A 57671-nucleotide genomic window follows, 5' to 3' on the forward strand; every position below is an offset into this window, starting at 1 on the left:
TGGCTGGAAACGTTAGCGAGTGGGTTTATGACGTTTATCGCCCGCTTTCAAACAGTGATGTAAATGACTTGAACTCCTTCCGTCGCGATGGATATCAAGATGAGGCCAAAAATTACGATAGTAAAAACAGCAACTCCTTGGTTAGCGATAATTTGAGAGTTTTCAAAGGCGGTTCATGGTCAGACGTTGCATATTGGCTTTCACCAGGAACACGTCGCTATATGGATCAGGATTCAGCGACTGCAATGGTTGGTTTCCGTTGCGCAATGATTGCCACCGGAAGTCATAAAGAGTAAGATTAAAATATCAGAATTTAGGAAGGCGTTGCTCACAGAGCAGGGCCTTTTTTAATGTTCGGCCAATGCGATTGTTAGAATGGTAAAGTATTTGCAGCCTGCCGTTTTTAATGTTTGCATACATTCCTCTAAAGTTGCGCCGGTGGTGAGCACGTCGTCCATGATAATCACATGTTCGTGAATGATTTTTTCTTTTGCTACAAAAACACCTTCCACATTTTCCCGCCGCTGCGTTTTACTTTTGCCTGTTTGTGTTGCGGTGTGTTTTATTCGTTCCAAAGCCGTTGCAGACCAGGGAATTCCGGTGGCGTTCGAAAAGCCCTCTGCGAGCAGATCGCTTTGGTTATAGCCTCTGATTTTCCTTTTCTTTTTGTGCAAAGGCACGCTAATGATCAGTCCTGCATTCGGAAGCAGTCCAGCCGTCATCATTTCCTGTCCAAACATAAATCCTAGTTTCAAGCCCACTTCCTTGTTTCCCTTGTATTTCAATGCATGCAAAAGATGCTGCACTTTGCCTTTTTTGGTAAAAAGCAAAAAAGAATGTGTCAAGATCACTTCCGGAACATTGACAAATTTATATCGAATAACATCCTGATGCAGGCCATTTAACTGGATTCTAGGCAATGAAATCATGCAGGAAGTGCAAATCGTGGCTTCGTTACCAACCAATGAGCGGTCGCACGCCTCGCAGCATCTTGGAAAAATAAGGTCACTGAAATCACTTAAAAAATTTTTCAGATTCATTTTTGAGGGTTTTAAATAACTTTGCATCACATCAAAACCACTTCCCGAATGACCACGCTGATTGTAAATGCACAAGTTGTCAATGAGAACGAGATCAATGAATTAGACGTAATAATTGAAAATGGTCACATTCAGCGCATCGGAAAAGATTTACAACATTTGGCAGCGGACCGTATCATTGACGCAAAAGGACAATATTTAATGCCGGGTGTGATTGATGATCAGGTGCATTTCAGGGAACCGGGACTAACTTATAAGGCCAATATTTACACAGAGTCAAAAGCAGCGGTTGCTGGCGGCGTAACGTCGTTTATGGAAATGCCAAACACGGTTCCTAATACGCTTACTCAGGTGCTTTTAGCAGATAAATACAAGATTGGCGCCGACACTTCGCTAGCGAATTATTCCTTCTTCATGGGTGCTTCCAATGACAATTATGACGAAGTGATGAAGACAAATCCGGCGGAAGTTTGCGGAATTAAAATATTTATGGGCTCTTCAACGGGCAATATGCTGGTGGATTCGCCGGAAGTGCTGGAAAAAATATTTTCAAACGCCCCGTGCATCATTGCCACGCACTGTGAAGATGAGCCGACCGTCCGTCAGCGGATGGAGCATTTTAAAGAAAAATATGGAGAGAATGTGCCTTATAACATTCACGCATTGATCAGAAATGAAGAAGCTTGTTTGAAATCATCCACATTTGCGAGCTCGCTGGCGCATAAGCACGGCACAAGGTTGCACATTCTACACATTTCGACGGGAGATGAAGTCGTGCTTTTTGAGCGGGGAATCAGGACTAACGGGCAAATTTTGTTGAGCAGCGGCCAGCCCAAATTAGTGACTGCCGAAGCCTGCGTGCATCATTTATGGTTTGATGCAGAGGATTATCACACGCTCGGAAATAAAATCAAATGCAATCCCGCCATCAAGGCCCCGCACCATAAGGAGGCGATTTTGCAAGCCGTGCTGGATAACCGCATCGATGTTATTGCAACAGACCACGCGCCGCACACGATTGAAGAAAAGGCACAAGGTTACTGGCAGGCGCCCTCGGGCTTGCCTTTGGTGCAACATACATTAAATGTAATGCTGGAATTAAATAGAGCTGGTAAAATCTCAATAGAAAGAATCGTTGAGAAAATGAGCCACGCCGTTGCGGACTTGTTTCAAATCAGTAACCGCGGTTATATCCGCGAAGGTTACTGGGCAGATTTGATCCTGGTTGACACAAATGCGCAGACTAAAGTAGAGGCCGCTAATCTGCATTCCAAATGCGGTTGGTCACCGTTTGAAGGCGTCAATTTCCAGTCGAGCGTGACACACACATTTGTATCGGGCAACCTGGTTTATGAAAACGGGAAATTTAATGAGGATGTGAAGGGGCAGCGGTTGTTATTTAGTCGCTAAGTAGTTGTAATAATTCTCAATTACATTGAGATCAGCTTCTGTCCAGTCCAATGTGGGCAGTTGGCCTGGTGTAACCCATAATATTTGCTCGTGCTCGGATAATGTAATGTTGAGTGTTTTAAGCCTGCAAACAAAGGGGACAAGAATAATTTCGCGCCAGCCCTGATCTTTTGACGTTTCGGGGAGTCGGCTTAAAATTTCAATTTCCACGTCAAGCTCTTCCTTAATTTCACGAGCGAGTGCTTCCTCGTCGGTCTCACCTTTTTCTAACTTGCCCCCGGGAAATTCCCATTGCAGGGGGAATGATAATGCAGCGCTACGTTGTCCAGCCAGTACTTTTCCATTATGTTCAATCACAGCACAGGGCACTCTCACAACCAACTTTTCGGAAACCAGTACTTCAATCATAGAGGCGTTTAGTAATTTACCGCAAAATTACCACATCTAATGTTATTATGCGATTAATTCTTAAAACTTAGCAGAATACAATTTTTAAAAAAGCTCGCCCGACCTGTAAGTTGGCAGAATCCCTAAGTGCTTGTAAGCCTTCTCCGTAACCTCCCGGCCACGTGAGGTCCGCTTCATATAACCTTCCTTGATCAGGAACGGCTCGTACACTTCTTCAATCGTCTCGGCTTCCTCGCCGCAAGCCGTGGCAATGGTTGAAATGCCGACGGGTCCGCCTTTGAATTTCTGAATGATTGTTGACAAAATCCGGTTGTCCATTTCATCCAATCCGTTCTGATCCACGTCCAGCGCAAGCAATGCCATTTCGGCGATGGCAACGGTCACTTTTCCATTGCCCTTAACCTGTGCAAAATCGCGTGTCCGGCGCAAAAGATTGTTTGCTATACGCGGTGTTCCGCGGCTACGGCGGGCAATTTCAAATGCAGCGTCCTCTTCCAAAGGCGTGCCGAGAATGGCGGCTGAGCGTTTTAAAATCGTTGATAATAATTGCGCATCGTAATATTCCAGACGCGCATTAATGCCAAATCGCGCACGCAGCGGTGAAGTAAGCATTCCGGCGCGTGTGGTTGCGCCTATCAATGTAAAAGGATTTAGGCCAATCTGAATGCTGCGTGCATTCGGGCCGCTGTCCAGCATGATATCGATTTTGTAATCCTCCATCGCGGAATACAAATATTCCTCCACAATGGGGTTCAGGCGGTGGATTTCATCAATAAACAAAACATCGTGCTCCTGCAAGTTTGTCAGCAAACCCGCAAGGTCGCTGGGCTTGTCTAATACCGGGCCGGACGTGATCTTAATTCCAGCTCCGAGCTCATTGGCCACAATGTTGGATAAGGTCGTTTTTCCTAAACCCGGAGGGCCGTGAAGCAAAACGTGATCCAGCGCATCGCCGCGTTGGCGTGCTGCCTGAACAAAGATTTTAAGATTTTCAAGAATTTTATCCTGACCCGTGAAGTCATCAAAAGTGAGCGGGCGCAATGCCCGCTCAACGTCTTTTTCAGTATTGGAAAGATTTTCTTTATCTCCGGACAAATAATCCTGACGCATAATAATCGGCTAAATAAACGTAACCAAAATTACTCGTTTTAATCTGCAAAAAGAAGCTTAACGAATGATCATCACCGATCCGCGCTTCACATTCGGAGCACGTTCGGGATAATAAAGCGCTTCGTATGAGATTACGTAAGGATATGCGCCGGGCTGCACTTTCTGGCCTTTATAGGTTCCATCCCAGCGGTCTTCAATGTTGGTAGAAGCGTAAATGACTTCGCCCCAGCGATTGTAAATCCGGATCGAGAAATTGGTATAATATGCTCCGAAAATTTCCAGGATCTCATTATGCCCTTCTCCATCCGGCGTAAATGCATCCGGAATGAAGAATCGTGGTTCGCAACGGTCGATAACCTCCGTGGATTGCTCTGTAACGCAACCTTCCTTGTTCACGGCAATCACTTTATACGTGCCTTCTGCAGCAACCGTGACGGTCCGCGTCGTATCGCCTGAATGTGGCCAGTTGTAAGATTGAACGCCTTGTCCGTTCGCATCCAGAATAACGGATTGACCATCCGGAATGCATATCGAATATTCTGGGGCAAGATTCAAAATGGGTGAAGGCAACTCGCCAACCTGGATTGTATCCGAATTGAAGCAATCGTTGCGGTCTTTCACAATCACGAAATAAGAGCCTGGCTGACCAACTGTTATGTCTCTTGTATCCTCGCCTGTGCTCCAATTGAACTCGATCCAACGATCACTTTGAACAGTCAGAACGATCGAACTGTCGCGGCATAATGTTGTGTCCGGTCCTATCGAAAATGCTGGTGGGCGGCGCAACGTGATTTCAATGGTGTCGGCTGAGAAACATTCTCCTTGCGGACCGTTGAATGCAACCGCAATGTAACGACCGGTTGCAGTTGCTCTGTAAGTTTTTTGGCGCCCAACCACTCTTCCACGGTGAATCCAGGCATAAACCTCAGCCTGAACGCCCATATCCAAAGGAACGAATGCACCGCAAGTGTCTTTGTCTGCACCCAGATTGATCGGAGGAGGTGTCTCAAAAATCACCACTTCATTCACAATCGTGGTATCCTTACATTTATTGGTTGCGCGCATGCGCACCATGTATGTGCCTGGTTTGGTGTAAGTGTAAGTGGCTTTTTGCTCTTTGGATGGCGCTGTAAAGCTTCCGTCGCCTAAGAAATCCCACTGATAAGTGTCCTCAATCGGATCGCAAATGGGGCTCGCTTCAAAAGTTGTGGGTTCATTTGTGCAAAAACCGCTTGCTTCGAAACCCGGGCCGGACGACTCTTGCGTAAAATCCTGAACCATGTTTGGCAGACCCAACTGGCTTTTTTTGCCACCCAGATTCACGCCATCACGCTCATAATCAACGCCTGTCAGCGAGTTTCCCTCCGGTTCGCCGATTACTGCAAGATAATCACTGCCTTCAATGGCCATATAAATCTTTCCGTCAGGGGCGAATTGCAATGCTCCAAATTTCCGAGTGGCCGAACTGTCAATGGTTATCGCCGTTTCCGTGAGCAAACTATCCGGCAATGTAAGGTCGTATTGCTTTAAATAAGAACTGGTGCCGTTTTCGCCGGAGAATGAAATGTACATTTTCTCCCCGCTGGGCGAAAATTCGATTCCATAAGCTGTGGGCGGCGCGGCACCCAGATCTACGGTTTTATCATAGGTTAATACGCCTGTTGAGTCATTGAAACTGAATAATTCAACATAATTTTTGGGCGGACCGGGAATGATAACTGCCAGTCTGCGTTGTCCGGTGGCACTATCGGGCGACGAAAATTTCATATAACCTTCCGCTTTTCCCAAGCTGTCATGCTTCATGCCCAATTCAGGAGCGCTTGATTCTACCAAACCGCCGGTTGTGGCATGGAAAATGCGGAATTTATTGGTTCCATAATCGTGAGAAATAACCCAGTAAGTGCTGTCGCGGTCATTACGTGCAGACACTATACGTTCTGTTGTAGGCTGTTGTAATGTTGTATTGGTTTCAATGATCGCACCCAAACCATTGTTCCGCCGCATATCAACAACGCTAACAGTCAACAGCTTTTCACCGTTGATATCCGACGTCGTAAACACATTGAACAAATATTCACAGCCCTTACAAGTGGGCTGCGGCACAATGAGCACGGATTGGGTGGAATTCGGGCTTCCTTTCAAAGGCGGACAATTGGGCTGCTCAAAACACGGCATAACCTCGCCATTCTTGTTCCAGACCGTTATCCCATCAGAGTAAAATAGTAATTGACCTTTGGAATTGGCTATGGATGAGGTTCCTTCGGGCGTGTTGAGCTTGCCGTCCGTGATCGGCGTGGGAGGAGTGTTTGAAAAATCTAGCCCCGCATTTCCTCCGAAAAACCATTTGGCACCTTCCTGATTGGACGGCTCCATACAAATCTTGACATTAATCCGATCCTGGATTTTACAGCCATTTGGCAAAATAACTTCCACCGAATAACAGCCTGAACTATCGACATTTAATGTTTGGGTTGTGTCGCCTTTGGGATACCAAACATATCTTGCTCCGGCCGGCGCACCCTGGGGATAAGGATCAAGGATTAATGTATCACCCGGACAAATTGTCGTGTCCGTTTTCCATTCCTGGAAAGCAGGGGGCAATTCGCCAATTTGCACAACTTTTGAAATGGTCTGTTTTGCGCCCCCTCGCAATGTTCTCAACAGCGTAACCGTGTAGGAGCCAGGTGCCATATAAGAATGTTGTGCAATGCGCCGCGCGTCCGTGGCTGCACCTTCCCCAAAACTCCATTGCCACGCAATGGCCGTGCTTAGCGTATCCCTGAATGTGGTTGAATCCGCATCGCAATCGGGATTCTGCATACATTGCCCTTCGACGATAAAGTCTTGCGCATTTGCAAACACTGTGGTTAGCAGTATCAGAAAGAATGTTGAATAAAATATTTGTTGATACTTATTATAAAATCGCCCCATGTTTCGTTACTTGTTCAAACACCCCCACGCACCACAATCAATATTCAGATTAACTGACAATACTAACGAAAATAAAATGTTAAAATTTTGTGCGGTTATGTCGTAAAAACCACTCTAATTTGAATATTGATACGCAATTTGATGATATTTTGTGAATTTAATTTTGTAATTTTTTTGAGCTTGTTTTCCCTCCGCTCCTGATCGTGCGGCTATAAGAAATATTTATGACAAAGCGTTTACTTCTCCTTTTTGTACTGACACTGCTTTGCCTGAAAGGTTGGAGTCAGGACCCGCAGTTTTCACAATTTTACGCCAACCCATTATATCTGAACCCTGCTCTGGCTGGTGGTGCGCTTGCGCCGCGTGCAACGATCAATTATAGAAATCAATGGCCGTCGCTTTCAGCGAATTTTGTAACGACTTCCATTGGTGCAGATGTTTTTTTGCCCAATTACAATAGCGGATTAGGCGTTTTGGTAACAATGGATAGCCAGGGACTTGGTAACCTCAAATCAACGGATCTTGCGCTTCAATATTCTTATCAGCTTCGTTTAAATGATGTTACTTCGCTCCGTTTGGGTATTCAAGGCGGATTTGCTTCACGTAAACTGGATTATTTTGGACTGACATTTGGTGATCAATATAACAATGGCGGACTTACCGGAACGCCTTCGGAAGATCCCTTTGCGCTCGGCGGACCCAATGTAAATTATGCAGATTTTGGTTCGGGCTTGATGCTTTATTCTGACTGGTATTGGGCCGGGATTTCGGCACATCATTTGAATCGCCCCAATCAGGCATTCTCTTCCGTTTCCGAAGCGCGGTTGCCTGTTAAGACGAGTTTTCAGGCTGGATTGAGGATTCCATTTGCAGGATATACATTTCTAGGAAATGAAATTGATAAGGAAAAGACCATTTCTCCTGCCATTATGTATAAAAAACAAGGGAAATATGATCAATTTGATGCGGGATTGTATGCAACAATAGAACCGCTGGTTCTGGGAGCTTGGTACAGAGGCATTCCTTTCAAAAAATACGAACAGAACATTAATAACCACGAAGCACTTATTTTCCTGGCCGGTTATCGTCAGGATAAATTCTCAATTGGTTACAGTTATGACCTCACCATTTCTACATTAGGCGCAAGCAGCGGTGGTGCGCATGAGATCTCGCTTTCTTATGTGTTCGATCCGATTGAATCAAAACCAAGGCGCAGCAAGAGCAGCAAGAAGCAGCTTTCCTGTCCGAAATTCTAAAAAAGGTTTTTGGTAAATTTTTTCGTGGCGTATAGCGGTAGAAAGCTTTTTAGCAGTCTTTTTCCTACAATTATCCACCTATTACTTTTTTACCAAAACCATGATAAGTTATTTGAAGGCCGGCCTTTCAACGGCAGTATTTTTGTTTGCAGTAATTTTAAGCGTTGCTGCAGCTCCCCCAAAAAGAGAATTTTACGAGATCAGAATTTATCAACTCAAAAACGCTGAGCAGGGAACACGCGTTGAAAATTATCTCAAAGACGCATATATTCCCGCCATGCACCGTGCTGGGATAAAGAATGTTGGCGTTTTTAAACCTGTTGCTTCGGACACAGCGGCTGCCGGTAAATTGATTTATGTTTTCACGCCGTTGAAATCAATGGAGCAATTGCTGGACTTGCCAAAAACGCTTGCAAAAGATGCAGCATACGCGTCTGCTGGAAAAGATTACATTGACGCTGATTACAAAAATGCGCCTTACGCCCGTTACGAAACGATTGTTTTGCAAGCATTTACAGGCATGCCAATGCACAAAAAGCCAGGGTTAACCGGCCCGAAAGCAGACCGTGTTTACGAATTGCGCAGCTACGAAGGTCACACAGAGAAAATTTATCAGAACAAAGTGAAAATGTTCAATGACGGCGGTGAAGTGCCTCTTTTTGAGCGCCTTGGTTTCAATGCGGTTTTTTATGCAGAAGTTGTTGCCGGAAGCCACCAGCCGAATTTGATGTACATGACCACATTTGATAACAAAGCATCCCGCGACGAACATTGGAAAGCATTCGGTTCTGACGAAGAATGGAATAAATTGAAAGTGAATCCTGAGTATCAAAACAATGTTTCGAAGAACACAAGCTTCTTCCTGACACCAACGGATTACTCAGACATTTAAAATTTTGAATGCATGAAAGCTGCTGTAATTAAGAATCTCCATGAGCCTTTGGTTATAGAAGAAGTTGAACAGCCACAGCCTCAGTACGGGGATGTGGTTGTTCAGCTGAAAGCAGCTTCATTGAATCACCGCGATGTCTGGATTCAGAAAGGCCTTTATCCTAAAATCACAACGCCTATCATTCCCGGTTCCGACGGAGCGGGCATTGTAAGTGAGGTGGGTGAAGGCGTTAATCCAGAATGGCTGGGACAAGAAGTGATCATTAATCCTTCCCAGAATTGGGGTGATAATCCTGACTTTTACGGCGAAGAGCACAAAATATTAGGTTTGCCGGATAACGGGACTTTTGCTGAATTTGTCAAAGTAGAAGCCCGTTATCTGGTAAAAAAGCCAGCTTTCCTTTCTTTTGAACAGGCCGCAACATTGCCGCTGGGTGCATTAACGGCGTGGCGCGCATTGCATACGCGTGGAAAATACCAGCCGGGCGACAAAGTTCTGGTTACGGGCGCAGGCGGAGGCGTGGCGCTCTTCGTCATTCAATTTGCGATTGCAGCCGGAGCAGAAGTTTGGGTAACGTCTGGTTCCGATCAAAAGATTCAGAAAGCAATTGAACTAGGGGCAAAAGGAGGGATTAACTATAAAAACCCAACCTGGTTCAGAGATTTATTGGTAAAAGCAAGAGGGCCGAAGTTGGGTTACTTTAATGTCGTCATCGACAGCGCGGGCGGTGCAGGTTTCGCAAGATTAACCGACATTGCGGCTCCCGGAGCGAGAATTTGCTTCTACGGCGGCGGAACCGGCAACATCACCGACATTGTCCCAGCCAAAGTTTTTTTCAAACAACTCAACATTCTCGGCACAACAATGGGAACAGAATCCGAATTTCAGGATATGATCCGGTTCGTTGAGCAGAAACAGATTATCCCGATCATTGACACCGTTTTCCCACTAGATGAAGCGGAAAAAGCATTACGCTTGATGGATTCAGGCCAGCAGTTTGGGAAAATTGTTCTGAAAATCTAACTCTTATTTTTGCACGGATTCAATTGCGCCGCGAACGCTTCCATATTGGTTAAGCAACTTTTCTGCCTCTTCCGGCGCAACATTCAATTCATCAATAATCATTTGCTGTGCTCGATTAACCAGTTTTTCATTGGTAAGCTGCATATCAATCATTTTGTTGCCTTTCACTTTTCCCAGACGGATCATTACAGCGGTAGAAATCATATTCAGGACCAATTTCTGCGCAGTTCCTGATTTCATTCTCGTGCTTCCCGTCAAAAATTCAGGCCCTACGACAACTTCAACCGGGAATTCCGCTGCTTGTGCAACAGGCGAGCCATCATTACAAACAACACAACCCGTTAACAAGCCTGCTTTCCGCGCTTCATTCAGTCCGCCAATCACGTAAGGCGTTCGTCCCGAGGCTGCAATGCCTATTAATGTGTCTTTTTCTGTCAAATTATAAGGCGCCAAATCCAGCCAGGCCTGATTCCAGTCGTCCTCGGCATTTTCAACTGCTTTCCTGATCGCTTTATCACCGCCGGCAATAATTCCAACCACCAAATCAAACGGAACGCCAAATGTAGGCGGACATTCTGAAGCATCCACAACACCTAATCTGCCGCTCGTTCCCGCTCCAATGTAAAATAGCCGTCCACCCTTCTGCATGCGTGGAACGATCTGCGACACAAGCGCTTCTATCTGCGGGATGGATTTTTCAACGGCATTCGGGACGGTTTGGTCTTCCTTATTTATGGAAAACAAAATATCCTGAACACTCATCTTTTCAAGATCCTGGTAATTGGAAGACGACTCGGTGGTTAGCATAAGATTGGATTTTGGAATGGTCAAAATTAAATATTTTCGTCAAATCATCAATTAGCAAAGTATAATTTGGTACTAATCTCAGAATATCTTCTAAAAACGCGCGAATGTTTGGAAAATAAAAAGATACCCTTCTAATTTGTATCACCAACAGCAAATCAGCGAAATTTCGCTAATGAATAAAATTACGCTAATGAAATACATTTTGATCTTCCCAGTTCTAATTCTAGTCACGTGTTAGCGTGAGTGAGGACGATCGCATATAACCTGGCACCTCACTCACCGCACTGAATGAGGTGTTTTTATTTACAACATATTCACCATGTCGACAGAACTTAACAGATTTTCGAAAACCCTAACACAAGAAGTTACCAATCCGGCTGCTCAAGCTATGCTTTACGGCATCGGGTTGAAAGAAGAGGATTTTGCCAAACCACAAATTGGCATTGCGAGCACAGGTTACGAAGGAAATCCTTGTAATATGCACTTGAACGGGCTTTCTGTTTATGTAAAACAAGGTGTAACCGCTAATGAAATGGTCGGTTTGATCTTCAACACAATCGGCGTTTCCGACGGGATGACCAATGGAAACGATGGAATGCGTTACTCACTGCCAAGTCGTGACATTATTGCTGATTCGATTGAAACAGTGGTTTCTGCACAATGGTATGACGGTGTAATTGCGGTTGTGGGTTGCGATAAAAATATGCCGGGCGCTGTGATGGCGATGGCACGTTTGGACCGCCCTGCGATCATGGTTTATGGCGGAACGATCCGTTCAGGACATTATAAGGGACAAAAACTGGACATTGTCTCTGCATTTGAAGCGCTTGGGAAGAAGTTTGCCAACAACATTTCAGACGAAGATTTTAAAGGCGTTATCCAAAATTCAATTCCTGGTCAGGGCGCTTGCGGTGGTATGTACACGGCAAACACCATGGCGGCTTCCATTGAAGCAATGGGAATGAGCTTGCCATTCAGCAGTTCTTACCCGGCTACGCATGAAGGCAAGCAGGATGAATGTAAGAAAATCGGCGCTGCGATGAAAAAGCTTTTGGAACTGAACATTACGCCAAAAGAAATCATCACGAAAAAATCGCTGGAAAACGCATTAACTGTGGTTATGGCGCTTGGAGGTTCCACGAATGCAGCATTGCACTTCCTGGCGATTGCGCGTTCAGCAGGTCTTTCGTTAACATTGGACGACATTCAGGCGATTTCAGATCGTACGCCATTTATCGCGGATTTGAAACCGAGTGGTAAATATTACATGGAAGATATTCTGGAAATCGGCGGGGTTCCTGCGATTACTAAATATTTGTATTCCAAAGGTTTGATTCACGGAGATTGCATTACAGTAACCGGTAAAACGGTTGCCGAAAATCTTGCAGAAGCGCCGGATCTTAATTTTGATACACAAAAAATGGTGTTCCCATTGGAGCAAGCCATTAAATCAAGCGGTCACATTCAGATCATGTATGGTAACCTTACGCCAAATGGCGCGGTTGCGAAAATCACTGGAAAAGAAGGGATGACTTTCGATGGCGAAGCAAAGGTTTGCGAGCATGAGTCGCAGATCATCAACATGCTTTCAAAAGGTGAGATTAAAGCAGGTCACGTGGTTGTAATCCGTAATGCGGGTCCAAAAGGTGGCCCAGGCATGTCGGAAATGTTAAAACCAACGTCAGCAGTAATGGGCGCAGGACTAGGAGACAAAATCGCACTTATCACAGACGGTCGTTTCTCAGGCGGAACACACGGATTTGTGGTTGGCCACATTACACCGGAAGCTTTTGACGGCGGACCAATTGCATTGGTTAAGGACGGCGACCGCATTTCTATCGATGCCAACACACGCCAGTTAACATTGCACATTACCGACGAAGAAATGGCAGCACGAAAAGCACAATGGGTTCAGCCCGCGCCACTTTTCACAAAAGGAATGCTAGGAAGATACATCAGAACCGTAAAATCCGCCAGCGAAGGTTGCGTAACGGACGAAGCGTAATAAGCATAAAATTCACCCGACTAAATAAATAGAGGAGTCATGGGATTTAATGAAAATCAAACACAGACATTGCAAGCTGTTGAGCCGGTGGCCGCGATAGCTAAGCCGGAGTTGATCAATGGTTCACATGCGTTGATCCAGTCGCTGATCGCGGAGGGCGTTGAGACCATTTTCGGATATCCGGGTGGGGCGATTATGCCGGTTTATGACGCGATTTACGATTATCAGGAGCAGGTTAACCACATTTTGGTGCGTCATGAGCAAGGTGCGGCACACGCAGCCGAAGGTTTTGCGCGCATCACGGGTGAAGTGGGGGTTTGTTTGGTGACATCCGGCCCAGGAGCAACGAACCTGGTAACCGGGATCGCTGATGCGATAATTGACTCAACACCAATGGTTTGCATTGTTGGCCAAGTGGCTTCTCATTTGCTGGGAACAGATGCATTCCAGGAAACGGACGTGATGGGCGTTACCATTCCGATCACTAAATGGAATTACCAGATTACCAATGCGGATGAAGTTCCTGAAATTATTGCCAAAGCATTTTATATAGCAAAATCCGGTCGTCCGGGACCAGTCCTGATCGACATTACTAAGGATGCGCAGCAGAAGTTGATGACGAGGCCTTTTGTTCACAAAAAATGTGAAAAATTGGTTAGTTACCATCCGCGTTTGTCTCCAAAAGAAGAGCAAGTTGCCGCGGCTGCAAAATTGATCAACAATGCAAAACGTCCGTTCCTGTTTTTCGGACATGGCGTTCAGATTGCCAATGCCGAAGCTGAATTAATTCAATTTCTTGAAAAAACAGACATTCCGGCTGCTTCAACATTGCTCGGACTTTCGTCTGTTTCCGTTGACCACCCGAATTATGTGGGCTGGCTGGGAATGCATGGAAATTACGGAACCAATGTTTTGACCAATCAATGCGACGTCATTATCGCGATAGGAATGCGTTTCGATGACCGTGTAACAGGCGATTTGAGCCGTTATGCAAAGCAGGCGAAGGTTGTTCATATTGAAATTGATCCTGCTGAAATTGACAAGATCGTAAAAGCGGACGCACCTGTTGTGGGTGATGCCAAAAGGGCGCTTGAAATGCTGCTTCCTTTGGTGAAAGAAAGTAATCATGAAGCATGGCGTGAGGAATTTAAGCGATACGATGCGATTGAAGATCAAAAGATTACACAGCCCGAACTTGCTCCGACTACGGAAAAGATCAAAATGGCTGAGGTGATCCGCACGCTTTCAAATAAAACAAAAGGCGAAGCGGTGATCGTTGCGGACGTGGGCCAGCACCAGATGATGACTGCGCGTTACTATCAGTTTAAAAAAGCGAACTCTTTCATCACTTCCGGTGGATTAGGAACAATGGGCTTTGCATTGCCCGCATCATTTGGGGCGAAAGTGGGAGCGCCTGATCGTGAGGTTGTTGCGATTATTGGTGACGGCTGTTTCCAAATGACGATTCAGGAATTGGGAACCATTGCACAGAGCGGTTTGCCTGTTAAGATCATTATTTTGAATAACAATTTCCTTGGAATGGTGCGCCAGTGGCAACAACTTTTCCACCAGAAACGCTATTCATTCGTTGAGCTGCAAAATCCTGACTTTATCACCATTGCAAAAGGTTTTGGAATAGACGGCCACACTTGCAGCGCAAGGGAAAACCTGAATGATTCACTGGATAAAATGCTTGCTTCCGACAAGCCTTATTTATTGGAAGTGTTGGTAGAAAAAGAAGAAAATGTGTTCCCAATGGTTCCAACCGGAGCTTGCGTGGCAGATATCAGATTGGAATAAAATAGACATTAATTGATCATGACAACATACACCATTTGTGTTTTTACAGAAAATACGATTGGTATTCTGAACAAGATTACCACCATTCTGACACGCAGACGCATTAATATTGATAGTCTTACGGTTTCCGAAACGGAACGCAAGGGCATTTCAAGGTTTACCATCGTCATTCGCCATGAGTCGCGCGATGCCGTTGAAAAGCTCGTCCGCCAGATCCGTAAGGTGATTGAAGTGCTGGCTGTTTTTGGTTATCTCAATGACGATATCGCTTACAACGAGATCGCATTGTTTAAAATCTCAACACCAATCGGCGCAAAACCGCTTGACATAGAGACCATTAACAAGACATACAAAGCCTGGGTCGTTTACTGGCACCTGACTTATGTGATCATTCAGAAGACGGGCACGGAAGAAGAAATTTTTGAGTTTTTTGACTATATCAAACCACACGAGATCCTGGAATTCGTAAGATCGGGACGTGTTGCGGTGAGCAAATCGCCCCAAACGCTGGTCGATTATCTTCCTGAGGCCGAATGGGAGTATTATCAGTAGTCGGGCAACTTTACCTAATATTGTTTTTAAATCGAGTAATCAATAATCCAATCAATAATCAATGGCAAAATTAAATTTCGGCGGGCTCGAAGAAGAAGTAGTAACCCGTGAAGAATTTCCTCTTGAAAAGGCACGTGAAGTACTTTCTACCGAAACCATAGCTGTAATTGGTTACGGCGTACAAGGCCCAGGCCAAAGTTTGAACATGCGCGACAACGGATTCAATGTAATCGTTGGTCAACGCAAAGGAGGTAAATCGTGGGACAAAGCCGTTGCTGACGGATGGGTTCCTGGCGAAACACTTTTCGAATTGGAAGAAGCATTGGCAAAAGGAACAATCATTTGTTACCTGCTTTCCGACGCCGCTCAAATTGAATTATGGCCGACTGTTAAGGCTAACCTTACTGCCGGAAAATCATTGTATTTCTCACACGGTTTTGGTGTAACTTATAAAGATCAAACTGGAATTATCCCTCCTGCTGATGTAGACGTGTATCTGGTTGCTCCAAAAGGATCAGGAACTTCACTTCGTCGTTTGTTCGTAGAAGGAAAAGGCTTGAACTCTTCTTTTGCAGTATTCCAGGATGCAACAGGCAAAGCACGTGAGAAATGTATCGCAATGGGAATCGGTGTTGGTTCAGGATATTTGTTCGAAACGGATTTTTACCGTGAAGTTACATCTGATCTTACTGGCGAGCGCGGCACATTGATGGGTGCTATTCAGGGAATTTTCGCAGCACAATATGAAGTGCTTCGCTCAAATGGTCACTCTCCATCGGAAGCATTCAACGAAACAGTTGAAGAATTGACGCAATCATTGATGCCGCTTGTTGCTGAAAACGGCATGGACTGGATGTACGCAAACTGCTCTACAACAGCTCAGCGTGGTGCATTGGACTGGTGGAAACCTTTCCGTGACGCTACTAAGCCTGTTTTTGAACAACTTTACAACTCTGTAAAAAGCGGCGAGCAAGCTAGAATCTCCATCACACGTAACTCACAATCGGATTACCGCGTGAAACTGGAAGAAGAATTGGCTGAGCTTCGCGAATCAGAAATGTGGAAAGCCGGCAAAACTGTTCGCAGCTTGCGCCCGGAAAATAATTAAATAATTTTTCAATTTTCAAACATTGCCGGGGGCTTAAGCCCCCGGCAATGTTTGAAAATTGAAAAAAGAAAAATATAGAAGCTTTGCAGCATGCAAGGCTTTTTTCATTCACAGCAATGGATACAGTTCACTCCGCTCCGACATTAGACAACATCTTCCTTGCAGCTGAAAGGCTTAGAGGCATTATTAACCACACACCGATTTTTTATAATGCACATCTTTCAGAGCAATATCAGGCCAATATTTATCTGAAAAGGGAAGATCTGCAAACTGTTCGCTCTTACAAAATTCGCGGCGCTTACAACAAAATGGCTAGCCTGTCTGCAGAGGCGCTTGCAGGCGGCATTGTATGTGCGAGTGCGGGAAACCACGCGCAGGGAGTAGCGTATGCATGCTGGAAAATGCAGGTGAAGGGAGCCATTTTCATGCCGACCACCACGCCAGCGCAGAAGATCAAGCAGGTTAGATTATTTGGAAAAGAATGGATTGAGATTCATTTGGTCGGAGACACTTATGACGATGCGTATTATGCGTCGAAAGAATATCAAACTGTTACAAAAGCTGTTTTTGTGCATCCATTTGATGATTTGCAAGTGATTGAAGGTCAGGGAACCGTGGGTTTGGAGATTTTCAAAGATGCTGATTTCAAGATTGACTATTTGTTAATGGCCATTGGCGGCGGAGGTTTGGCGTCGGGCATTTCAACCGTTTTTAAACAACTTTCACCCAGAACAAAACTGATAGGAGTTGAGCCCGAAGGTTCGCCGACAATGTATCAGGCAATAAAAGATGGGCATGTCGTCACATTGGAGCACATTGATAAGTTTGTCGATGGAGCGGCTGTTCGCAGAGCTGGTGAAATCACTTTTGAAATTTGCAGCAGGAGCCTAGACAAAGTAATCCTCGTTCCGGAAGGCAAAGTTTGCTCATCAATCTTACAACTTTACAACGAAGAAGCCATCGTCGCCGAGCCAGCCGGAGCGCTTACCGTTGCTGCATTGGATTTAATAAAAGATGAAATTAAAGGCAAAAATGTCGTCGCATTGATAAGTGGAGGCAATAATGACATTACCAGAACTGAAGAAATCAAAGAGCGCTCGTTACTTTACGAAGGCTTAAAACATTACTTCATCATCCGCTTCCCCCAACGATCCGGCGCCTTCCGCGAATTCCTGAATGTCCTCGGTCCAAACGACGACATTGCCCGTTTCGAGTACGTAAAAAAAACGAACCGTGAGCAAGGCCCGGCACTAGTAGGCATCGAGCTAAAAAACCGCGAAGATTTCGCACCGTTAATTGAACGAATGGACGCGAATCGGGTGGTTTACGAGTATTTGAATGATCAGCCGGATTTGTTTCAATTTATGGTCTGATATGCTGCGCGTTCCTTCTGATATCAGCTCTCAGGAATTTGAGTCTTTGAAGATTCAGGATATGACTTTTGTTGCCTATCGCAATGAAGTTTATCCGTCCAAGTATGATGTGTTTTTTGAGGAACATGCGGTGATTGTGGTTTTGGAGGGGGAAAAGAAATTTACGAGTCCGACGCAGGAAGTGCATGTTGAGAAAGGCGACATTCTTTTTGTACAGCGTGGTTTTTACTTAATGTCGGAATCGATTAATGAGTCTTACAAAAGCCTTGTTTTCTTTTTTGATGAAAAACTATTGAAAGAATTCGTCAGCCTGCATCCTGAACTTTTCAATCCTGCAAAAGCAACGCCAGTTCTCGAAAATCCGATTTTGCTGCTAAAATCCGATGAGAACTTTGAGAAGTTTATCCAATCAGTTTTTCCGTATTTCAAATCCAGGACTGAGTTGAAGAATCATTTCCTTCGTCTGAAATTCCAGGAGTTATTGCTTCATTTACTAGAACTCGACGATTCAAAACAACTCCGTGCTATTCTTTACAGTTTATACAAAGGTGAAAAAGCTGATTTGTCGTTCATGATGAACACATATTATTTGAAACCATTAACATTGGACGAATTAGCGCGTTTATCCGGAAGAAGCCTTTCCGCATTTAAAAGAGATTTTCAAGACGAATTCAAAACATCACCTGCGCTGTGGCTCAAAAATAAAAGGCTTGATTATGCTGACTTTTTGTTGAGAAACAGCACTAAAAATGTGTCTGAGATTAGCACGGAGATTGGTTATGAGAGCGTTTCACATTTTATAAAGACATATAAAGAGAAGCATGGGAGGACTCCGAAGAAGCACAATTGATTTGGCATTCCGTTTTAAAAAGTCTAGATTGAATGATGAAATTTCATTTCCATGAACACTCAGATTGTTTTAGATCGGCTAAATAAATCGAAAGGTTATTTTTTCAACAAATATCCTTTGAAATCAATGGCTTTGTTTGGCTCCTATGCCAGAAATGAGGCGACCGAGAAGAGTGATGTGGACATTCTTGTTGAATTCTCAGCTCCTGTTGGATTTGAATTCATTGATCTCGCAATGGAATTGGAAGACGTGCTGCAAGCAAAAGTTGATCTTGTCAGTAAAAAGGGCTTGAAGGCTCCCTTACTGCCTTTCATTGAAAAAAATCTAATTTATGTCTGAAAGAGCTCCGTCAATCTTGTTTTCGGATATGCTCGATTCAGTGGAAACTGTGCTAGATTATACTGCCGGGATGAATTTTGAAGACTTTCTGAATGATAGAAAAACCCGTGACGCAGTAATTAGAAATATCCAAGTGTTAGGTGAAGCCGCTAATCGCGTTCCGAAGGACATTCGGGATGGTTATCCAGATATTGAATGGATGCGAATCATCAGGTCCAGGCACATTCTTGTTCACGATTATGCCGGAATAGATTATGAAATAGTCTGGCGGATTATCGAAGTGCACTTACCTCCACTAAAAGAAGCACTTCTCAGAATGACGAATGAACATTGATCTACTCACGTTCCAATAACAATTTCCGCTCAAACTTCTTTGAAAAACCAAAATCACTATTTTTTGAACCTTTAACGTTATACTTATTACCTTGAATTTATGGTAATTTGTAAACTCAGTTCTCCTTTTGAGAAAACAGCGGTTTAGTTCGCAATTTCTTAGAAGTCAGTCTTGAAGAGGCGAAATTTTAATAATAAAAAAATGAGTAATCAAGCAAATACCCTTTTCGACAAGGTGTGGGACGCACATGTTGTTCGCAAAATTGAAGATGGTCCGGATGTGTTCTTCATCGACCGTCATTTTATCCACGAAGTAACCAGTCCGGTTGCATTCCTGGGTCTCGAAAGCAGAAAAATTGGCGTAATGTATCCGGAAAGAACATTTGCCACAGCCGACCACAACACACCGACGATTAACCAACACCTTCCGGTAGCGGATCCACTTTCTGCAAATCAGCTGAAAGCATTGGAAACCAACTCATTAAAATACGGCATTTCGCATTGGGGACTTGGCCACGCCAGAAACGGAATTGTGCACGTGGTGGGTCCTGAAAATGGAATTACACTTCCCGGCATGACAATCGTTTGCGGGGATTCGCATACATCCACGCACGGTGCTTTTGGCGCAATTGCCTTTGGTATAGGGACTTCCGAGGTTGAAATGGTGCTTTCTTCGCAATGCATTATGCAGCCTAAGCCTAAGAAAATGCGTGTTAATGTTGTTGGAGAGTTAGGCAAAGGAGTTACACCAAAAGACGTTACGCTTTATATCATTTCCAAACTGACAACTGCCGGAGCAACAGGATATTTCGTTGAATACGCAGGTGATGTTTTTGAACAAATGAGCATGGAAGGCCGTATGACGGTTTGTAATATGAGCATTGAAATGGGTGCACGCGGCGGCATGATCGCTCCGGACGAAACTACATTTGCATACATCAATGGCCGTGACCAGGCTCCAAAAGGAGAGAAATGGGATACAGCATTGGCATATTGGAAAACATTGAAAACAGACGAAGGCGCTGTTTTTGACAAAGAATATACTTTCGATGCGGCTGACATTGAGCCGATGATTACTTACGGAACAAATCCGGGAATGGGTCAGGGAATTTCTAGGAATATCCCAACTTCGGAACAAGTTGAAGGTGGAAAGTCTACGTACGATAAGTCATTGGCTTACATGGGTTTTCATGAAAATGAATCGATGTTAGGAAAGCAAATTGATTATGTTTTCATCGGAAGCTGCACAAACGGTCGCATTGAAGATTTCCGCGCGTTTGCTTCTATCGTGAAGGGTCGTAAGAAGGCTGATAACGTAACGGCATGGGTTGTTCCAGGCTCACACATTGTGGAGGCGCAGATTAGAGAAGAAGGAATTTTGGACATTCTAACAGAAGCCGGTTTTGAACTTCGTCAGCCCGGATGCTCAGCTTGTCTGGCGATGAATGATGACAAAATTCCAGCTGGAAAATATGCTGTCAGCACTTCAAACCGCAATTTCGAAGGTCGTCAAGGCCCAGGCGCAAGAACGCTTCTGGCTAGCCCGTTGGTGGCTGCGGCTGCTGCTGTAACCGGAGTAGTTACAGACCCGAGAGATCTTCTTTAATTCAAACCCGACATTAACATGGCATACGATAAATTCACATTATTAAGAAGTACGGCAGTTCCTTTGCCGATCGAAAACGTTGATACAGACCAGATTATCCCTGCGCGTTTTCTAAAAGCAACCAAGCGCGAAGGATTTGGTGACAACCTTTTTCGCGATTGGCGTTACAATGGTGATAATACACCAAAAGCGGATTTTGTACTAAACAATCCGATTTACAAAGGGAAAATCCTGGTTGGCGGGCATAACTTCGGAAGCGGATCAAGCCGTGAACATGCTGCCTGGGCGATTTACGATTATGGCTTTCGTTGCGTTGTTTCCAGCTTTTTTGCAGATATTTTTAAAGGTAACTCATTGAATATTGGTATTTTACCTGTTCAGGTGAGCCCAGAATTTTTAGATCAAATTTTCCAGGCCATTGAGGCAGATCCAGATGCTGAGTTTGAAGTAAATTTGGAAAAACAAAAGATCACGATAGTTAGCACTGGCGAATCTGAATCTTTTGACATCAATGGTTATAAAAAACATAACATGATGAATGGCTTCGACGACATCGACTATCTTCAAGCGATGAAAGTCGAGATAAAGCAGTTTGAAGCAGAGAGAATTTATTAAAGCGCTGGCCGCAAGCCCCTTATGAACAGCCGCTATATTGAAATAATGGACACGACACTCCGCGATGGTGAACAAACCAGCGGTGTGTCGTTTTCCGCAACAGAAAAGTTGACCATTGCGCAAATCCTGTTGCAGGAAGTGAAAGTGGACCGCATTGAAATTGCTTCTGCCCGGGTTTCGGAAGGAGAATTTCAGGCTGTGCAAAAAATCACGGAATGGGCAAAGGCGAACGGTTTTTTGGATAAAATCGAGGTCCTGACATTTGTGGATGGCGATGCTTCCATTAACTGGATGCTGGCCTCTGGTGCGCGTGTGATGAATCTTTTGACCAAAGGTTCGCTGAATCACTTGAAACATCAGCTTAAAAAATCGCCTCAGGAGCATTTTGAAGACATACGGAAGGTCATTGAGCTGGCTGAAAACAGCGGCATTGATTGCAATGTGTATCTCGAAGATTGGAGCAATGGCATGCGGGATTCCCCTGAATATGTTTTCCAATCGCTTGATTTCCTGGTTACGCAGCCGGTCAAAAGGATTCTTTTGCCGGACACGTTGGGCATTCTAACTCCCTCAGAATCTTATAGTTTCGTAAAAGCCATTGTTGACCGTTATCCAAATAGCCATTTCGAATTCCACGCACATAACGACTATGACCTGAGCATTGCGAATGTCATGGAAGCATTGCGCGCAGGAGCGCATGGGCTGCATTTGACGGTCAATGGAATGGGTGAAAGAACGGGCAATGCGCCGCTGGCGAGCACAATTGCGGTGATTAATGACTTGATGCCGGAGTTTAAGACCTCCGTTAACGAGCGGTCATTGTATTCTGTGAGTAAGCTCGTTGAGACGTTTTCCGGGATTCGGATTCCTTCTAATAAGCCCATTGTCGGTGAGAGTGTTTTTACGCAAACGGCTGGCATTCATGCCGATGGAGATAAAAAGAATAATCTCTATTTCAGCAAGTTAATGCCCGAAAGATTTGGTCGTCAGCGGCTTTATGCTTTGGGAAAAACTTCTGGGAAAGCGAATATTGAGAATAATCTAAGGGATCTGGGGATCTCACTTTCTGATTCGGATCTTAAAAAAGTTACGCAGAGAATTATTGAACTGGGCGATCGGAAAGAAGCGGTGACGCCTGAGGATTTGCCATATATCATTTCCGACATTCTGGCAAGTAATGCCATTGAAGAGAAGGTTGTGATCGTCAATTATGTGTTAACGCATTCTAAAAATTTGAAGCCTTCGGCCACATTACAGATCAAATTTGGTGAAGAAGTTTTTGAAGAAAATGCGCAGGGAGACGGTCAGTATGACGCTTTTATGAATGCATTGAAAAAGATTTACAGCCGAAAATGTATCAGTTTGCCTATGTTGACTGACTACGCAGTGCGCATTCCGCCAGGTGGCAAGACGGACGCCCTTTGCGAGACGATCATTACCTGGGCAATTAATGGTAAGGATGTTAAAACCAGAGGTCTAGATTCCGATCAAACCGTTTCGGCGATTATGGCAACGCAGAAAATGCTGAATTTGATTGGCATTCCGGCTAGCGCTGAGCTGATTGCAGAAATTCCGATGGTTACGGCAATGTAATGCTTTATCGACTAAAATATTGTTATAATATACTGATTATCAATTCAACAATTAATGAAGAAAAATATTCTAATCGTTCCGGGGGATGGAATCGGACAGGAAGTTACAGAAGTTGGGAAAAGTGTTTTGGTGAAAATTGCGGAGAAATTCGGCCACGAATTCAGCTACGACGAAGCATTAATGGGCCACGTTGCGATTGAGGCAACTGGAAACCCGCTTCCTGATGAAACATTGGAAAAAATGCGGAACTCTGACGCGATCCTTTTCGGCGCGGTGGGCCATCCTAAATACGATAATGACCCGACTGCAAAAGTGCGTCCGGAACAAGGCTTGCTCAAAATGCGTAAAGAGCTTGGTTTGTATGCCAATTTGCGTCCAATCAAGTTGTTCGACGAGCTTTTGAGCGCTTCTTCTATTAAACCGGAAATCCTGAAAGGCTCGGATATTCTTTTCTTCCGCGAACTTACGGGCGATATCTATTTTGGAGAAAAAGGTCGTAAAAATGATAACAACACGGCTTACGACATTGCGGAATACAGCAGATATGAAGTGGAGCGCATTGGCCGTAAGGCATTTGAAGCTGCTCGCACGCGCGGCAAAAGATTAATGTCAGTTGATAAGGCTAATGTCCTGGAAACAAGCCGTTTGTGGAGAGAAGTGATCCAGGCGCTTGCTCCTGAATATCCGGATGTTACAGTTGAGCATCAGTTTGTGGACTCGGCGGCAATGTTGCTGATTAAAGATCCAAGACGCTTTGATGTTGTCGTTACAGCCAACTTGTTCGGAGATATTCTGACGGACGAAGCAAGCCAAATCGCAGGATCAATGGGCATGTTAGCTTCTGCTTCTGTGGGCGATAGCACGGGCGTTTATGAACCAATTCACGGTTCTGCGCACGACATTACGGGCAAAGGCATAGCTAATCCGTTGGCTTCTGTTCTTTCAGCGGCGCTTTTGCTTGACATTTCTTTTGGTTTGAAAGAAGAATCAGATGCAATCATTGCAGCGGTTGATAAGCTGTTAAAAGACGGTTTCAGAACAAAGGATATTGCGGACGCTTCGACACCTGTGCATTTGCTTTTGAACACGCAAGCGGCTGGAACAGAGCTTTTGAAAAGAATCTGATTTTAAAGAAGATTTACCAAATAATATTTGTTCAGCAGAAAACTTATGCTTTCTTTGCAGAACAAATCTAATGTTAGCGAAATTTCGCAACTTGAAATCATGAACGCACTCGAATCAAACCTTAATCTAAGTATTTTGCTAAAACCGTGAAGACGGGAAAGGTTGCGTTTTGATTCGTTTAAAACCCTTTCTCTAACCCGGAAAGGGTTTTATATTGTTTGAAATTTATTAAATTCGTATCCATTAAAATTTTAATACCCACCAATGAGTAATCGAGTTCAGATCTTCGACACGACTTTGCGCGACGGCGAGCAGGTTCCTGGCAGCCAATTAACAACAGAAGAAAAGATTGTGATTGCCAAGCAACTCGAAAAACTCGGTGTAGACATTATCGAAGCCGGCTTCCCGGTTTCAAGCCCTGGCGACTTCCGTTCTGTGGTTGAAATATCGAAAGCGGTTCGTGAGCCTATCATTTGCGCGTTGTCACGTGCGGTGCAGGGTGACATTGACGCGGCGGCGGATGCGTTACAATATGCGCAGCGCGGCCGAATTCACACGGGAATTGGATCTTCGGATATTCACATTCAGCATAAATTCAACACGACGCGGGAAAAGATTATCGAAAGAGCCATTTCTGCAACGAAATATGCCAAATCGAAGATTGAGGACGTGGAATTTTACTGCGAAGATGCGGGAAGAGCCGACCTTGTTTTCCTTGCGCAATTGGTTGAAGCGGTGATCGGAGCGGGTGCAACGGTGGTTAACATTCCGGATACAACCGGCTATTGCCTTCCTGACGAATACGGCAATAAGATCAAATACATTTTCGAGAACGTTTCCAACATTCATAAAGCTGTAATTTCTATTCACTGTCACAATGACCTTGGATTGGCAACCGCAAATTCTATTGCTGGAATCAGCCAGGGAGCGCGCCAAGTTGAGGTTACCATTAATGGCATTGGTGAAAGAGCTGGAAATACGTCTTTGGAAGAAGTCGTGATGGCTTTAAATGTGCATAAAGAATTGGGTTTAGAAACAGGCGTAAATACGCAGTTCATTTATCCGACGAGCCAGTTGGTTTCGAAAATGATGCGCATGCCGGTTCAGGCCAATAAGGCCATTGTGGGCCGTAATGCATTTGCGCATTCTTCGGGAATTCATCAGGATGGATTTTTGAAAAACACATTGAATTACGAAATTATGAATCCGCATGATGTAGGCGTCGACAAATCTGACATCGTGCTTACAGCCCGTAGCGGTCGTCATGCTTTGAAACATCGCCTAGAATTACTTGGATTCAGCTTCGACAAGCCAACATTGGATGAATTGTACACAAGGTTCCTGGAAGTGGCCGATTTGAAGAAGGAAGTGAACGACGCAGATCTTGTTGATTTGGCCAGAACTGCCATCCCGGTTGAATAATTAGAAAATCATTAAAAAAGCGTAACACGCTGAATCTGAATTTGATGTTTTAAAGAATTATTTGTAACATTACACATTCAATAACATCCATCAGATTGCAAAAAGCCCTCGGTGATTCTGACTAAGGGCTTTTTTCTTGTTATAGGATAATGGTTCGGTTGCCGTGGATAAACACACGATCATTGAAAACCAGCTTCAAAGCCTTCGACAAAACACCCTTTTCCGTGTCCCTTCCTAATGTAGCCATATCCGACGCCGTTTGTCGGTGATCGACAGATTTTACGTCTTGTGCAATGATTGGTCCTTCATCCAAATCGTTGTTTACAAAATGCGCTGTGGCTCCAATAATTTTTACGCCGCGCTCGTAGGCTTGCCTGTAAGGATTCGCGCCGATGAATGCCGGGAGGAAAGAATGGTGAATGTTAATGATCTTGTTAGGGAAATGATCGACAAAATTTGGCGTGATCACGCGCATATATTTAGCCAAAACCAGATATTCCGGACGGTAAATGTCCAGTGTTCGCAGAATCGCTTCTTCGTGTTCCTCACGTGAGCGATTTTCGTGCGAAATGAAGTGAAAAGGAATGCCAAATTTTCCCACCAGCGGCTGCAATGTGTTGTAATTGCTAATCACAGCAAGAATGGTTGCATCCAACTCGTCGAAAGCATAACGGATCAGCAACTCGCCAAGGCAATGATGCTCCTTCGTCACCATTAAAACAATGTCCTTTTTCTTTTTTGGATTAATGCGCAGGTTCAGTCCGGTTGGGAGGTCCGATTTCAGCACTTCCATTAGTTTATCAATATCCGTTTCGCCCTCAAACTCCGTCCGCATAAAGAAGTATTTGGAAGGACTTACATATTCATCATTGCGGATAATGTTTTGATTGTGAGCAAAAAGTATCCGCGTCACCTGGTAAATTAGCCCCTTATGATCAGGGCCGTCCATTAATAAAATATGTCTCTGGATCATTGATTTGAACTAATTGAACTTAAAATTAGCATTTAACCGCTTACATTTTCCAAAGGCTGCGGTAACTTATAGACGCGGATGACTGTTTGCTTCTTTATAAATATCATTGAAAATGGCAGAAGAACTTATCGTCCCGACGGACACCGACAGAGCAACTGTTTACAACGCGCTGTTTCCTCAAATTCAGGCATTGGTTGAAACCGAAAGCGATTTAATAGCCAATCTGGCCAATGTTGCTGCTGCGCTGAAAGAAGCATTCGGCTTTTTTTGGGTTGGATTTTACATTGCTAAGGAAGGACAATTGGTGCTCGGACCATTCCAGGGCCCAATCGCTTGCACACGAATTGCGTTTAACAAAGGCGTTTGCGGAGCAAGTTACACGCGACAAGAAACCATCATTGTGCCGGATGTAGAGGCATTCCCAGGTCACATTGCGTGCAACTCGGCTTCAAAGTCTGAGATCGTATTGCCTGTTTTCCACAGAAACGGAACTGTTGCAATGGTGCTGGACGTGGACAGCGACAAGCTCGACGATTTCAGCGAAGTGGATGCACAGGAATTGCAAAAAATCATCAGGTTAATAGAGAGAAAATTATAGCCTAAAACGCAAAAAAGCCTTGCTATCCGTAAATAGCAAGGCTTTTTCTATTTTGACAATGCTTAATTTAAAGAAAACATCGGCAGCCTCAACGCAACAACATTGTTGAACATGAGTTTGGATATTTTTGGATCCATATAATCAATCAGCGGAAACTCCGACACGAGCGACATCACCTCAAACTCGCTCTCTGCTCTTACCACGCACCAAAGTTTGGAATAATCGTCCGAAAGGGCATAGGACATCAATCGTCCCTGCTCCATCATTTCATTAATTTTTTTTCTCTGAGCAGGTATTTTCGCTGTAAAATCTTCCGACATAACAGCCGGAAGTTGAATTTCAACCATGTATTGGCTCATTGGTGATAGAAGTTAGGTGTACAGAAATACCTTAGCGTTTACTCACTTTTTATTAAAAGGATATGTAACAATGATTAGTTCCTGCATGTAATGTAGCAAACATTATGACAAAACCTTTTTATCTTTTTTCCAACCATTTCAATGTCGATTGTGTCAAACCTATTACGAATTGGAGCTTTCAGAATTGCGCAATCCGTTAGCCGTGAAGCAGTATTCAACTATCTTTGGGATAGCGGTGCTGATTTTTATAATAATAAACCGAACGAAGCACCCCTAAACTTCGGATGACCTTTAACGAACAGGAATTAGTGCAAGGCTGCAAGCAGCGCAACCGGACTGCCCAAAGACAACTTTATGACGTCTTCGGGGGAAAGTTGTTTGCTATATGCCTGCGTTACACTAAAAACCGGATCGATGCAGAGGATGTTTTGCAAGATGCGTTTATCAAAATTTATGAAAATATAGATTCATTCAGAAACGATAGCCCATTAGAGTATTGGCTCCGTTCTGTAGTGGTGAACACAGCATTGAACCATCTGAGGCAGCAGAAACATTTGAAAGACCTGGATGACATTGATTTACACCATAATGGCATTGCTGATAAGGAAGTAACATTGGGGGATTTTCAGCTGAGGCAACTCATGGAAGTGATTCAGGAGCTGCCCATCGGATGCCAGACCATATTTAACCTTTATGCCATTGAAGGTTATCAGCATAATGAAATAGCCCAAAAGCTGGGCATATCAGAAGGAACTTCGAAGTCGCAATATGCGCGGGCGAGAGGGCTTCTTCAACAAAAATTGAACAAAGAAAAAAGATTTAATGATGGATCCGTCCGAGATAAACAATTTTGAAGATCAGTGGCGTAAGGCTTTGAAAGAAGCCTCCGAAGCTCCTCCTCAATCCGTTTGGGAGGGAATCGAAGCGCGTCTCGATCAGCAGGAAGATAAAGGAATGATTTTGCCGCTCTGGTGGCAGTCTCCGAAGATTTGGTATGCTGCAGCGTCCATTGCTGCGCTGTTATTGGTCGGCGGGATTTGGTATTCCAATTCAAAAAATGGGATTAAGCCCAACGTTGAAATCGCTTCAACTCAAACTGCGAAAGAACGTGCAACTGCTGAAAGCGATTCGCAAACGGCTGTTGCTGTGAATAGCGCTGCCGCTGCGTCTGCTCAAATTGCATCCGAAAATAATGTGGCTGAATATTCCGCAAAGTCTGGTAAATCTGCAAATCAGTCAAACAGGGAAGTGCTGGCTGCGGTGAAACAATCGGAAAGCAATGTTTCGCCAACAAGACAAAATGGTGTTGAAGGCAATTCGGCAGCAACGATTGCAGCTGCAAAAGAAGCCGATAATCAGGCGACGATAGACAAGAACTCAACGCTTGCGAAAGTTGATAAGTCACCAAGCGCTCCAATTAATAAAGCAAACAGCAATGCTGTGATAGCAACAGAAGCGCCGGAAAACACAAATTCCTTGGTGCCAGCAACTGCCATTGCAGAATCCGAAATGGCGTTGGCCATGCTTTCTGCTTTGCCTTACAGCGACTTGGACGTGCATATGCAAAAGCGTTACATCTTTTTCCGCCCAGATTTGAAGGTTGAAGAACCGGTTGAGCCTTTAAAAAGCAGGGATTATTACGCTGCACTGAGCCTGATGCCGGCGTCATTCAATCCAAATCTTAAAGTGAAAGAAGCGCCACTGGGCTTCACAAATCAAAATTTGTCAAGTAAAAAATCAGTTTCCGGAACGAGTGAATCGGGTGTTTCTTATGCGGTCCAAACGCAGGGTGGCGTGAAACTTTCGAAGCATTGGTCGTTGGAAATGGGCGTGAGTTATTTGAAAGGAAATTCGAGTTATGAAGGCGGCGGATATGTGTTAAGTGCATTCAATAACCGATCTGCAAATGTTTTGGAAAATGCGCTTGCAGGATTAGCGCCAACGCCAAACAATGCTTATCAGGACAAAAACGGCTTTTTTGCCAATAACGGCGCGCTTTACATTGACGTAGCCAAAACGGTCAGCAACAATTATCAATATTTACAGTTGCCCGTTCAGGCAGGGTTTACAATTTATCCGGAAAAGAAATTAAGCTATTCAGTTCTGGGCGGCATGATGGCCAACTTCTTCCTGAGCAACGAACTGGAATCGGCTTCTGGTGAGATCATTACGACCAAAGCGAGCGACGAAATATATCGCCACATGAACTGGGCTGCAACTACTGGGCTTCGGTTCAGTTATAAGCTTTCGTCCAAATGGAATGCGAACCTCACCGGGTCTTATCAGAAATCTGTAACGTCCGGTTTCAGGTCCAATCAAAGCCTGGATTCACGGCCGCAACTGTATGGTGTTTCATGGGGAATGCGCTATTCTTTTTAAAAAAAAATCCAATCGGTTACAACCATTTTTTCGATTTGTGAATCTAACCAATGTAGATTCTTTTAAGACGCATGCACTTACATCGTGCTAATCTTACTGATTTGCAAAAAATCTGTTAGCCATGAATAAAATCCTTACATCATTATTTGCCCCCGTTGTCGTCGCCGGCATGTGGGTAAGCTGCACCAATGACAATGTTGGGCCAGGTGAAGTGAACAAGGTGAATCCGATCCAGATTTCATCCCGCATTTCGGAGGGGACCAATGATTTTGCATTCAAGTTTCTTCACACATTGCAGAAAACCCAGCCGGCAAATGAGAACATGTTCGTTTCGCCGTTGAGCCTGCATATGGCGCTCGGAATGCTGCTTAATGGTGCTGAGGAAGGCACGGCTGATGAAATACGCAAAGCCCTCGAAATGGAAGGCGTTTCCATTGATGACCTTAATAATGCTTACAAAACACTGATTAATGACCTGCCTGTTGCAGATTCGAAAGTAACGCTAGGCCTTGCTAATTCGATTTGGTACAAAAGCGGCTTCGATGTTAAGCCGGATTTTCAAACGGTGTTGAAGAATTCTTTTAATGCACAGGCAACCGGCCTCCCTTTCGATAATGCTGCCAAAGCGAAAATTAACCAGTGGGCGAGTGATAAAACCAATGGCAAGATTCAGCAAGTCATAGAGGAAATTAAGCCTGATCACGTAATGTTTTTGTTGAATGCCTTGTATTTTAAAGGCGACTGGAAGCATCAATTTGATGCAAAAAAGACCGTTGACGAAACATTCAGACTGCAAAACGGCAGCGAGAAGCCAGTTAAAATGATGTTCGCCAAATCCAGTTTCAAAACTTTCAGCGCAGAAGCTTACAGCATGGTCCGGCTTCCTTACGCGAATGGGCAGTTTAATATGACATTATTGGTCCCAAAAGGACAGAATACAGTTGACGAAATGCTCAGTAGTTTGAATCCTGACGATTGGGAAAGGCTTGGCAACGCACCAGAGACGAGCATTGAGGTGGGTTTACCGAGATTTACGTTGAAATATTCAGCCCAACTGAAAGAAACGCTTAAAAAAATGTTCATTCAAAAAGCTTTCACTTCTGAAGCCGAGCTCGGAAAAATTAATGAAAAAGCGGACTTGTTTGTGGATTTTGTTAAGCAGGATACTTATCTGGGCATTGATGAAAAAGGAACCGAAGCTGCCGCAGTCACCTCAATTGGGGTTGGTGTCACATCAGCCGGCCCAAATAATCGGATCGTTTGTGATCGCCCGTTTGCACTAATTATCAGCGAAAATACTTCAAATACAATTCTTTTCATGGGCAGAATTAACAACCCGGAAAGCAAGTAACATTATCTATTAGCCATAAAATATTAAAGATAAAAAATGCCAGGAACCCTGGCATTTTCGGGGTGCGTTATCGTCCGGAGGCCTTGCTTTCGGACGATTTTGTTTTAAAGGCTTACAACCTTTCAAAGCGTGCTTGTGTCATAACCCAACCAAGTATAAATGTAATTTTTACTATCCTCTTTACGCTAACGCTATGAAAGTCAAACTTCTACATTTACTCATTTTCTTTGCCGCTACAACCTTCTGGTCATGCAATGATCAATGCAAAGAAACGCGCGTTACAAGACGTTTCAACAATGTGACACGCTCGCTCATGGAGCTGCGCACACAAGTTGGAAAACAGTCACCGAGGGCCATGGAACATCCTGGCAAAATGTATGTTAAAGGAGATTATCTATTTGTAAATGAGGTGAAAGAAGGCATTCATGTGATCAATAACAAAGACCGCTCGCACCCCGAATCTGTCACGTTCATTAAAATTCCGGGCAATGGCGACATTGCAGTCCGCGACAACATTTTATACGCCGACAGCTTTTCCGATCTGGTTGCCATCGATATCAGTGATCCATCGAATCCTATTGAACTCAATCGGGTCAAAAACGTCTTCAAGTCAGGCACTTTTGACGGGGGATTCTGGACGCTGAATGAGTCAACGGGCGCAATCAATGATCAGGACGTTGAGCTCGTTACTGAGATCGTAGAAGTGAATTGTGAAGAAGACATTGTGCCCACGTCTTGGTGGGAGGGGGGCTGGTTTGTGGATAAGGCCGTTTTTTCAAGTTTCTCTTCCGGCGCTTCTTCGTCCGCACCCAAGGCTGCGGGAAGCAATGGTCAGGCCGGTTCAATGTCTCGTTTTGCATTGCATCAAAATTTCCTTTACACCGTCGGGCAAAATGATCTGCATTTGTTCAACATTGCAACGCCCTCGAAACCAACAGATTTTGCCGTTGTAAATATGGGATGGGGTATAGAAACGATTTTTCCGTATGAAGACAAACTGTTTATCGGTTCATCGACAGGCATGTTCATTTACGACAACAGCAATCCCGCAGCGCCCAAGCAACTTTCCGTATTCCAGCATGGACGCGCCTGCGACCCGGTTGTTGTGCATGATGACATTGCATACGTAACATTGCGCACGGGCACAGCATGCCAGGGAACACAAAACCAGCTCGATCTGGTGGATATCAGCAATCCGGCTGCTCCTCAGCTTATCAAGAGTTATCAAATGGAAAATCCGCATGGATTAAGCATCGATTTCCCTGCACTTTATCTTTGCGAAGGCGAGCTCGGGTTGAAAGTTTTTGATATAAAAGATAAATTCAATGTTGATAAAAATCAGTTGGCTAATTTCAAAGACATTGACGCATATGATGTGATTTCAATGGGAAAAACACTGTTGCTGATCGGGAAGGACGGTTTTTACCAATACGACGCAAGCAATCCGCGCGACCTGCGACTGCTTAGCAAAATTCCTGTCGGTAAAGCGATTTAACTTCATTCATCGTCAAAGAACCATCTGATGAAAGCAACATCTTTTGCATGGATTGTTTGTCTCCTCGCGTTTGGCACATTGCATGCGCAGCAACAAGTTCCTTTAAAATATGTCAACCATACGGAATTTGGCGGTTTATTTGGAAGGGTAAAATTTACAAACCCGAACAACGCCAACAAAAAAATCGTAGACAACCGGTTGAATCTAACGCTGCAAACATTCAATGGCATAACACTCAACAGCAGGCTTGTTGCGGGTGTTACGATTGGGATGGATTGGTATAAAACAGCGCTGTTGAATCCTATTGCTGGCGGAGTAAGATATGATTTTGCCAAAAAAGGAAATGTTAAAGTCTTCGCCACCGCCGACGCTGGTTACGGCTTTACCTGGCTGCACGACGATTCCGAGGGTTTCGAAACAAAAGGCGGCCTAATGCTCAATCCTGGCGTGGGACTGAAAATCGGCAAGCCGGGGGAAGCGGCAGTGACATTAACAATGAGTTATAAAAGACAGGAAGCGCACATCACAAAGGTTCCGCTTTGGGATCAGGTGGAACGATTTGAAGACCGTGTTTACAACCGGCTTGCGCTCAGATTAGGAGTTATTTTTTGAGCATTAAGAAGAACATATAACAAATGTCAAGCTTGGGATTTCACCTCAGGTCTGACATTGTTTTTGCTGCCAAAAACCTCTATTTCTTTCAGAAACATTGCTTCTCCCCGGTTATACCAGGCACGAAACTTCTGTGATTGGTCCAGATGGTTTGGTAAATATTCCAGGATAACTGAAAGATCGAAAGTTTTGGAAGTGACACCAGCGCCAGAAATAACGCCATCGGTTGCATTGCATTCTTGCTCAAAATGGTTGGGAACGGGAACCATCATCACAGGTTTGCCCAAATACATTGCTTCACAAACCGATTCAAAACCAGCAGTTGTCACCAGCGCTTTACAGCTCGCCAGCATGCGCAAATATTTCTCGCTGTTAATGCGATGGAATGTCAATGTTTCGTCAAAAACAAACTCATCCGAAGCATCATGGTTATCCCAAAAACAATGAAGCTTGATTTCCGGGTGTTTTAAATGCCAATTGATAATCTGCTGACTCAGACTGTGGTGCGTCATGTAAACCAACAGAAAATTTTCTCTAGTTGGCTTTGTGTTTAAAACCTCCCGTCGCAACAAAGGCGGGACAACCGTTATTTTAAGGTCATTTCTCGATTCCATTTCGCGGAACGAAAGGGCAAGCCGCTTTGCCGAAAGCCAGGAAGTTAGTTTTGAATTGAAATTGATAATCAGCTGGTTAACCTTGCTATTTTTTGGGAAAATAAACTTTGGATGCAGCAAAAGATATTGATGCGCAATGCAAACCATCGGAACCTTGGAGCGGTAAAGCACATTGTACAAACCGCTATAAGTTTCATAAAAACTAATGATCAGGTCCGGCTGCAAGCGCTCAATGGTTTGATTGATCAAGCTTAATCCCGACAAATATTTTGAAGCATTGCGAAACAGATTGTAAACTGTCGCGCTAAGGTTAATGCCCTCAGCTTGTGGATTGTAGACAATGTTGGGAGCAGAGAAATGGTAAACCGGTGATGCGATCTGCTCTTCGAAAAATGAAGGAATAATCCGCCCTTCCGATGCGCCAACCATCGCCGCCGTAATTTCATGGCCAGCATTGCGCAAGATCTGACCAAGCGAAATGGCCTGTGTCAAATGTCCGCGCCCTTCTCCCTGCACCAGAAAAACGATTTTCATAGATATCGTTGGTTTTTGCCCGGAATCAGTGCTGTAAACGCCACTTGCTTTTCAATGCTTGCGGGGAAGTTTTCAATAATGGCCTGACTCTCGCTTTTTTTGTTGCTTGACTTAACCTGAACAGCATGCTGATCATAGTAGAGCAGACTCCAATTGCCATCGAAATCTTCGACCAACGCGCTCAATGTTTCCACCCAGTCGCCGGAATTCATGTACATAATTCCGTCGATTTCCCGAATGGCAGGATGGTGAATGTGACCGCAAATAACGCCGTCGCAATTGCGGGATTTGGCCAGTTCCGTTAGCTTTTCTTCAAAGTCCGTCATGTAATTGACAGCCATTTTCACAGACTGTTTTACACGCTGCGACAGCGAATAGTAAGACAAACCTCTCCAAGCCCGGTAACGATTGTAAAGCTTGTTGACCCAAAGCAGGAATGTGTAACCCATGTCACCCAGATAGGCAAGCCATTTAAGGTGCGTCGTGATGGAGTCGAAAACGTCGCCGTGGGTGATATAATAGCGCTTTGCGCCGGAGTTGAGAATGTAATCTTTCCGGATCTGAAAATGCTTTCCGAGCCGCAGTGGAATGATCTGGTCCAGAAAATCGTCGTGATTTCCGCGGATGTAGATGACTTTCGTTTTATTTTCCTCGATCATCTTCAACACACGTTTGAAAAACATCGTGTGCTTGCGTTTCCAGACACCATATTTTTTTAGCTGCCAGGCGTCAATGATGTCGCCATTTAAGATCAGCTTTTTGCAGGAATAGCTTTTCAGGAAACTGGTAACTTCTTCTGCCTTCGAACCACCCGCGCCGAGGTGTAAGTCAGAAATGATGATTGTTCGAAAGTGAGTTGTTTCTCCCATGTTACAAATATTCTCATTTAACATTAACTGCATGTTACTGGCAGGTTATCAGATGATTAAGAAAACAGTAAAACCGGGTTGAAAAAGTTTGTAGAACTACTTATATGTTATTAGCGGTGACTTTGTATGGTAAAAAGAATACTTTTTTTATATTTGTTTGAACAATTCATAACTCATGAAGCAACTTTTCCTCATTCTCATTCTTTGCTGTCAGTCTGTTTTTGGGCAAAAAGTTTATTTGTCTCACGAGGTCGAAACGCAGGCTGAGCCAGCAGGCGGACTGGCGCATATCAGTCAGTTCATTGCTTCCAATGTGCAAATTCCGTTCGAAAGCGCCGTCAAGGGAATCAATGGGCGCGTTTATGTCAAAGGCGTTGTGGAACCGGACGGTGGCATGTCACAATTGGAAATTTCACGAGGGCTGGATTCGCTGACCAACAAAGAGGCCATTCGCATTATGAGTCTTTACAAAGCCTGGAAGCCTGCTGTGCTGAAAGGAGAAATGGTGAGACAATTCATCGTTTATCCAATCGCGTTTAAAGCGCCAGCAACTCCCAACTTTGACATTGAAAAACATGCGCTTATTAACTATTTTGATGAAATGTATCGTGCTGTAAACGACCCGAAAAAGTCTGAATTCAGAAGCATTATGCCGCTTGATGAGCGGGGTTACATTAAAGCCGATGTAATTTATGAGCAGTTAAGAGGCGGAAAATGGAAGGAAGTGGCGCGAGTGCCTTTCCAGAAAAAAGAAATTTGGTATCACCTTGATTTATTGCACGATAAATCCGATTCTCTTAAAGTGCATCAAGTGGTTGCCAGGGACGATAATGCTGCAAGCCACTCTTCGGAAGCCGTGTTTCAAATGAACGGAAAGTTGCTGGAATACACGGAATATGGGCCCGACAATAAAGCATCGCTGATCAAAAAATATGATTTGAATGGCATGTTGCGCAATATGCAAGTAATATCCGACAGCGCGAGCTTGCATCTTTCCTGGCATGACAACGGGCAGATGGGGACTGTTGTGGAAGTTCCTGTTATGAAGGCAAACGAAATTCGGGAGCAGATGTTCGTGAATGCCTGGAACAGGGATGGAAGCCAGATCGTGAAGGAGGGCGACGGATATTGGAGATCGGTGAGCAGGATGGAGGGGAAATTGCTTACAGAAGAGGGCGCTGTGGTTAAAGGCAAGAAAAATGGAAAATGGCTCGGCAAATGGGCGGATAGCACATTGCATTACGAAGAGACCTACGAAAACGGCTTGATGAAAGCAGGAATTGCGTATGAAGATGGTCAAAAGCGCACTTATGACAAACCCGTTATTCAGCCCGAATTCAAAGGAGGCATCAACAAACTTTACAGCTTTTTGGGTCAAAACATTCAATATCCGATGGAAGCTTCGCGCCGGGGCGTACAGGGAAGAGTTTTTCTCTCATTCGTTGTTTGCGAAGATGGCAGCATGTGCGATTACAAAGTGATCAGCGGCGTGGGATTTGGCCTCAATGAAGAAGCTTTGCGTGTTGTCAAAAAAATGAATGGCATGTGGGAGCCCGGCGTCATGCGCGGAAAAGTAGTTCGGGTTAAATATAACCTTCCTATCAATTTTGCAATAGAATAGCAACCCATTCCTGCCATTTGTCCAATTCCAAAGCCAGTCAAACGCTTTGGAATTTTTTTATCCCAAAAAGTAATAAAATGTAATCTTGATTTGATAATATTGTGATATCACTTTACTATCATAATAGAACCATGAATGAGAAAGAATTACGTTCGATGTCGGGCTATTTACTCTTTGTAGCAGGCTTGATTTTACTCGCAGGCGGAGTCGTTTATGGCGTGAATGCAGGCGATCCTGTGATTGGCGGGTTGCTGTTTTTGGCAGGATTTGTCATTTTAATTGGTCTGACGGTCATTAATCCGAATGAAGCCGTTGTGGCCACTTTTTTTGGAGATTACATGGGCACAATGAAGCAAAACGGCTTACGCTGGGTCAATCCATTGTTTTTGAGAAAGAAAATCAGTTTGCGGGCCAGAAACCTCAATGGACAGAAATTAAAAGTCAACGACAAGCTCGGAAATCCGATCGAGATTGCAGCCGTGGTCGTTTGGCGGGTTGGTGACACAGCAAAAGCGTCTTTTGAAGTGGATGATTATGTAAAATATGTCGAGATCCAATCCGAAGCCGCGGTCAGGCATTTGGCAGGCGTGTATGCATATGACACGATGGAAGATGAAGATCTGCAAATTCAGGAAGTGACATTGAGGGATGGAAGTGGCAAAATCAACGAAATGCTGGAAGCCGAACTAACGGAACGCCTCAGCCGCGCTGGCATTGACGTGCTTGAATCGCGAATCAGTCACCTGGCTTATGCGCCCGAAATTGCCGGAGCAATGTTGCAGCGTCAGCAAGCATCAGCCGTTGTTGCGGCGCGTCGCCAGATCGTGAATGGTGCCGTCGGCATGGTGGATATGGCTTTGTCCATGCTTTCGGAAAAGGGCATTGTAGAGCTCGACGAAGAGCGTAAAGCCGCAATGGTCAGCAACTTGCTGGTTGTGCTTTGTGGTGAGAAAGCCGCCACACCGATCCTGAACGCAGGCACTTTGTATCCATGATATGGCAGAGAAAAAAGCATTTGTTTTACGCGTGAATCCTGATATGCTCAAAGAATTGGAAATTTGGGCGCAGCAGGATTTTCGTAGTTTGAATGGTCAGATCGAATTTTTGCTCAACGAAGCCCTCAAAAAGCAAAAGCGTTCCAAGGCAAAGGATCAAAAATCGGATGGATCTGACCAAATACAGTAAGTTTGCGTAACTTAGTTGTCCTACTATCTAATTCTAATAAACACAGATGAAGCACTTTGTCAGCACATTAGTATTTCTATTATTTTCCTTTCAAATTTTTGCCCAAATCCCCGACACATTTCAATGGCTCCCAGACGGAACGGGATATCGCGATCTAAGCGAACAGGGAATTGTGGAAACTGCATTGCCTTCCAGACAGGAAAAAGTCATTGTTTCGCGGGATTTGATCAAAGGTGCTGACGGAGCTCCACTCGCTATCAGAAGTTATACAATGAGCCAGGCCAATGATAAAGTGCTGATTTACAACAATTCAAAACGTGTTTGGCGCTATCAGACGAGAGGCGATTACTTGGTTTTTGACATTGCCGGAAAATCTGCGAAACAATTGGGCAAAGGCTTGCCAGCATCATCATTAATGTTCGCGAAATTCTCACCAGATGGCAAAAAAGTCGCTTATGTGAGCAAGCATAATGTGTATGTGGAGGATGTGCAAAGCGGTGAAATAAAGCAGCTTACAACCGACGGCACAGATCGCGTCATCAATGGAACATTCGATTGGGCCTATGAAGAAGAATTTGATTGCCGCGACGGTTTTCGCTGGAGTGGCGACAGCAAATCGATCGCATACTGGCAGCTGGATGCGCGCAAGATTCGCAACTTTTTGATGATCAACACAACAGATTCCATTTATTCCTACAATGTGCCTGTTGAATATCCGAAAGTGGGTGAAACGCCTTCGCCTTACAAAATCGGCGTTGTGGACATTGCCAGTGCGCAAACCAAATGGATGAACATTCCGGGCGATCCGCAAAACACTTACGTGCCCAGAATGGAGTGGTCGGGCATGCCTAATGAGCTGGTTATTCAGCAATTAAACCGGAAACAAAACGAAAGCACGCTCTTTTATCTAAACACAACAGACGGAAGCGCCAAGCCATTTTACACGGAAAAAGATGCAGCCTGGATTGACATTAAAAGCCGCTGGGAAAACGATCCGATGGGTTGGGACTGGATTAATAACGGCAAAGAGTTTCTTTGGGTGAGTGAAAAAGACGGCTGGCGCCATACTTATCGTGTGAGCCGTGATGGCAAAAAAGAAACATTGGTTACAGGTGGAACCTTCGATATGATCAACCCTGTGCGCATTGACGAGAAAAATAACACTTACTATTTTACAGCTTCGCCAGACAATGCCACGCAGACTTATTTGTACAAAGTTTCATTAGACGGAAAAGGCAAACCGGAGCGCATAACGCCTGCTAATCAGTCAGGAACGCACGCTTATGAGATTTCTCCGGGCGGGAAATTTGCAAGCCATCAGTTTTCGAATGCGAAAACAGAGCCTTTGAGCGAATGGATTTCTTTGCCAAAACATGTGTCCATTGACCCCGCCAATTCCATCGCACAATCTGCCGACAAGATCAATGCCGGGAAGATGAACATTGAATTTTTCAAAGTAAAAACAGCCGAAGGAATTGAAATTGACGCGTGGATGGTGAAGCCAACCAACTTTGATCCTGCCAAAAAATATCCGATCGTTTTCATGGTTTATGGCGAACCTGCGGGGAGCACGGTGAAAGACGTCTACGGAACCGGCCGCAATCGCTTATATGCAGGAAGCATGGCAGACGACGGTTACATTTATGCTTCAATGGACAACCGGGGAACACCGTCACCAAAAGGTGCCGCGTGGCGGAAAGCAATTTACAAAAGCATTGGAACAGTGAACATTAAGGATATGGATGGCGCGGCGACTGCCATGTTTCAGCAATATCCGTTTATCGATACAAGCCGCGTGGCTGTGCATGGATGGAGCGGCGGCGGTTCGTCGACATTGAACCTTTTGTTCCAATATCCACAACATTTCAAAACCGGAATTGCGGTGGCTGCGGTTGCTAACCAGCTGACTTATGACAACATTTACCAGGAACGTTACATGGGCGTGCCCCAGGAAAACAGGGACGCATTTGTAAAGGGATCGCCGATTACGCATGCCAAAAATTTGCAAGGCAATCTGCTTTACATTCATGGAACGGGTGATGATAATGTGCATTACCAAAATGCTGAAATGCTTGTCAATGAGTTGATTAAGAATAACAAGGTGTTTCAATTCATGCCTTATCCAAACCGTTCGCATGGCATTTCCGAAGGCGAAGGAACTTCGAAGCATTTGAGAAGTTTGTTCACCGATTATCTCAAAAAGAACTGCCCTCCGGGAGCAAAATAAATCAAGCCAGATGAAACACTTTTTTTGCTTGGTAACAGCGCTTATGTTGCTAACAAGTGCTGCCTATGCGCAGTTGAGTGAAGGAACAAAGGTTGGAGTTGCAACTGGAAAAGGCTTGAATACAGACCGGTCGGGCGTGTTTTGGACTACACCGACTGAGTCTTCGAATGTCACCGGCGACTTTTACATTGATTCAACCTGGCATGAAGGAAGTGTGAAATTCAATGCGGCGATCCCACAATTTGGCGGCGTTGAAACAGATACGCTTTCTGGGATTTTGATTCGCTATAATCTGCTGAATGCAGAGCTGGAAGTGCTGGCAAATAGAGCTAAGAACGACATTAGGGTCATTAAAGTCGGTTATTTGAAAAGCTTTAAAACGCAAGAGCCAAGCCCCAAACTTTTCGTTAATGTCAATGCTTTGACTAAGGATGCGTCCATAAGCGGCTTCTGCGAAGTGCTAAGTTCAGGCAAACTTACATTGATTAAGCATTACAAAACCAAGATCACCAAGCCCAATTACAATCCCGGCTTTGGCACCGGTCAGAAGAATACGATTGTAAGGCAGGATAGTGAATATTATGTTATTTCAAATGGCAAGCCGGAGAAGTTAAATCCTGGAAAAAAAGGAATTTTCTCCGTTATGAATGATAAGCAAAAAGATGTGGAAGCTTATCTTAAAGAGAAAAACGTGAATTTTAAAACGGATGAGGACTTGAAAGGCATCTTTGATTTTTATAATGGCAAATAATAAAACAGGCTTGCAATGATCTGCAAGCCTGTTTTATGTAATTACTTCCCGTACAATTTCTTCCCAGCCGCTTCGTACTTATCGCCCGCACTCCATTGCGGAGCCACTTTCCGGTCAGCGATTAGTCGCGTCGCATATGTGTAAGCCTGACTGAATTTCAGCAAATAATTAAAGTCAATCGTTTCCGGATTATCCGAAACCTGATGATAGTTTTTCATAATATCAGCATTAAAATCCTTGAAACCAGGCGTGAATGTTGGCGCCGGAATTCCTTCTTTGGCAAAATTTACATTGTCCGACCTGTCAAATAAGCCTTGTTCAGGGGAAGGATCTGCAAAAATGCCCAGTCCGAATGCTTTACAAGCCGTTTCGATTTCTGCGCGAGCGCCTGTTCTGTCCAAACCCATCACGGAAACGATGGTTGTATCATTATAGCCCGCGCCGTCAGAGTTAATGTTAAAAATGCATTTGTTCAAAGGCAGCAGTGGATGCGCAGCGTAATATTTACTTCCTAGTAAACCAATTTCCTCGCCTGTCAACGCCACAATGACCACCGAACGCTTTGGCGGATTTTTAGCCAATGCCTCGGCTGCCGTAAGCAATGCAACCGTTCCAAATGCATTATCTCGCGCGCCATTGAAGATGCTATCCTCCGGTGTATAAGGCTGTCCGCCTTGTTTTCCAATGCCAATGTGATCATAATGAGCACTTAGCAAAACATATTCCTCTTTCAGCTTTGGATCGGTGCCGGGAATGTAACCTGCCACGTTATAACTCCTAACAATCTGCGACTTCCTGCCCTCCGTCTTGAATTCAACCTCCTTAACAGCCCGCAATGCACGCGCGTATTTGGCTTCCTTGCCATTAACCCAAGCATGCGGAATGGTCTTCGCAGCTGAATCACCTTCAAGAAGCGAGAGCTTTTCTGTCGCGAAATTTTTGACAACAATATTCCATGGAATGGGCGCATTAAACAGCTCAATCACAGCAATGGCACCTTTATCCATGGCGATTTTCCGCTTTTCGTTCGACGTATTGATGATTTCGCGCGGCGTTTGCGTTTCTGTCGTCCCGCTTTCCACGAGCACGACCTTGCCTTTTACATCGAGTCCTTTGTAATCATCCAAATTTTTGGCAGCATCTTCCAGCCCAAAACTTGCATAAACAATCGGCGTCGTAACTTCCAACGGACCTCCGCTCATCAGGATCCAGTCCTCACCGCTTTTCATGATTTCCGCATCAGCAGTAATCACGCCAACACCGTTAGAACTCATTTTTTCAAAAGGCACACGCTGAAAATAAGTTGCATTGTTAGTCTCAGCATTCCCCGGAACCGGCACTACACCTAACTTCCGAAACTGCTCCGCAATATATCGCGCCGCCACCAAATTCCCCTGCTCTCCAGTCCGTCTACCCAACAACTCATCCGCCGCCAAAAACCGCATATGGGCCTCGGTGTCAGCTTTTTTGATTTGGAATTCAGGGAGGGAATTGGTTTTCTTTTGGGAGTAGGTCGGCGTAACAGCAACGCATCCTAGAAAGAGTGCGCCAATTATAAATTTTCTCATGGACGGGATTTTATGTTTTGTACCAATTTTCAAGATAATCAATATCCATTCAAAATCACCGCCGCCTCCTTCGCAAAGTAGGTTAATATGCATTTTGCGCCAGCTCGGCGGATGCTCATGAGGACTTCCATCATGGCGCGGTCGCTGTCTAGCCAGCCGTTTTGGGCGGCGGCTTTGATCATGGCGTATTCGCCTGAGACGTTGTAGGCTGCGATGGGGATGTCGAAGTTCTCGTCTAAAAGTCGGATAATGTCGAGATAGGATAACGCGGGCTTAACCATCAGCATATCAGCGCCTTCTTCGAAATCCAGCTGCGCTTCCAGCAATGCTTCGCGTTTGTTGGCCGGGTTCATTTGGTAGGTTTTTTTGTCCCCAAATTTTGGCGCAGATTCCAATGCATCGCGGAAAGGGCCGTAGAATGCGCTGGCATATTTAGCAGAATACGACATAATGCTTACATCCGTAAAGCCACGATCGTCAAGATGTTTGCGGATATAACCAACCCGTCCGTCCATCATATCGCTTGGTCCAAGAATGTCTGCGCCTGCGCTGGCTTGTGCGAGCGACATTTTACCCAGAATTTCCAGCGTCGCATCATTCAGAATTTTTCCATTTTCAACCAAACCATCGTGACCATCTGAACTATATGGGTCCATTGCCACATCTGTCATAATTACCAATTCAGGAAATTTTTCCTTGATAGCAGTGATGGCTTTGAGATAAAATGTGTCTTCGTTATAACTTTCCGAAGCAGTCCGGTCTTTTTTACTTTCCGCATAATTTGGGAAAAGGTCAATGGCGCGAATGCCTAGATCTGTGACTTCTTTGAGTTCTTCCAGCAAGTTATCCAGCGAAAAACGATGGATTCCGGGCATGGATTTGACCTCAATTTTGAGGTTTGTGCCTTCCTGAACGAACATTGGATAAATAAAATCAGAAACTTGAAGCGTGGTTTCCTGAACCAAATCCCTGATGGCAGAGGATTTTCTATTGCGTCGCGGACGACGGGCTAAATTGATCATGATGGGCTTGCGGCGATCAGCGCTGGGCTGTCGGCTTTTTTACTGTTAACTAAGGAAAGAACCATCCGGAAAATGTTAGAGTTTCCCTGCGAAAACGTTTTTTGAAATTTCTTCCGCTTAATGTTAATCAAAAGCTTATCCAACCATTAATTTAAAACCCTCTCCGTGCAAATTCATGATTTGAATAGAAGTGTCCTCCCGCAGATATTTCCGCAATTTGGTAATGTAAACATCCATGCTCCGCGCATTGAAATACGAATCATCGCCCCAAATGGTTTTCAATGCAAAACTGCGGCTGATCGGCTGGTTGAGATTTTGGCAGAACAATTTAAGCAATTCCGACTCCTTACTGGTAAGCCGCACCGATTTATCATTGGCAGACAACTGCTGATGGCTGTAATCAAAGGAATATTGACCAACCTGATATATTTTCGCTTCGTCCTGACCATCAGGCTGTTTTTTGTAACGACGGAGAATGGCTTCAATGCGAAGGAGCAATTCTTCCCTGTCAAATGGCTTGGTAACATAATCATCCGCACCCACGCGAAAACCCTGCATGGTGTCTTCTTTCATTGATTTAGCCGTCAAAAAAATAATCGGCACATCGCGGCCCGTCATCCGAACTTCCTTGGCCAACGAAAAACCGTCCTTTTTGGGCATCATCACGTCGAAAATGCAGAGATCGTAGGTTTTATCGACAAATGATTGCCAGCCCTTTTGCCCATCAGTAGCTAAATCGGTGGGAAAGCCTTTATCTATCAAATATTCCTGAAGTAAGGAACCCAGGTTGGCATCGTCCTCAACGAGTAAAAGATTGGGCATGAGAAAGGATTATTAAATATGTTTGCAAGTTAATATTGATATACGTTCTTAACTCATAAAAAATGTTAAAATTCCTACTCTGGATCATTGGAATCATCGCGGTTTTGGGCATCGTCTACCTGGCCGGACCGAAAGTCCCGGAAGCAGAACTTACGCCCGTTTTGCCCGCCGTCAGCTCTGATCTGCCTGCATTGGAAAAAGAAATTAACCAAACAGAAAAGGCCACACCCAACCTGAAACCAGACAATGAAGCCCGCATTATCTGGGCAGATTCTTCCAAAAAGCAAAAAACACCTTATAGCGTCGTCTATATTCACGGCTTCGGAGCCAGCTGGGCCGAAGGCGATCCGATTCACAAAGATCTGGCAAAAAAATACGGTGCTAACCTTTATATGGCGCGTATGCATGATGCCGGGATCGCAGATACGAATGCATTGCAGGACCTGACTCCTGAAAACTTCCTCGAAGGCGCAAAGCGCGCATTAGCAATTGGTAAAGCATTGGGAGACAGTGTGATTGTAATCGGAACGTCAGCTGGTGGCCTGCTAACAACTTACCTGGCCGCAACGCATCCTGAAATCAAAGGGGTTGTGCTTTACTCGCCGTGCATCGAAGTTAAAAATTCAACATTAAAGCTGATTACAGGCCCGTGGGGCAAGCAGATTTTGCATAAGGCGATCGGTGAATACAGTAAGTCGAGAGACACTATTCCAGAGCGTGCGCAATTTTGGTTGCAGGGTTATCATACTAATGGCCTGATTACATTGCAGCAAATGATGGACGCCATTTCGCGGCCGGAGGTTTTCGAGAAAATTAAGATGCCGATTTTTGTAGGTTATTATTACAAAAATGAAACCGAGCAGGACCAGGTTGTTTCTGTAAAAGCCATTGAAAATATGTTTCCAAAAATCGGTACGCCTGATGATCAGAAAGTTTTGAAAGCATTTCCGGAAAGTGGCGACCACGTGATTGCGTCCAGACTGCGATCCAAAGATTTGAAAGGTGTGTATGATGCCACAGACCAGTTTTTCCAACAAAAGCTGCATCTTAAACCAGTAGAAAATAGCGTCTTATAGCCTTGATTTCAAAGCTTTCAAAAAGCGCATGGGGCAGAGCGTCTGGTTTAGCAAATCAAAAATGCTTTACTTTGCCGCCTCAAAAGGACTATCCTAATTAATCAATTATACAAGGAAAACATGGCTTACGGTTTATTAAAAGGAAAAAGAGGGATTATCTCAGGTGCGTTGGACGAAAATTCAATTGCCTGGAAAGTAGCGCTGAAAGCGAAAGAGGAAGGAGCCACATTTACATTAACCAACGCCCCGATTGCGATGCGGATGGGCGCGATTAACGATTTGGCCAAGCAATGCGACGCTCAGGTTATTCCCGCCGATGCCACTTCTGTTGAGGATATCGAAAATCTTTATACGCAATCCATGGAAATCCTGGGCGGAAAAGTTGATTTCGTCCTGCATTCGATCGGCATGTCTGTCAATGTTCGAAAAGGAAAATCTTATGGTGACCTGAACTATGAATGGATGCAAAAAGGCATTGATATTTCAGCGATTTCGCTTCATAAATTTCTACAAGTCGGTGAAAAGCTGGACGCGATCAATGATTGGGGATCAGTTGTAGCATTATCCTACATTGCAGCGCAGCGGACTTATTCTTTTTACAGTGATATGGCGGAAGCGAAGGCAATGTTGGAAAGCATTGCGCGCAGCTATGGTTACCGTTACGGAAAAGCGAAAAATGTGCGTGTAAACACCATTTCCCAGTCGCCTACCAAAACGAAAGCAGGTTCAGGAATTGAAGGCTTTGACGCGTTTTACGACTTCGCAGAAAAAATGAGCCCGCTAGGAAACGCAACAGCGGACGATTGCGCGAATTACGCCATCACGTTATTTTCAGATCTAACTAAGTTCGTCACCATGCAAAACCTGTATCACGATGGCGGCTATTCAATGACCGGGATTTCGGAGGAATTGGTTGAAATGATCCAGAATCAGCACAAATAACATTTGAACACAAATTGTAGAAACCCTTCAAGGCACACGTTTTGAAGGGTTTCTTTTTTTGTGTAAAATAATGCAACCGATCGTCCGTTTCGCGTTGTGTAATATTTGTGAACCAGTTAGTTTCGATAAATCATTTGACCCTATGGATTTCAAGGTAAATGTGCCTTTTATGAAGAATTTTAATGTTCGATGGAAGCTGGTTATGCTTTCGGTTATGATGCTCTCACTTGCTTCTTGTGGAGGCGACAAAGATGAAGAAAAGCCCGCGACGCCTGATGCGCCTACTTATACATTGGTTTTTTTGGATAAAACGCAAAGCGTGCATGTCGACAAACAATATGTCAATGACAAATATCGCCAGACATTAACCGACATCATCGAAAGCAATATGAAGAACAAAGGCGATAAGTTGGAAGTCTATTTTATTCATGAAAATACTTCCAAAGCCCGCGCATTATCGCTTACTGTGAGAAGTGAAAAAGACAACACAGAAGGTGTCAATGCCACAGATCGCGAAGGAATCGAAACCGCATTTCAGCTTTCGTTACAAAAAGAGAAGAGCATTTATTTAAGACAATTGTTGGCTAAACTAAACCAGCAAAACACAGGCGCTTCGAATCAATCCACAGACATATGGGCGAGTCTACCCGTGATCGCCAAAGCAGGCGAAAGCGGGTCGGAAGTAAAAGTGTATTATTTCAGTGATATGGTAGAAAGCGTAAAAGGCGCCGACCGCCGCGATTTCCACATTAAGCCGCCTAAATCAGATTCAGAAGCGGAAACAGACGCAAAAGAAGACACCAAGCAATTAGAAAAATACGCCATTGGCTCCCCGCAAGTTACTATCGTTTCTCCTTTCGAACCAACCGCTTCAAGTAAAGAAAACAACCCGCATGTAACGCATTACTGGTCAACGCTATTTCAGGAGTTGGGCGGGGTAAGTGTAGAGGAACTTTGAGATGGTCTTAGAGACTTTGAGTGGCTTTAATATTTTCAGATTCGTCAAATATCGCGACAACAGGAATTTTAAAGCCTTCAATAACAAAGCTTTCAATAACACCGTTAGATGATTTTTGGACAAGAAAATATTCTTTACCAACAAGATGATATTGTTCAACTGTCTTGTTTTCTGAATCAATTATCCAATATTCCTCAATTTGATGCGCTGCATAATCTTTAAATTTTAGTCCTCTGTCTCGGTGTTCGGTCGAGGGGGAAACCACTTCTACAACAAGATCAGGCGCAGGAAAAAGGGTTTGATCTTTCTTGAATTGTTTTGACTTCTCTGATTTAAAGAAGCAGACATCCGGCTCATAGTCATTACGCGTTAACGTAATCATGATTTTCTCAATTCCCACAAATCCGAGCTTATATTTGCGTGCATAAACATTGAAAAGTTGGGCGAGAAAGAGCGACGCTTCATTATGCTGCATTTTTACAGGCGAATGCACAATTATCTCTCCATTAATGAACTCAACTTTCTCTTGTTCAGTAATGTCGTTATAAAAGTTAATCCTTTTTTTTCTCTCACTATTCAGTATTTCGTTTACTTCCTGCATGATAAAGTAGGCATCAGGCTGTTCGAGAATGTCTGAAACCATTCGTTTTCCCATCACTGTTTCTAAGAATAGTGTTTCCAAATTTAATATAATTTACGTGTAAAAAAATTGAAATGTGAAGAGATCACCCAGCCCAATTCTCCCTATCCAGGCTCCTATATTGAATAGCCTCAGCTAAATGCTGAACCTGAATGTCAGCACTTCCAGCCAGGTCGGCGATGGTGCGGGAGACTTTTAAAATGCGGTCGTAGGCCCGGGCGGAGAGGCCTAGGCGTTCCATGGCGGTCCGTAGGAGCGTTTTTCCAGGGTCACTGATGATGCAGATTTCTTTCACCATTTCCGTGGACATCATGGCGTTTGAATAAATGTCCTTTTTATCTTTGAACCGCTCAGTCTGCATTTCGCGTGCTTTGATCACACGGGCGCGGATCTGTTCGCTGCTTTCTGATTTTCTTGTAGAGGCGATTTGGTCGAAGGAAACAGGCGTAACTTCTACGTGCAGGTCAATGCGGTCCAGGAGCGGACCGCTGATTTTATTTAAATATTTTTGAACAACACCCGTTCCGCAAACACATTGCTTTTCAGGATGATTGTAATAACCGCACGGACAAGGGTTCATGCTGGCGATGAGCATGAAATTGGCTGGAAACTCAACAGTCATTTTTGCCCGGGAAATGGTCACTTTCCGCTCTTCCAAAGGCTGCCGCATCACTTCCAGAACAGAACGTTTAAACTCAGGCAATTCATCCAGAAACAAAACACCGTTATGCGAAAGCGATATTTCTCCCGGCTGCGGGAAACTTCCGCCGCCAACCAATGCCACATCGCTAATCGAATGGTGTGGCGCGCGAAATGGGCGTCTGGAAACAAGTGTTGCCCTTTTGCCAAGCTTACCAGCAACAGAATGGATTTTTGTAGTTTCCAGTGCCTCAGGCAAGCTTAATGGCGGCAAAATGCTTGGAATCCGCTTTGCTAACATTGTTTTTCCAGCTCCTGGCGGCCCGATCATGATTGCATTGTGACCGCCTGCGGCTGTAATTTCTAATGCCCGTTTGATGTTTTCCTGTCCCTGAACATGCTCGAAGTCAGCATCGTATTCGTTTTGCGTAGTGAAAAACAAATCGCGCGTGTCTACGACAACTGGCTTGACATCCGACAGGCCTTCAAAGAAAGCAATGGCGTCCGCAAGCGTTTCAACGGGAATGACGTCAATGTTGTTGACAATAGCAGCTTCATGTGCATTTTCGGCGGGGAGGACAAAACCTTTGAATCCTTGCTTTCTGGCTTCAATAGCGATTGGCAAAACGCCTTTGATCGGTCGCAAAATTCCATCCAGCGAGAGCTCGCCGAGGATAATATAATCTTCCAGATTGTGCTGGCAATTAAGCTGTTCGGATGATTGCAGAATGCAAAGTGCAATGGGCAGGTCGTAAGCAGAGCCTTCTTTGCGAATGTCGGCAGGGGCGAGGTTGACGACCAGTTTTTGCCGCGGCATTTTGTAGCCGAAAAATTTTAATGAGGCTTCAACGCGCTGCTGGCTTTCTTTTACAGAACTGTCGGCCAGCCCGACCATAAAAAAGCCCATTCCCTGGGCTACATTAACTTCAATCGTGGTTACCGTAGCATCCACGCCGTAAACGGCACTTCCGTAAGTTTTGGCAAGCATGTGTGTGTAATTAAGTTTCGGCAAAAATAGCAGGAAATCGGAAAAAGAAAGCATTAATCTAATAATGCTTCCCGATTATTGCTAATTGCCTCTTACTCAACCACAGCCGAAACACAAATGTAAGTTGGAATGATTCCGGTGGCCCTTATACGAACTTCCGCATCTTCCGCCTGCGTGTTTCCGGTGAGGACCAATGCTGTGTCCAAGCCAAATTTATTTCCACCCAAAATGTCCGTATGTAATGTGTCGCCAACCATTAGAATGTTCTGCTTGTTGACGTTCGGATAATTTTTAATGTGCTGGTAAGCAAAGATAAACATTTGTGGATCGGGCTTTCCGAAGCGGATGAATTGTCTGCCAATAGTGTCTTCAATCATTTTTGCTAATGCACCGACAGCGATAGATAAGCGGCTTTTTGATGCAGGATAAGTCTTGTCCGTGTTTGCCACAATCACTGGAATGTTGCGTTTTCGCAGCAAATTCAATGTTTTTGTCAAATCTGTGTTCCAGTCGAAACCTTCGTCATCCAGGAAAACCAGTGCATTTACATCATTTACAGCATTCAGATCTAATTCTCTAATGGATAATGTTAGAAGGTCCGTTGAGCCAATATAATGTGCAGAATTATCCGTTCCCAAATAAGCCACAATGCCTTTTCTAACCTTTAATTCAAGATATTCCCTGGCTAGCATGCCGGAAGAAATAATGCGATCGGGTGTAACGTCATCAATCCCAAGTTTTACATACGACTCTGCTAGTTGTTCGGGGCTGCGCGAGGCGTCATTTGTTACTACATAAAAATCTTTGCCGGTCTCACGCAAATAGGCAAATGTGTTCTCAATGCCTGGAATGAGGCCATTATATGTTTTCAAAACGCCAAATGCATCAAAGAAAATTACTTCATATTTGGATATTACTGACTTGAAATTATCGAGGATCATGGAAGTTGGTGTCTAAGAAAAAGGAAAGTTGATACGAAGCAGAAAGGCTAGATTTGCAGCACTTTCAGAATTTTGTCTTCATCAAAACCATCGATTGACGGGAAATAAAGTTCATAGGCTTCCTTTTGTAGTTTGGCGCAATAAGATCTGTGGAAAAAGAATTTGCCATATTTAATAACATAATTCAAAATAAAAAACCGGTAAGCTTCCTTCATAAACAGGACCTCATTTCGCGTCAGCGGATAAACCTGATGATATTCCTTCAAAAAAATCATGAAGCGATCTTCCATTAACGGGCCCATCAGATAACTAAAAACCGTGCGGTCACCGACGTTGGAACAAACGCGGGCGAAAAAATAGAAATCCATGATGCGCGATGACACGCGGAACCAGTCGTAATCCCATCTCGAATAGAGTTTTAAATCCTCCGTCACGGAGAAATTTCCAATGTTCCAATCAACAAAAACGGGCATTTTATCAAATGCACTGACATTCAGGCGCTGGATATTTTTCATGAAAATATCGCATTGCCTTTTTAATAACTGAATAAAACCGCGATGCTCATACTGGCCCGTGTCGGAATCCAGAATTTCGAGTAAATGCTGGATGTCAGTTCGTAAATTTTTGGAAGATTTTGGAATTGATTTTCCCGCGCGCAGACACGCCAGGTGAAACTTTGCAGTTTCACGGCCCAGCGCTTTTATTTGGTCCTCGTTAAGCCGCTTCGGAAGCCGGTTCATTGCCCTTATCGGGTTGTAAAACACAACCCAGGTGTCAACAAAATCCTCTTGATAACGATAAGTGTAAACCTGATTATTTTTTACGAGTGATCTGGCAAGGACGTTTTCAAAGGGATAAAGTAAATTATTGGCGAGGGCTTGTATAATCCGGTGGTCTTCTTTGAAATGCTCATATTTTCCAAAATAGGACAACTTGGCAATGACAATATCATCGTTGTCGAGCGTTACGCGAAAAACGTGATTGGTTGATACTTTGGCACTTATATCTTCAACAAACTTAACTCCAATGGAATTATCAAACCCCGCCCAGGCCTTTCGGATAATTTCAGGATAATCTTTTAAACGCATTGATTTATTATCATTTGGGCACTACAGAATGTTGACGCTATGCTTGTTACCACCGCAATTCAGTGTCAAAGTTAGCAACTTCGCGGGAGCCGACGCGAGGCATATATCGAAACTTTGAATAATTTTGCGAGTCAAATTTTACTTCATACATTTTGTTCTTCTACTTCTCTCGTTTTCTGGTCCGCCTCGCATTGCCGATTTATCTTAAAAAGCTTTGTGTTACAGGTTTTGACAAATTGCATAAAGGTCCGGTGCTTTTGGCTTCCAATCACTCAGGTTCGTTTTTCGACGCAGTTGTCATCGGTTTTAGGATCAAACAGCCGATTTATACACTTACCCGAGGTGATGTTTTCAAAAAAAAAACCGCCGCATTCTGGCTCAGACAAATAAAGCTTATCCCGGTTTACAGAGGGTCGGAAGGTCGGCAATATGTTAAAAATCTGGATGTTACTGTTCAAGAAGGGCATAATGCCATGAAAAGCGGAGGAGCTGTCATCGTGTTTTCAGAAGGAGTTTGCGTCAATGAATGGCGCCTGCGGCCGCTGGGAAAGGGAACGGCTCGAATGGCTTATCAAACCTGGTATGGCGATGATCCACTCAAAAATATGGGCGTTGTGCCCACCGGAGTAAACTACGAACACTTTCGTGGGCCTGGAAAACGTGTTGCTTTGAACTTTGGGGATCCAATTTTGATTCACGATATCAAAACCAGCCCGGACGAATATGAAAGATGGCTGCGCGAATTCAACGAAATTTTGGAGCGGAAAATGAATAAGGAAGTTTGGTCGATTCCGGCTGAACTTACAAAAGAAGAGAAAGCTTTGCGGTTGAATGCATTGTTTGCAGATTGCCCCGTTCCCACAAGAGGAAATGCATTTCAAAAAGCGTTAGGCGCATTGGGACGAGCCATTCACAAGCCGCTCTACAATCTTTTTAAACAAAAAGCTGCCAAACTTACAGCCAGAACAGTCTTTTATGATTCTGTTCTCTTTGGAATGTTAATGTATTTATATCCAACGGTTGTCGTTTTGCTTTCGCTTATCCTAGGGTTGATCGCAGGTTGGGCGGCTGGATTAGCATTGTTTTTTACATTGCCGATTTTAGCCTGGTTGGGAGCCCGGTATTAGACTTTCCAGGTTTACAAAACCTGGAAAGTCTGTTCTCTCGCATGAGACTTCCCAAGCCTGGGCGGCGCCGTTTACAAAAACTTGGGAAGTCTCAATCCTTCACCCGACTCAAACTCATTAATTTCAGCATCCAGTTTGGCAAAGGCCGCTGGTGTTTTCTCTTTTGAATGTCCAGAAACCAGCCAACTTTCTTCAAAATCGGCAGTTTATGCGTTTCTACAAGCTCGATTAATGTCCCGTCCGGATCTTCCAGATAAGCAAATCGCCCCGCAGCCGACTCCATGCCGAATGATCTTTCGCTGTCAATTGTAAACGGATAACCTTGTGATTGTAAGTTTGATTTCAATGTGTCCATATCGATCGTGTCAAAGCACAAGTGAATGAAGCCGCAGTCACCCCAAAACCGGTTCTCAAAGATTTTTCTTGGCGTGCGATCCAGTGCTTGGACAAGTTCGATTTGAATGTTCCCTAGCAAGCGGCTGAATGCACCGTGCGGCGTAAATGATTTTCTCAACAAAACCCTTCTGAAACGCTGCCCTTTAACAGTTGTGGGAATGTCTTCAAAAACACCCGTTTTGTCATAAATAACTTTCAACGGTTGCAGCAGATTTTTATAAAACACCATTGATTTATCAATGTCAGAAACGCCTACAACAACGCCAGAGACGCCGCCAACAGGTTTTCCTGTTTGCTGAAACCAGCTTGCGTCTGTCGTAATCTGAAATGTGTTTCCGTAAGGGTCATTTCCCCAAAAACCTTCTCCTTCCGGCAATGTTGCCAATGGACCCACAAACTCTTTCGACTGACTTTTCAACCATTCGTGCGCCTTTTTTACATCAGGAGCCTTGAATCGGATCGCATTAATGCCGAGGTCGCCGATTTCCGGTTTGAAAGTTGGAAGCGCTGACTGTCTGCTTGTAAATGACCAGATTTCCAACCCGCCGCCGCCCGCCATGTTAATGGCCAAAACGGCATGTCGCTGATGCACTTCGCCGCCCGTGTAAGGCGTCATGAGCGGTGCTTCCGCCTTTTCATCAAACACCGGAACGTCAAAACCAAGCATCTTGCGATACCACTTCCATGCGTCAGGCACGTTTTGAACACCAATTCCTACTTGTTGAATTCCTGAAATCAGCGGAGCACTCATTCGATAAAATTATGATTGGTTAAGGCTTAAAAATCTAAATTTCTGATTGAAGCGGAGGGCAATTTTACAAAATAAATGGCAAATCAGAGGTTACTATACGCAATTGCGACGAAAATGTGCGATTTGGGAAAAATTTGTTGGGATACAAAAGTTAAATGATTATTTGGGAAACATAATAATTCATATATTTAAAAGAGATTTCCAGAATATTATTTCTAAAAAGCTGGATATCAACGCATCCATTGCGGTGCATTCATCGTATGTGTTATGAGCGCTGTCTCACAAAAAAGTAGAATGAACGAGTCTGTTGTTATTGCCCCAATCAGTGAAAGTTTAAGTGAATTTTTAAGTTCGTCAGCGTATTCCAAAGTATTCGTCATAGCGGATAATAATACGAAAAAGCATTGCTATCCGCATTTGAAAGCGATTTTACCAGGACATAGCATTGTAACTGTCCCTAGCGGTGAGTCGAATAAACTGTTGTCGACCTGCGAGAAAATCTGGGATGCAATGACGAAAGAAGAATTGGACAGACACGCATTGGTGATCAATATCGGAGGCGGCGTGATCGGGGACATGGGCGGATTTTGTGCGGCAGTTTACAAACGTGGAATAGATTTTATACAGGTGCCGACGACTTTGCTTTCCCAGGTGGATGCCAGCGTTGGCGGCAAGTTGGGGATTGATTTTCAAGGGTTTAAAAATCACTTAGGCGTTTTCACTTTACCAAAACGCGTCCTAATCGATCCGGATTTTTTGAAAACATTGCCGGAACGGGAAATAAGATCAGGGTTTGCGGAAATTATCAAACATTGCCTGATTGCAGATGCGGAAAAGTGGGAGGAGATAAGGCAAAAGGATTTTGAAAGACAAAATTGGACGGACCTGATTGCGCATTCAGTAAAAATCAAGCAAGAAGTTGTGGATCAGGATCCAACGGAGAAAGGTTTGCGTAAAATTCTCAATTTTGGTCATACCCTTGGACATGCCGTTGAAACTTGCTTTTTGAATAAACCTGCGAGTCAAAGGTTGTATCACGGAGAAGCGATTGCAGTGGGAATGATCATGGAAAGTTTTCTTTCTTATTCGAGAAAAATGATTGACCAGCAGACGCTTACAGACATTGAAGAGTTTCTGTTTGCCACTTTTGGTAAAGTGGACATTAAGGCAGAGGATATTGACGGAATCATTGCATTGACACGTCAGGACAAGAAGAATAAAGGAAAGGAAGTGCGGTTCTCGTTGCTAAAAGGAGCAGGGCAATGTGAATACGATGTAGTGATTTCTGCTTCTGAAATGCGAAAATCAATAGCTTATTATTTGGGATAGTTTTAAAAGGCGTCTGGCGTAAGTTATTGATTTTGTTCGATTTGTATAAATATATACTTGATACAATTATTCATAACCTGACAATTTTAAATGCTTATGCTTAGGTCAATTTTTACTTATGCCGCTTTACTCCTAGTAATTATAATAGCGGGTTGCTCCAGTGGTCGAAAAGTGTTTGTGGAGCACGATTACAGTTACGAAACCAATTTCAAAGATTACTCTTCCTACACATTTTTGGAATGTGAGCGCGACACAAACAATCTTTGCACCGAAATTTACGAGGCTATCCGCCGTCAAATGCAAGTGAGAGGTTACAAGCTCACGGCAGAAAAACCAACATTGCTAGTCAACTACGGCATTTTTTATGATAACCTCCGTTATCAGGGTTACATGCAGCCCGTTATCAAAAACTGGGTTGACACTGAAAATGACGGTTTCCGTTACGAACCCATCAAATATGCTTTGGACAAAGGAACACTCATCGTTTCACTCATCGACGCCGAAAGCGATCAGGTGGTGTGGAGAGGTTATGCTTCCGGAATTTTCAAGGGCGTTGAAAACTCAAATAATCATTACAGAAGCGTTGTAAGAAGGATTTTTGACCAATATCCGCTGTTCGCGAAGGGTTATGATCCGAGAAGATATAGCGAGGCGGTTGGCAGATAGGTAAAAAAAGAGAATAGACTTGCTAAGTTTTCAAAACTTAGCAAGTCTATTCTCTTTTTTTACCTCAACTTCAAAGTCGCCAGCGTCAAAATCGCCAGGATAATTCCTACAATCCAAAAACGCGTCACGATCTTGGATTCGTGAATGCCTTTTTTCTGGTAATGATGGTGCAGCGGCGACATTAAAAGGACCCTTCGTCCTTCGCCATATTTTCGTTTGGTGTATTTAAAATAGCTGACTTGGACGATAACAGACAGATTTTCAGCGATAAAAATCCCACACATAAACGGAATAAGCCATTCTTTACGGATCGCCAGCGCAATCACGGCAATGACTCCACCCAGCATTAAGCTTCCCGTATCGCCCATAAAAACCTGGGCGGGATAAGCATTATACCAGAGAAACCCGACGCAGGCGCCTATAAATGCTGCGCAAAAAATCACGAGCTCGCCCGAGTTCGGAATGTACATGATGTTCAAATATTGCGAAAACTTTGTATTTCCCGACAAATAGGCCAAAACGCCTAATGTAAGCGCAATAATCCCTGAAACGCCCGCCGCAAGCCCGTCAATTCCATCCGTAATGTTGGCTCCGTTGGAAACAGCTGTAATGATGAAAATGGCAATGATGGTGTAAATTACCCAAGTGTATTCTTCCGGTAACCAGCCAAAAAGCAATGCTTTATAATCAAATTCATTGTTTTTGATGAAAGGAATCGTGGTTACCGTCGGGTGAATAATGTCCCGGTAACGCTGAATTTCTCCCAAATTTGAGCTTAATAGCGGTTGCTCGTAAATCCTTATCCTGACGTTATCATTGAAAGAAAGCGTAAGCCCCACAATCACGCCTAGGCCGACTTGCCCAACAATTTTGAATCGCCCATGAAGACCGTCCTTGTTGTTCTTAAATTTCTTCAAATAATCATCGACAAACCCAATTAAGCCTGTCCAAAGTGCGGTGATGATCAGTAAAACAATGTAGACATTACTCAACTTCGCAAAAAGCAGCACTGGAATGAGCAACGAAGCTAAAATGATGAAGCCACCCATTGTTGGCGTTCCTGCTTTTTCCATCTGACCGGCCAATCCCAAATCGCGGATTGTCTCGCCCATTTGCTTCTTCCTCAGATAATTAATGATCGTTTTTCCATAAGTCGCGGCGATGAAGAGTGACAGAACCGTCGAGCCAAGCGCCCGGAAAGAAATATATTGAAAAACTCCCGCTCCCGGGATATTAAAGTGCTTGTCGAGATAATCGAATAAGTAATAGAGCATGAATAATGTATTGGGGATGACTTTACAAAGTTGCTTCTTTTCAAAGACTACGCAAAAAGGCCACCGTTTTTTTACATCCCTGATTAAGCGTGCCGCGCCGCAAAAGCCTCGAGCAAAACTTCCTTATCGTCGAAATGATGTTTGATTCCTTTGATTTCCTGATAATTTTCGTGGCCTTTTCCGGCAATGAGAATAATGTCTTCCGGATTGGCCTCGTCGTAAGCTTTAAAAATCGCTTCACGACGATCTTCAATGACGGTCGTTTTTTTGTAATCCAA

Annotated in this window: 54 protein-coding genes (2 of these 54 cut by a window edge); 35 read left to right on the forward strand and 19 right to left on the reverse strand. The window is 44.2% G+C overall.

Annotated elements, in window-relative coordinates; genetic code table 11:
* Positions 1-296, forward strand: the final stretch of a protein-coding gene (locus tag LZG73_RS19780; RefSeq protein ID WP_233853851.1) for an SUMF1/EgtB/PvdO family nonheme iron enzyme. 976 nt of this gene lie to the left of the window's left edge; 296 of the gene's 1272 nt are visible here — the last part of the coding sequence; its start codon lies off the left edge, out of view; it ends in the stop codon at positions 294-296.
* Between the two features lie 51 nt (positions 297-347).
* Here the strand turns inward: LZG73_RS19780 and LZG73_RS19785 are convergent, their stop codons facing one another.
* On the reverse strand, positions 348-1040 hold the full coding sequence (locus LZG73_RS19785; RefSeq protein WP_233853853.1) for a ComF family protein: 693 nt from the start codon (positions 1038-1040) through the stop codon (positions 348-350).
* 48 nt (positions 1041-1088) lie between these two features.
* On the opposite strand from LZG73_RS19785, the gene LZG73_RS19790 reads away from it, so the two are divergent.
* Positions 1089-2450 carry a dihydroorotase gene (locus tag LZG73_RS19790; RefSeq protein ID WP_233853855.1) on the forward strand — a complete coding sequence of 454 codons (1362 nt, stop codon included), beginning with the start codon at positions 1089-1091 and terminating at the stop codon, positions 2448-2450.
* Here LZG73_RS19790 and LZG73_RS19795 read toward each other — a convergent pair.
* The 3 genes from LZG73_RS19795 to LZG73_RS19805 form a co-directional block, all read right to left on the reverse strand.
* On the reverse strand, positions 2436-2858 hold the full coding sequence (locus LZG73_RS19795) for a (deoxy)nucleoside triphosphate pyrophosphohydrolase (RefSeq protein ID WP_233853857.1): 423 nt from the start codon (positions 2856-2858) through the stop codon (positions 2436-2438). The two genes, LZG73_RS19790 and LZG73_RS19795, sit on opposite strands and share 15 nt — an antisense overlap.
* 84 nt (positions 2859-2942) lie before the next feature.
* Positions 2943-3968: a Holliday junction branch migration DNA helicase RuvB gene (gene ruvB, locus LZG73_RS19800; protein WP_233853861.1), complete on the reverse strand. Its 1026-nt coding sequence runs from the start codon at positions 3966-3968 to the stop codon at positions 2943-2945.
* A gap of 57 nt (positions 3969-4025) precedes the next feature.
* On the reverse strand, positions 4026-6788 hold the full coding sequence (locus LZG73_RS19805) for a PKD domain-containing protein (RefSeq protein WP_233853863.1): 2763 nt from the start codon (positions 6786-6788) through the stop codon (positions 4026-4028).
* Positions 6789-7123: 335 nt separating this feature from the next.
* On the opposite strand from LZG73_RS19805, the gene LZG73_RS19810 reads away from it, so the two are divergent.
* The 3 genes from LZG73_RS19810 to LZG73_RS19820 all read left to right on the forward strand — a co-directional run bounded on the left by LZG73_RS19810 (position 7124) and on the right by LZG73_RS19820 (position 10070).
* On the forward strand, positions 7124-8155 hold the full coding sequence (locus LZG73_RS19810) for a type IX secretion system membrane protein PorP/SprF (RefSeq protein WP_233853864.1): 1032 nt from the start codon (positions 7124-7126) through the stop codon (positions 8153-8155).
* A gap of 100 nt (positions 8156-8255) precedes the next feature.
* Positions 8256-9047: an NIPSNAP family protein gene (locus LZG73_RS19815; RefSeq protein ID WP_233853865.1), complete on the forward strand. Its 792-nt coding sequence runs from the start codon at positions 8256-8258 to the stop codon at positions 9045-9047.
* A gap of 12 nt (positions 9048-9059) precedes the next feature.
* Positions 9060-10070, forward strand: coding sequence for a zinc-binding dehydrogenase (locus LZG73_RS19820; RefSeq protein ID WP_233853867.1), 1011 nt, complete (start codon positions 9060-9062; stop codon positions 10068-10070).
* A 3-nt stretch (positions 10071-10073) separates the two neighbouring features.
* Here the strand turns inward: LZG73_RS19820 and murQ are convergent, their stop codons facing one another.
* Positions 10074-10877, reverse strand: a complete 804-nt coding sequence (gene murQ, locus LZG73_RS19825; RefSeq protein ID WP_233853869.1) for an N-acetylmuramic acid 6-phosphate etherase — start codon at positions 10875-10877, stop codon at positions 10074-10076.
* A 319-nt stretch (positions 10878-11196) separates the two neighbouring features.
* Here murQ and ilvD point away from each other — a divergent pair, with 319 nt between their 5' ends.
* The 13 genes from ilvD (at position 11197) to LZG73_RS19890 (ending at position 25598) form a co-directional block, all read left to right on the forward strand.
* Complete coding sequence (ilvD, locus tag LZG73_RS19830; protein WP_233853871.1) at positions 11197-12882, forward strand: dihydroxy-acid dehydratase; 1686 nt, start codon at positions 11197-11199, stop codon at positions 12880-12882.
* A 39-nt stretch (positions 12883-12921) separates the two neighbouring features.
* Positions 12922-14682 carry a biosynthetic-type acetolactate synthase large subunit gene (gene ilvB / locus LZG73_RS19835; RefSeq protein ID WP_233853875.1) on the forward strand — a complete coding sequence of 587 codons (1761 nt, stop codon included), beginning with the start codon at positions 12922-12924 and terminating at the stop codon, positions 14680-14682.
* Positions 14683-14700: 18 nt separating this feature from the next.
* On the forward strand, positions 14701-15234 hold the full coding sequence (ilvN, locus tag LZG73_RS19840) for an acetolactate synthase small subunit (RefSeq protein ID WP_026631940.1): 534 nt from the start codon (positions 14701-14703) through the stop codon (positions 15232-15234).
* Positions 15235-15295: 61 nt separating this feature from the next.
* Complete coding sequence (gene ilvC, locus LZG73_RS19845; RefSeq protein WP_233853877.1) at positions 15296-16342, forward strand: ketol-acid reductoisomerase; 1047 nt, start codon at positions 15296-15298, stop codon at positions 16340-16342.
* A gap of 116 nt (positions 16343-16458) precedes the next feature.
* Positions 16459-17715, forward strand: coding sequence for a threonine ammonia-lyase (gene ilvA, locus LZG73_RS19850; protein WP_233853879.1), 1257 nt, complete (start codon positions 16459-16461; stop codon positions 17713-17715).
* A gap of 1 nt (position 17716) precedes the next feature.
* Positions 17717-18565, forward strand: coding sequence for an AraC family transcriptional regulator (locus tag LZG73_RS19855; protein ID WP_233853885.1), 849 nt, complete (start codon positions 17717-17719; stop codon positions 18563-18565).
* A gap of 51 nt (positions 18566-18616) precedes the next feature.
* A complete protein-coding gene (locus tag LZG73_RS19860; RefSeq protein ID WP_233853886.1) occupies positions 18617-18904 on the forward strand; it encodes a nucleotidyltransferase family protein in 288 nt (95 codons plus the stop codon).
* Positions 18897-19238, forward strand: a complete 342-nt coding sequence (locus LZG73_RS19865; protein ID WP_233853887.1) for a DUF86 domain-containing protein — start codon at positions 18897-18899, stop codon at positions 19236-19238. Before LZG73_RS19860 ends, LZG73_RS19865 begins: the two co-directional genes overlap by 8 nt.
* A 201-nt stretch (positions 19239-19439) precedes the next feature.
* Positions 19440-20843 carry a 3-isopropylmalate dehydratase large subunit gene (leuC, locus tag LZG73_RS19870; RefSeq protein WP_233853888.1) on the forward strand — a complete coding sequence of 468 codons (1404 nt, stop codon included), beginning with the start codon at positions 19440-19442 and terminating at the stop codon, positions 20841-20843.
* Between the two features lie 18 nt (positions 20844-20861).
* Positions 20862-21458, forward strand: a complete 597-nt coding sequence (leuD, locus tag LZG73_RS19875; protein WP_233853889.1) for a 3-isopropylmalate dehydratase small subunit — start codon at positions 20862-20864, stop codon at positions 21456-21458.
* 21 nt (positions 21459-21479) lie between these two features.
* Positions 21480-23051, forward strand: coding sequence for an alpha-isopropylmalate synthase regulatory domain-containing protein (locus tag LZG73_RS19880; protein ID WP_233853891.1), 1572 nt, complete (start codon positions 21480-21482; stop codon positions 23049-23051).
* A 54-nt stretch (positions 23052-23105) separates the two neighbouring features.
* Positions 23106-24176, forward strand: coding sequence for a 3-isopropylmalate dehydrogenase (leuB, locus tag LZG73_RS19885; RefSeq protein ID WP_233853899.1), 1071 nt, complete (start codon positions 23106-23108; stop codon positions 24174-24176).
* 264 nt (positions 24177-24440) lie between these two features.
* Entirely contained in the window at positions 24441-25598 is a 1158-nt protein-coding gene (locus LZG73_RS19890; protein WP_233853900.1) for a 2-isopropylmalate synthase, read from the forward strand.
* 139 nt (positions 25599-25737) lie between these two features.
* Here the strand turns inward: LZG73_RS19890 and purU are convergent, their stop codons facing one another.
* Positions 25738-26547 carry a formyltetrahydrofolate deformylase gene (purU, locus tag LZG73_RS19895; protein ID WP_233854222.1) on the reverse strand — a complete coding sequence of 270 codons (810 nt, stop codon included), beginning with the start codon at positions 26545-26547 and terminating at the stop codon, positions 25738-25740.
* Between the two features lie 136 nt (positions 26548-26683).
* Between purU and LZG73_RS19900 the strand changes: the two genes are divergently transcribed.
* On the forward strand, positions 26684-27169 hold the full coding sequence (locus LZG73_RS19900; RefSeq protein WP_233853902.1) for a GAF domain-containing protein: 486 nt from the start codon (positions 26684-26686) through the stop codon (positions 27167-27169).
* A gap of 62 nt (positions 27170-27231) precedes the next feature.
* Here LZG73_RS19900 and LZG73_RS19905 read toward each other — a convergent pair whose 3' ends face one another.
* Positions 27232-27528, reverse strand: coding sequence for a muconolactone Delta-isomerase family protein (locus LZG73_RS19905; RefSeq protein ID WP_233853903.1), 297 nt, complete (start codon positions 27526-27528; stop codon positions 27232-27234).
* Between the two features lie 284 nt (positions 27529-27812).
* On the opposite strand from LZG73_RS19905, the gene LZG73_RS19910 reads away from it, so the two are divergent.
* The 5 genes from LZG73_RS19910 (at position 27813) to LZG73_RS19930 (ending at position 33365) form a co-directional block, all read left to right on the forward strand.
* The gene (locus tag LZG73_RS19910) at positions 27813-28382 is read left to right on the forward strand and encodes an RNA polymerase sigma factor (protein ID WP_233853904.1); all 570 of its coding nucleotides are present in this window, start codon (positions 27813-27815) and stop codon (positions 28380-28382) included.
* Positions 28351-29907, forward strand: coding sequence for a hypothetical protein (locus tag LZG73_RS19915; RefSeq protein WP_233853905.1), 1557 nt, complete (start codon positions 28351-28353; stop codon positions 29905-29907). Before LZG73_RS19910 ends, LZG73_RS19915 begins: the two co-directional genes overlap by 32 nt.
* 121 nt (positions 29908-30028) lie before the next feature.
* Positions 30029-31258, forward strand: coding sequence for a serpin family protein (locus LZG73_RS19920; protein ID WP_233853907.1), 1230 nt, complete (start codon positions 30029-30031; stop codon positions 31256-31258).
* Positions 31259-31451: 193 nt separating this feature from the next.
* Entirely contained in the window at positions 31452-32753 is a 1302-nt protein-coding gene (locus tag LZG73_RS19925) for an LVIVD repeat-containing protein (RefSeq protein ID WP_233853909.1), read from the forward strand.
* Positions 32754-32780: 27 nt separating this feature from the next.
* On the forward strand, positions 32781-33365 hold the full coding sequence (locus tag LZG73_RS19930; protein WP_233853910.1) for a hypothetical protein: 585 nt from the start codon (positions 32781-32783) through the stop codon (positions 33363-33365).
* A gap of 26 nt (positions 33366-33391) precedes the next feature.
* Here the strand turns inward: LZG73_RS19930 and LZG73_RS19935 are convergent, their stop codons facing one another.
* Entirely contained in the window at positions 33392-34513 is a 1122-nt protein-coding gene (locus LZG73_RS19935; protein ID WP_233853912.1) for a glycosyltransferase family protein, read from the reverse strand.
* Entirely contained in the window at positions 34510-35382 is an 873-nt protein-coding gene (locus LZG73_RS19940) for a UDP-2,3-diacylglucosamine diphosphatase (protein WP_233853914.1), read from the reverse strand. The genes LZG73_RS19935 and LZG73_RS19940 overlap by 4 nt, the downstream gene beginning before the upstream one ends.
* 175 nt (positions 35383-35557) lie before the next feature.
* Between LZG73_RS19940 and LZG73_RS19945 the strand changes: the two genes are divergently transcribed.
* The 5 genes from LZG73_RS19945 (at position 35558) to LZG73_RS19965 (ending at position 41166) form a co-directional block, all read left to right on the forward strand.
* Positions 35558-37003 (forward strand): energy transducer TonB, encoded by a 1446-nt coding sequence (locus LZG73_RS19945; protein ID WP_233853916.1) that lies wholly within the window; start codon positions 35558-35560, stop codon positions 37001-37003.
* A 131-nt stretch (positions 37004-37134) separates the two neighbouring features.
* Positions 37135-37998, forward strand: a complete 864-nt coding sequence (locus tag LZG73_RS19950) for an SPFH domain-containing protein (protein WP_233853918.1) — start codon at positions 37135-37137, stop codon at positions 37996-37998.
* A 1-nt stretch (position 37999) separates the two neighbouring features.
* Positions 38000-38188, forward strand: a complete 189-nt coding sequence (locus tag LZG73_RS19955; protein WP_233853920.1) for an Arc family DNA-binding protein — start codon at positions 38000-38002, stop codon at positions 38186-38188.
* A gap of 46 nt (positions 38189-38234) precedes the next feature.
* On the forward strand, positions 38235-40415 hold the full coding sequence (locus LZG73_RS19960) for a DPP IV N-terminal domain-containing protein (protein ID WP_233853922.1): 2181 nt from the start codon (positions 38235-38237) through the stop codon (positions 40413-40415).
* Positions 40416-40425: 10 nt separating this feature from the next.
* Complete coding sequence (locus LZG73_RS19965; protein WP_233853924.1) at positions 40426-41166, forward strand: hypothetical protein; 741 nt, start codon at positions 40426-40428, stop codon at positions 41164-41166.
* Between the two features lie 41 nt (positions 41167-41207).
* Here LZG73_RS19965 and LZG73_RS19970 read toward each other — a convergent pair whose 3' ends face one another.
* From LZG73_RS19970 to LZG73_RS19980, 3 genes are all read right to left on the reverse strand, one after another.
* The gene (locus tag LZG73_RS19970) at positions 41208-42734 is read right to left on the reverse strand and encodes a M28 family peptidase (protein WP_233853931.1); all 1527 of its coding nucleotides are present in this window, start codon (positions 42732-42734) and stop codon (positions 41208-41210) included.
* Positions 42735-42772: 38 nt separating this feature from the next.
* Entirely contained in the window at positions 42773-43756 is a 984-nt protein-coding gene (hemB, locus tag LZG73_RS19975; RefSeq protein ID WP_233853940.1) for a porphobilinogen synthase, read from the reverse strand.
* 135 nt (positions 43757-43891) lie between these two features.
* Positions 43892-44578, reverse strand: coding sequence for a response regulator transcription factor (locus LZG73_RS19980; RefSeq protein WP_233853941.1), 687 nt, complete (start codon positions 44576-44578; stop codon positions 43892-43894).
* Between the two features lie 62 nt (positions 44579-44640).
* Here LZG73_RS19980 and LZG73_RS19985 point away from each other — a divergent pair, with 62 nt between their 5' ends.
* The 3 genes from LZG73_RS19985 (at position 44641) to LZG73_RS19995 (ending at position 47554) form a co-directional block, all read left to right on the forward strand.
* Positions 44641-45654 carry a carboxylesterase gene (locus LZG73_RS19985; protein WP_233853942.1) on the forward strand — a complete coding sequence of 338 codons (1014 nt, stop codon included), beginning with the start codon at positions 44641-44643 and terminating at the stop codon, positions 45652-45654.
* A gap of 120 nt (positions 45655-45774) precedes the next feature.
* Positions 45775-46596 carry an enoyl-ACP reductase gene (locus LZG73_RS19990; RefSeq protein WP_233853943.1) on the forward strand — a complete coding sequence of 274 codons (822 nt, stop codon included), beginning with the start codon at positions 45775-45777 and terminating at the stop codon, positions 46594-46596.
* Between the two features lie 169 nt (positions 46597-46765).
* Positions 46766-47554, forward strand: a complete 789-nt coding sequence (locus LZG73_RS19995; protein ID WP_233853944.1) for a hypothetical protein — start codon at positions 46766-46768, stop codon at positions 47552-47554.
* A gap of 7 nt (positions 47555-47561) precedes the next feature.
* Here LZG73_RS19995 and LZG73_RS20000 read toward each other — a convergent pair whose 3' ends face one another.
* The 4 genes from LZG73_RS20000 to LZG73_RS20015 all read right to left on the reverse strand — a co-directional run bounded on the left by LZG73_RS20000 (position 47562) and on the right by LZG73_RS20015 (position 51850).
* A complete protein-coding gene (locus LZG73_RS20000) occupies positions 47562-48236 on the reverse strand; it encodes a Uma2 family endonuclease (RefSeq protein ID WP_233853945.1) in 675 nt (224 codons plus the stop codon).
* Between the two features lie 43 nt (positions 48237-48279).
* Positions 48280-49821 (reverse strand): YifB family Mg chelatase-like AAA ATPase, encoded by a 1542-nt coding sequence (locus LZG73_RS20005; RefSeq protein ID WP_233853951.1) that lies wholly within the window; start codon positions 49819-49821, stop codon positions 48280-48282.
* Between the two features lie 92 nt (positions 49822-49913).
* Positions 49914-50762, reverse strand: coding sequence for a TIGR01459 family HAD-type hydrolase (locus tag LZG73_RS20010; protein WP_233853952.1), 849 nt, complete (start codon positions 50760-50762; stop codon positions 49914-49916).
* A 47-nt stretch (positions 50763-50809) separates the two neighbouring features.
* A complete protein-coding gene (locus LZG73_RS20015) occupies positions 50810-51850 on the reverse strand; it encodes a hypothetical protein (protein ID WP_233853953.1) in 1041 nt (346 codons plus the stop codon).
* Positions 51851-52002: 152 nt separating this feature from the next.
* On the opposite strand from LZG73_RS20015, the gene LZG73_RS20020 reads away from it, so the two are divergent.
* A complete protein-coding gene (locus LZG73_RS20020) occupies positions 52003-52977 on the forward strand; it encodes a 1-acyl-sn-glycerol-3-phosphate acyltransferase (protein ID WP_233853954.1) in 975 nt (324 codons plus the stop codon).
* Between the two features lie 91 nt (positions 52978-53068).
* Here LZG73_RS20020 and LZG73_RS20025 read toward each other — a convergent pair whose 3' ends face one another.
* Positions 53069-54124: a VOC family protein gene (locus tag LZG73_RS20025; RefSeq protein ID WP_233853955.1), complete on the reverse strand. Its 1056-nt coding sequence runs from the start codon at positions 54122-54124 to the stop codon at positions 53069-53071.
* 294 nt (positions 54125-54418) lie between these two features.
* On the opposite strand from LZG73_RS20025, the gene aroB reads away from it, so the two are divergent.
* Both aroB and LZG73_RS20035 read left to right on the forward strand, forming a co-directional pair.
* Complete coding sequence (gene aroB, locus LZG73_RS20030) at positions 54419-55453, forward strand: 3-dehydroquinate synthase (RefSeq protein WP_233853956.1); 1035 nt, start codon at positions 54419-54421, stop codon at positions 55451-55453.
* Between the two features lie 90 nt (positions 55454-55543).
* Positions 55544-56119: a DUF4136 domain-containing protein gene (locus LZG73_RS20035; protein ID WP_082216781.1), complete on the forward strand. Its 576-nt coding sequence runs from the start codon at positions 55544-55546 to the stop codon at positions 56117-56119.
* Positions 56120-56178: 59 nt separating this feature from the next.
* On the opposite strand, the gene mraY is transcribed toward LZG73_RS20035, so the two are convergent.
* Together mraY and LZG73_RS20045 are read right to left on the reverse strand one after the other, a co-directional pair.
* Positions 56179-57393, reverse strand: a complete 1215-nt coding sequence (mraY, locus tag LZG73_RS20040; RefSeq protein ID WP_082216780.1) for a phospho-N-acetylmuramoyl-pentapeptide-transferase — start codon at positions 57391-57393, stop codon at positions 56179-56181.
* Positions 57394-57476: 83 nt separating this feature from the next.
* On the reverse strand, positions 57477-57671 hold the 3' end of the coding sequence (locus LZG73_RS20045) for a UDP-N-acetylmuramoyl-L-alanyl-D-glutamate--2,6-diaminopimelate ligase (protein WP_233853957.1). 1284 nt of this gene lie beyond the right edge of the window; 195 of the gene's 1479 nt are visible here — the last part of the coding sequence; its start codon lies off the right edge, out of view; it ends in the stop codon at positions 57477-57479.

Origin of the sequence: Dyadobacter sp. CY326, assembly GCF_021390515.1 — a bacterium.
Lineage (GTDB): Bacteria > Bacteroidota > Bacteroidia > Cytophagales > Spirosomataceae > Dyadobacter.

What these genes read in the sequence shown, in the direction of transcription:
- LZG73_RS19960 (WP_233853922.1), top strand. Translation starts at nt 38,235, where the DNA reads ATGAAGCACTTTGTCAGCACATTAGTATTTCTATTATTTTCCTTTCAA.
- LZG73_RS19925 (WP_233853909.1), top strand. Translation starts at nt 31,452, where the DNA reads ATGAAAGTCAAACTTCTACATTTACTCATTTTCTTTGCCGCTACAACC.
- LZG73_RS19785 (WP_233853853.1), bottom strand. Translation starts at nt 1,040, where the DNA reads ATGAATCTGAAAAATTTTTTAAGTGATTTCAGTGACCTTATTTTTCCA.
- LZG73_RS19935 (WP_233853912.1), bottom strand. Translation starts at nt 34,513, where the DNA reads ATGAAAATCGTTTTTCTGGTGCAGGGAGAAGGGCGCGGACATTTGACA.
- murQ (WP_233853869.1), bottom strand. Translation starts at nt 10,877, where the DNA reads ATGCTAACCACCGAGTCGTCTTCCAATTACCAGGATCTTGAAAAGATG.
- mraY (WP_082216780.1), bottom strand. Translation starts at nt 57,393, where the DNA reads ATGCTCTATTACTTATTCGATTATCTCGACAAGCACTTTAATATCCCG.
- LZG73_RS19970 (WP_233853931.1), bottom strand. Translation starts at nt 42,734, where the DNA reads ATGAGAAAATTTATAATTGGCGCACTCTTTCTAGGATGCGTTGCTGTT.
- LZG73_RS19860 (WP_233853886.1), top strand. Translation starts at nt 18,617, where the DNA reads ATGAACACTCAGATTGTTTTAGATCGGCTAAATAAATCGAAAGGTTAT.
- LZG73_RS19985 (WP_233853942.1), top strand. Translation starts at nt 44,641, where the DNA reads ATGTTAAAATTCCTACTCTGGATCATTGGAATCATCGCGGTTTTGGGC.
- LZG73_RS19905 (WP_233853903.1), bottom strand. Translation starts at nt 27,528, where the DNA reads ATGAGCCAATACATGGTTGAAATTCAACTTCCGGCTGTTATGTCGGAA.
- LZG73_RS19915 (WP_233853905.1), top strand. Translation starts at nt 28,351, where the DNA reads ATGATGGATCCGTCCGAGATAAACAATTTTGAAGATCAGTGGCGTAAG.
- LZG73_RS19965 (WP_233853924.1), top strand. Translation starts at nt 40,426, where the DNA reads ATGAAACACTTTTTTTGCTTGGTAACAGCGCTTATGTTGCTAACAAGT.
- ilvB (WP_233853875.1), top strand. Translation starts at nt 12,922, where the DNA reads ATGGGATTTAATGAAAATCAAACACAGACATTGCAAGCTGTTGAGCCG.
- LZG73_RS19955 (WP_233853920.1), top strand. Translation starts at nt 38,000, where the DNA reads ATGGCAGAGAAAAAAGCATTTGTTTTACGCGTGAATCCTGATATGCTC.
- hemB (WP_233853940.1), bottom strand. Translation starts at nt 43,756, where the DNA reads ATGATCAATTTAGCCCGTCGTCCGCGACGCAATAGAAAATCCTCTGCC.
- LZG73_RS20035 (WP_082216781.1), top strand. Translation starts at nt 55,544, where the DNA reads ATGCTTATGCTTAGGTCAATTTTTACTTATGCCGCTTTACTCCTAGTA.
- LZG73_RS19805 (WP_233853863.1), bottom strand. Translation starts at nt 6,788, where the DNA reads ATGCAGAATCCCGATTGCGATGCGGATTCAACCACATTCAGGGATACG.
- LZG73_RS19940 (WP_233853914.1), bottom strand. Translation starts at nt 35,382, where the DNA reads ATGGGAGAAACAACTCACTTTCGAACAATCATCATTTCTGACTTACAC.
- LZG73_RS19990 (WP_233853943.1), top strand. Translation starts at nt 45,775, where the DNA reads ATGGCTTACGGTTTATTAAAAGGAAAAAGAGGGATTATCTCAGGTGCG.
- LZG73_RS20015 (WP_233853953.1), bottom strand. Translation starts at nt 51,850, where the DNA reads ATGCGTTTAAAAGATTATCCTGAAATTATCCGAAAGGCCTGGGCGGGG.
- LZG73_RS19820 (WP_233853867.1), top strand. Translation starts at nt 9,060, where the DNA reads ATGAAAGCTGCTGTAATTAAGAATCTCCATGAGCCTTTGGTTATAGAA.
- aroB (WP_233853956.1), top strand. Translation starts at nt 54,419, where the DNA reads ATGAACGAGTCTGTTGTTATTGCCCCAATCAGTGAAAGTTTAAGTGAA.
- ruvB (WP_233853861.1), bottom strand. Translation starts at nt 3,968, where the DNA reads ATGCGTCAGGATTATTTGTCCGGAGATAAAGAAAATCTTTCCAATACT.
- LZG73_RS19950 (WP_233853918.1), top strand. Translation starts at nt 37,135, where the DNA reads ATGAATGAGAAAGAATTACGTTCGATGTCGGGCTATTTACTCTTTGTA.
- LZG73_RS19900 (WP_233853902.1), top strand. Translation starts at nt 26,684, where the DNA reads ATGGCAGAAGAACTTATCGTCCCGACGGACACCGACAGAGCAACTGTT.
- LZG73_RS19855 (WP_233853885.1), top strand. Translation starts at nt 17,717, where the DNA reads ATGCTGCGCGTTCCTTCTGATATCAGCTCTCAGGAATTTGAGTCTTTG.
- LZG73_RS20025 (WP_233853955.1), bottom strand. Translation starts at nt 54,124, where the DNA reads ATGAGTGCTCCGCTGATTTCAGGAATTCAACAAGTAGGAATTGGTGTT.
- ilvA (WP_233853879.1), top strand. Translation starts at nt 16,459, where the DNA reads ATGGATACAGTTCACTCCGCTCCGACATTAGACAACATCTTCCTTGCA.
- LZG73_RS19945 (WP_233853916.1), top strand. Translation starts at nt 35,558, where the DNA reads ATGAAGCAACTTTTCCTCATTCTCATTCTTTGCTGTCAGTCTGTTTTT.
- LZG73_RS20010 (WP_233853952.1), bottom strand. Translation starts at nt 50,762, where the DNA reads ATGATCCTCGATAATTTCAAGTCAGTAATATCCAAATATGAAGTAATT.
- leuC (WP_233853888.1), top strand. Translation starts at nt 19,440, where the DNA reads ATGAGTAATCAAGCAAATACCCTTTTCGACAAGGTGTGGGACGCACAT.
- ilvD (WP_233853871.1), top strand. Translation starts at nt 11,197, where the DNA reads ATGTCGACAGAACTTAACAGATTTTCGAAAACCCTAACACAAGAAGTT.
- leuB (WP_233853899.1), top strand. Translation starts at nt 23,106, where the DNA reads ATGAAGAAAAATATTCTAATCGTTCCGGGGGATGGAATCGGACAGGAA.
- LZG73_RS19930 (WP_233853910.1), top strand. Translation starts at nt 32,781, where the DNA reads ATGAAAGCAACATCTTTTGCATGGATTGTTTGTCTCCTCGCGTTTGGC.
- ilvC (WP_233853877.1), top strand. Translation starts at nt 15,296, where the DNA reads ATGGCAAAATTAAATTTCGGCGGGCTCGAAGAAGAAGTAGTAACCCGT.
- LZG73_RS20005 (WP_233853951.1), bottom strand. Translation starts at nt 49,821, where the DNA reads ATGCTTGCCAAAACTTACGGAAGTGCCGTTTACGGCGTGGATGCTACG.
- LZG73_RS19815 (WP_233853865.1), top strand. Translation starts at nt 8,256, where the DNA reads ATGATAAGTTATTTGAAGGCCGGCCTTTCAACGGCAGTATTTTTGTTT.
- LZG73_RS19810 (WP_233853864.1), top strand. Translation starts at nt 7,124, where the DNA reads ATGACAAAGCGTTTACTTCTCCTTTTTGTACTGACACTGCTTTGCCTG.
- LZG73_RS19865 (WP_233853887.1), top strand. Translation starts at nt 18,897, where the DNA reads ATGTCTGAAAGAGCTCCGTCAATCTTGTTTTCGGATATGCTCGATTCA.
- leuD (WP_233853889.1), top strand. Translation starts at nt 20,862, where the DNA reads ATGGCATACGATAAATTCACATTATTAAGAAGTACGGCAGTTCCTTTG.
- LZG73_RS19790 (WP_233853855.1), top strand. Translation starts at nt 1,089, where the DNA reads ATGACCACGCTGATTGTAAATGCACAAGTTGTCAATGAGAACGAGATC.
- LZG73_RS19995 (WP_233853944.1), top strand. Translation starts at nt 46,766, where the DNA reads ATGAAGAATTTTAATGTTCGATGGAAGCTGGTTATGCTTTCGGTTATG.
- LZG73_RS19910 (WP_233853904.1), top strand. Translation starts at nt 27,813, where the DNA reads ATGACCTTTAACGAACAGGAATTAGTGCAAGGCTGCAAGCAGCGCAAC.
- LZG73_RS19890 (WP_233853900.1), top strand. Translation starts at nt 24,441, where the DNA reads ATGAGTAATCGAGTTCAGATCTTCGACACGACTTTGCGCGACGGCGAG.
- LZG73_RS19880 (WP_233853891.1), top strand. Translation starts at nt 21,480, where the DNA reads ATGAACAGCCGCTATATTGAAATAATGGACACGACACTCCGCGATGGT.
- purU (WP_233854222.1), bottom strand. Translation starts at nt 26,547, where the DNA reads ATGGACGGCCCTGATCATAAGGGGCTAATTTACCAGGTGACGCGGATA.
- LZG73_RS19795 (WP_233853857.1), bottom strand. Translation starts at nt 2,858, where the DNA reads ATGATTGAAGTACTGGTTTCCGAAAAGTTGGTTGTGAGAGTGCCCTGT.
- LZG73_RS19980 (WP_233853941.1), bottom strand. Translation starts at nt 44,578, where the DNA reads ATGCCCAATCTTTTACTCGTTGAGGACGATGCCAACCTGGGTTCCTTA.
- ilvN (WP_026631940.1), top strand. Translation starts at nt 14,701, where the DNA reads ATGACAACATACACCATTTGTGTTTTTACAGAAAATACGATTGGTATT.
- LZG73_RS19920 (WP_233853907.1), top strand. Translation starts at nt 30,029, where the DNA reads ATGAATAAAATCCTTACATCATTATTTGCCCCCGTTGTCGTCGCCGGC.